A 57,671-nucleotide genomic window follows, 5' to 3' on the forward strand; every position below is an offset into this window, starting at 1 on the left:
GATTTAAACGTAAAAGCATACAAGACATTAGCAACAGGAACGCTTTGGGGTGGATTATCATACAGAAGAAGTCTTGACGGTGCTCAATATATAGAAGGAAGTTCTGTTGCGGATCAAAAGCTACAATACATCACGCCAATTGTTGGGTTTAACTTTAATAATTTTATGGTGTCTTATACTTATTCTCATTTGTTAGGGAATGTAAAATTTGATACAGGAGGATTTCATCAGATCACACTTGGAATAAACTTATTCTGCAAGCAAGAGAAATATGATTGTAATTGTCCTGCGGTGAATTAAGGAATTAACAGTATCCCAATAGCAATATTGGGATTCTTTTTTATAAAAATAAATTATGATAATAAAATCAGTAAATGGGAAATCACCTAAAATTCCCGAAGATTGTTATGTTGCGGAAAATGCAACTATTGTTGGCGATGTAGAATTTGGTTCGCAATGTAGTGTTTGGTTCAATGCCGTTATTCGTGGTGATGTGCATTATATTAAAATTGGTAATAAAGTTAATATTCAAGATGGTGCCGTTATTCATGCGACGTATTTAAAACATCCTACAAATATTGGTAATAATGTTTCAATCGGGCATAATGCTATTGTTCATGGATGTACGCTTCATGATAATGTTTTAATCGGAATGGGTGCGATTGTAATGGATAATTGTGTTGTAGAAAGTAATTCTATTGTGGCTGCTGGAGCGGTTTTGACTCAGAATACCGTGGTAGAATCGGGAACTATTTATGCTGGTGTTCCTGCTAAGAAAGTGAAAGATATTAATGCTTCTGATTTTGCAGGTGAAATTGAACGTATTTCTAACAACTATGTAATGTATTCGGGTTGGTTCAAAGACGAATAGTGTTTTTGAAAATCTGAACTTTACAAAAGACATATACTATCTAGCCCTGATTGCAGCAACTACCGTGTAGTGCGGAAAGCAGGAAAACGGTTTACAAGAATTACTACTGATTCGCTCCTAAATTTTAAGCAAGTTTCTTCCGTGAATTAGTACTTCAGGATCGATAAGAACGATGCAAAAAACGCCTGAAACTACTAGAAATTTCAAGATGTTGTGTAGTCGTAAATAATCGGGTTTTGAGCTTGATTTCCAGAGATAAAGAAGAAAAAATATCAGAATTATTAAGCTCACGTAGAAATAAATATCCATGTAACCGACGTCGTAAATTTCGACTAGGAAATAAACCGGTAGTATGGTAATTACGGTAAGTAATGTGATTGTTTTTTTGGCAAACACTTCGCCGAATTTCACTGGAATTGTTTGATAATCATTGGCAATATCGCCTTTTATGTTTTCTAAATCTTTTATGATTTCTCTAATTAATAGCAGCAGAAATAGAAATGTGGCGTGTGCGAAAATTTGTGGATATAGATTTTTGTAGTACAATAAAATGGCAAAAAATGGCAAAACGGCTAGGAGTGAAGCGGTTAGGTTTCCGATGATTGGGTATTTTTTTAGTTTGTGTGAGTAGAACCAAATTAAAAAAATATAAACAGAGAAGAATAATACAGCTCTAAAGGACACTAAAAAAGCCAATAGCGCAACTATAAAATTGACCGTGAAATAGACTTGAAGTTTAGTTTTCTGACTTACTAATCTGTCTAGTTTTGATTTGTTTGGTCGATTGATTAAGTCTTTTTTACTGTCGTAGAAATTGTTGATAATGTAACCTGAGGCTATTGTTAAACCAGATGCAATTACGATTATAAATAAGTTAAAATCTAGTAATACAGACAACGCTCTTTTTTCGGGCGCCATTATAAAAATTGCTGATAAATATTGGGCTAACGCAATAATTGGGATATTGTAACCGCGAACCACAGAAAACATACTGATGATTTTCAGTAACGTGATTTTGGTTTTTCTGCTCAGCATGGTTTAGAAATTATAAACCACTTCTAGCTTGTAGTCTTTTAATGATTCTTTTGCTTTTTCTAAATCTTCTGTGAAGCCAAGAATGTATCCGCCGCCGCCAGAACCACACAATTTTAAGTAGTAATCGTTAGTGTCAATTCCTTTTTGCCAAATTCCGTGGAATTGTTCAGGGATCATAGGTTTGAAATTATTTAAAACTACTTTAGAAAGTTTTTTGGTGTTAGAAAATAATGATTTCATATCGCCACCAAGAAAGTTTTCCACACACGCGTCGGTATATTTTACAAACTGATTTTTAAGCATAGTACGGAAACCTTGATCTTTCAGATTTTCCATAAAAATGTTAACCATTGGAGCGGTTTCTCCAACAATTCCTGAGTCTAAAAGAAATACTGCTCCTTTACCATTCGTGCTTTGTGTAGGAATTCCAGTTGCTTCAATATTGTCTTTAGAGTTTATTAAAATTGGAATACTTAAATAACTATTTAATGGATCAAGACCAGAACTTTTTCCGTGGAAAAACGATTCCATTTGAGAGAAAATAGCTTTTAACTGCAGTAGTTTTTCTCTAGTTAAGTTTTCTAGAACCGTAATTTTGTTGTCGGCATATTTGTCATAGATAGCAGCAACTAATGCACCACTACTTCCAACTCCATAACCTTGTGGAATGCTAGAATCAAAATACATTCCGCGTTCAACATCGGTTTTTAGAAGGTCTAAATTAAAAGTAACCAATTCGGGTTGCTCGCTTTGAAGATTTTCTAGGTAAGTAACAAATTTTCGTAAGCTTGAATTAGATTTTATAGCTTCAACAGATGGATTTTCATCTACTTTCAAAGCGCCATTATAAAAATTGTAAGGAATTGATAAACCCTTAGAATCTTTGATGATTCCGTATTCTCCAAAGAGAAGTATTTTTGAGTAAAATAATGGTCCTTTCATATTTTTATTTAATCAATTAAAGATTGACTTCCAAATCCAATTTCATCACAAATATACTGACCATTTTGACAATAGCCAACTAATTCGTCCTTAATAAATTGCAAAGTTTCAACTCTAACGTTTTCGGGATACAAAACGTGAACATTTGCGCCAGCATCGAGTGTAAAACAAATTGGAATTTTAGTTTCATTTCTAAATTTCCAGATTTTATTAATGATTTCCAGTGTATTAGGTTTCATCAAAATAAAATAAGGCATTGAAGTCATCATCATAGCATGTAAAGTCAAAGCTTCACTTTCTACAATTTTGATAAAATCTTCTAAATTTCCATTCTCTATAACGTTTTTTATAGCTGATAAATTGTGATGTGCTTGCGCAAATCGTTGTTCGGCAAATGGATGATTGTGCATTAAATCATGACCAACTGTGCTCGAAACTTGTTTTTCGCCTTTGTCAACCAGCAAAATAGTATCTTGATAATTTTTAAAATTCGAATGAACCTCTGACGAAAATGGTACTCCAAATAAATCAGTACTTCCAGAAATTTCAGCATGATTTCCCCAAACTACAATGTTTCCTTTTACGCTTCTGCAAGCGCTTCCTGAGCCAAGTCTTGCTAAAAAAGAAGCTTTTTGATAGAAATAATCATCGGGCATTTCGGGATTTAAAAGTTTTTCCAAACTCATTATATTCATTGCCAAAGCTGCCATTCCAGATGCCGAAGACGCGATTCCTGAACTGTGAGGAAACGTATTTTGGGTATCAATTGTGAAATGAAAGGATTTTAGATACGGACAATAAACTGCAATTCGTTCAAAAAATTTTTGAATTTTTGGTTTAAAATCTTCTTTTGGTTTTCCTTCAAATAATAAATCGAATGAAAAACCATTCTTGTTTTCTTTCTTTGAAAAATCAAGTTTTGTAATTGTTTTGCAAGCGTTTAATGTAAAACTTATAGATGGATTTGCCGGAATTTGATTCTCTTTTTTGCCCCAATATTTTACAAGTGCAATATTGCTTGGTGCGCTCCATTGAAAGCTTCCGTTATTAACAGATGCTAAAGTTTCATTAAAAATAAAATCCTTTTCGGAAATCATAAAGTATAAATTTATGCAAAGATACTTAATTTTAGAAAAGTAACTTCGAGTTTGTTTACTATATTTGTATAAAAAATAAACAATATGCAAAAGATACTTCGAATTGCTTTAGTCGTTACAACCTGTTTGGTTATTGGCTATTTATCTAGTTTAGTTACAAAAGAAAGTATAATTTCATGGTATCCAACAATTAATAAGCCGGTTTTTAATCCGCCAAATTGGATTTTTGCACCAGTTTGGACAATTCTATATGTTATGATGGGAGTTGCTGGCGGAATGATTTGGAACAAACTCGAAACCGATCAAGAAAATGTAAAAAAGGCATTTACTTTTTTTATAATTCAATTAGGATTGAATGCTTTATGGTCGTATTTGTTTTTTGGATTACACAATCCGTTTTTGGCTTTAATCGAAATTATTTTACTGTGGTTGATGATTTTCGAAACGTATAATCAGTTTAAAAAGATTGATAAAATTGCGGCTTATTTGTTACTGCCTTATTTGGCATGGGTAAGTTTTGCCACTATTTTAAACGCAAGTATTTGGTGGTTGAACCGCTAAAAAAATAAACTGTAAATAAAAAATCCCGACTTATAATCGGGATTTTTTTTATACTTACTAACGAGGTTATTATTTTATAACTAATTTCTTAACTTGTTTCAAATTGTTTTCTGTTATAACTTCAACCATATAAACTCCAGACGAAAGTTCGGAAACACTGATATTGGTTTGATTCGAATTTACAGCTTCTACTTTCTTGACAACTTTTCCTAAAACATCAAAAATTACAATACTTTCAATATCCCCAGAATTAATGCTTGAACTAATTTGAACTAAATCAGTAGCAGGATTTGGATAAAGTATGAAATTACCAGAATCAAAATATAAATTGTTTAAGGTAGTTACAAATTCGGTATTGAAAGTATTGGTTACAATGGCTGGATTAGTATCAAAGAAGATATTTGCTGTATTTGGAATGATGTCTCCAATTGCAAAGCCAGGTTTTAATTTTACTTTAAATGAGATGTAACCCTTTCCTGTTGTAGAATCACTATTCGGGATTGATGGTGGTAGTTGGATATTATCAAAAGACCAAGTTAAGTTATTTGCAATTCTATCCAAAGTATAATAATGACTAGCACTAACCATTAATATAGAGGTTTCATCGATTTTGGAATCTAAAACATCAGTTATTTTAACTCTTTGAGCTGAAGCTGTTCCAGTATTTTCAAATCTGATGGTATAATACAAATAGTCATTTACTGTAAATTGATTATGTTGAATTGTTAAACCATGAGCTTCGGTTTTATCGTTGGGGTCATATGCAGCTGCAACTATTTGAGTATTGGATGCAGAATTATTTGCCAAATAAATATCAGTTGTTGGAATTGTTATTGTGGCTGTGTTAGTAAGTAAATCACCAATATTTGTAGTAGGAATAGGAGGTACTTGTATGTTAACTTCAATACTTCTAGTTTGAAAGGGTAATAAATTTGTAAAATTATATACGAATCCATTAGCTATTGGTGTTGTTTCCGATTGAGAAATTGAATTAATAGTTGTTGATGGATTGCAGTTGAAAGTTAAATTACCATTTGGAATCGTTTGATTACCATTGTTTTTATAAGTTATTTTATTTTTATAGTTTCCTCCTGCAATTGGAGCATTAATTGGTGTGATTGAAACTTCAATTTCGTCATAATTTTGTTGAATACTAATTGGAAAGAAATATTCATTGTTACCGTCTGGTTGATAATTTATATTAGAATAGGAAGGAGTTGTAACACTGTACATTGAACTGTATAATGGATTAATTGAATAGTTAAAATTGTAAGTATTATCAGTATTATAATCAAAAATATAATAAAATCCGTTAGGCGTTATAATGTTATGATTGATTCCATTATTAACTGTATAGTTGAATTGACCTAATGGGAAGTTTTGCTCTGAATTGTCTTTAAGACCATTATTATTTGTATCCAAAAATGCTGTTAATTTAAGGCCTTCACAATTTAATGAAGATGTTGAGTTTTGTAAATTAAATGTTGTCGTTCCTGGTTGATTACTAAAATTTGTCATTAATAGAATATAAATTTCACCTGCTTGAGCATCGAAAATATTTACGTATTCAATAGAACTAGTAGAAAAACTACAATCCACTATATTATTTGGTATCGCTGTATTATCATTTGGGAAATCAAAAAGAGAAGAGCAATTTCCCTGCGAAATTGGACCCCAAAGAATAAAATCTACATCTAATGGAGCTCCGGTAGTACTAACTTGAGAAATTAAAAAATTGATAGTACCAGAGGTAGCAATCTGAAATGAAAACCAAGTAGGATTGGGTGTTGCACCTAGACAGCCAATGCCATTTCCAATTGAAGAAACTCCGACGGTATTGGTATATGATGCAAATCCTAAATCACAAAGTGGAGCACTATCAATGCAAGAAGTTGTTAAAACAAATGTATTAGAACTTTTCCAAGCGCTACTATCATTGATTGCACAAATTGATCTGACCCAGAATTTATATTGTACACCTGCTGTTAGACCTGTTTTAATATAATTTGGCGAATTAACTATTACGCCTGAAGTTCCTTCATTTGGTGCGCTTGAGCTTATTGGTAATACAATAACTTCCCATGAATTGGCTAAACCTTGCTCAGTCCAAGATAAAGAAGCTGATTGAGAATTTATTTGTAGGATAGTTAAATTTGTTGGTTTTAAACATGTAGGTTGAGGTGTACATGTTATGTTTGCTGTCCAACCAGAATTGCTATTAAAATTATCAGATGTAAAGACAAATGTAAGACACCCATTTGCAGATGAAGCTGCAATTTGTGGAGGTAAATTTAAACCAGAATAGGTACCTAAAAGTGGTGCAGAAGTACTATTGCCATCATATACTTTTAGTAAATCAACATCGTTTTCAGTTGCAAATGATGTAAATGTAACTTCAACTTGTTCTCCTGTAACCGTTGGACAAATTGTCCAAGTTGTATTTGTATTATTTAAATAATTATTCGAAGAACCACCTGCGTCTAAAAACGTTCCTCCGCATACAGGTGGAGCAATCAACGTATTAATAGTTTTTGGACCTGACCAATTACTTAAATCATTTTCTGAACATATGCTTCTTATATATATATCATAACATGTGTCAGGATTTAAACCATTTAACACAAATGGATTTGTTTGTGCTGTAATCCAACCATTTACTGTATTTGTTGGAAATGGTGAGCCACACGGCAAAGCTAATACTTGCCATGAGGTAGCCGTTCCTGTTTCATACCAATTTAAATTAACAGAACTCTGTGTAATCGCTGATGTAATAAATGATTCAGGTTTTGGACAAGTTAAAGGACCGCATGTTATATTCGATGTCCATCCAGATGTATTAATAGCCGAGCCGCTTCTGAATCTAAAAGTTAGACATCCATCTGTACTTGTTGATGTAAATGAACCTGGATTAGTTGTTCCCCAATAAGCTCCAGCTATTCCACCAGGAACTGATCCTGCAGGGTTTCCACTAGAAAAAAGAGGTGCAGAAGTGGAATTTCCGTTATGTATGTATAATCCATCGGCGCTTGTTTGGGTATTAAAACTTGTAAATGTTACTGTAACAACTTCACCTGGAACTTCTGGGCATATGGTTGTTATGCTGTTAGAATTATTAGAATAATTACTCGATACTCCGCCAGGATCTGAAAAAGTTCCACCACATACTGAAGGAGCAATTAATGTTGTGCCAGATATCGGTGAAGACCAATCACTAAAATTAGTTGAAGTGCATGCAGCTCTAACATATAATTTATAGCATGTATCAGGATTTAATCCAATTATTGTATAAGGATTTGAATTTGCTGTTATCCATCCAGTTGTTGATGAATTTGGTTCTTCACTATTACAAGGTAAAGCTAGTATTTGCCATTGAGAAGCAGAATTTGTATTTGTCCAACCTAAAGTAATAGAAGTTGTAGTAATGTTAGATTTTATTAACGAAATTGGTTTAGAACAACTAGGAGGAATGCCACAAGTTACATTTGCAGTCCAACCTGGAGCAGGTATTGAAGCACTGCTTCTAAATCTAAAAGTTAAGCAGCCATCGGGACTTGAGGATGTAAACGAACCTGGATTAGTTGTTCCCCAAAACGATCCAGCCAGTGATCCAGGAACATTACCTGATGGGTTTTCACTTGTAATCTGAGATGCATTTATAGAGTTTCCATTAAAAACGTAAAGGCCATCAAAAATAGCTTCTGTATTAAAATTTGTAAATGTTACAGTTACAGTTTCCCCAGTGTTTTCAGGGCAGATTATTGTTGTAACATCAGAATTATTTGAATAATTTGCATTTACACCTCCAGTATCAGAAAAAACATCTCCACATGATGGTGGTTCTATCTGAGTAGTAAAAGTTGAAGAACTAACCCAATCACTAGCAAGTCCATCTTCACACAATGATCTTACATAATATTTGTATGTAGTATTTGGAGTTAATCCAGTTGCTATGAATGGTAAAGTTCCATTATAAATAATTCCAGTTCCTGAAGGACTATCAGTTTCCGGGATTATTTCTATTTCCCAAGAAGAGCTTCCACTAGGATTGTCCCATGATAAATTAGCTTGATTAAATAAAATACCTGATGCTGTCAGAGCAGATGGATTTAAACATTTTGGAGAAATCCTAACATTATCTAATAACCATCTATCACCACCAAGTGTTGAAGTGGTTTGGGTAAATCTCCTAACAAAAGAAATATAAACTTGCGGTCCAAAATCGGTTGGAATGTCAACTACTTTTTCTGTATATATGTTAAAAGGATTTTGAACGCCATCAATAGTAGTCGTTAATTCATTTTCATTATATTCAACTAAAATAGTATATGCCGCTGGGTTAGTTGGAGATGCAGTTGCTGGTGCAATTTTTATTTGATATAATGTTTCCTGATTTCCATTTGTGAATGTGCGGGAAAAAAAACGAAGTTGACCATTTGGAGGAATAGTAACCAATGGAGTAGTTAAGTAATCTTCAGATGTGGTGTTAATTGTTAATAGTTCTCTGTTGACATATGCTGCATTAGAGCCTGCATAAACTAGTGGCGGTGTACTAACTGTGTTATTGATTTGCCATCTTTGAGCAAGACCTATCCCATTGTCAAAAACTGACCAATTTCCACTTTCTAATGTCCATGTTGTAGCTGGTGCTGTACTTGGACCAGTAGTGTTTTCAAATCCTTCAAAGAAAGTAGTTTGCGAATGTCCTGTAAAAATTAAGAAAAATAATGCATAAAAAGTTAGAAGTAATTCTTTTTTCATGGTAGGTTGGGTTTAATAGGATTTCAAAAATAACAATTTTTCTGACATAAAATCTGATGACAATAAAAAAACCCGATGCGTTATAATGAATCGAGTTTAATTTTTTTTGCAATATAATTACTTAATAACTAATTTTTTAACTTGTTTCAAATTGTTTTCAGTTATAACTTCAACCATATAAACTCCCGATGAAAGTAGAGAAACATTGATATTAGTTTGATTCGAATTTACAGCTTCAACTTTTTTCACAATTTTTCCTAAAACATCAAAAATGGTTACATTTTGAATAGTTTCAGAATTGTTTTTCAAACTAATTTGAATTAAACCATTTGCAGGATTTGGGTAAACGATGAAATTACCAGAATTAAAATCCAAATTATTTAAAGGAGCAACAAATTCAGTGTTGAATGTATTTGTGATAATTGGCGGATTGTAATCAAAAAATATACTTGCTGTATTTGGTATAATATCTCCGATTGCATATCCTGGATTAGGCTTAATTCTATAACTAACAAATCCGTGACTTAGCGTAGAATTTTGTGAAGTTGGAGGTAAATCAATATCATAGAAAAACCAAGTTAATTTATTGTTTTCTCGTTTCAAATCATAATTATGACTTGAGCCAATCATTTCTATTGTGCTCGGATTAAGTTTATTACTCAACAAGTTTTCAATTCTAATAAACTCTGCATTTGCAGTTCCAGTATTTTCAAATGTTATAGTGTAATTTAAATAATCATTTGAAGTAAAATTATTTATAGGAATTTCTGGCCCATGCGATTCATACACTTCATTTGGATCATACGAACCAATAACGGTTTGTGTTAAAGTATAGCTGTTGTTTTCGGGATAAATGTCATTAGAAATAGGAGTAATGCTTGAAGAAACTGTCAATAAGTCACCTAGATTCACCGTTGGAATTGTAGGGGTTTGTAAATTTATTGCAATCATTCTCATTTCTTGTGGAGCCAAATTGGTGTAATTATAAGTAAAACCATTTGCTGTAGAAACCGTTCCAGATTGACTGATGCTATTGATTGTTTCTAAATTATTTTTAGTAAACGTAATAGTTCCGGTAGGAATTGTTACTTGCGAATAATTAAAATAATTTATATATACATTTCTTGAAAAACCTGGTCGTGGACTTTCCGCTGAAATATATTCTGAAACATCAGTGTAAGATGCAATATTACTTACAGGAAAGTATAAATTTGTTGTTCCTGAAACAGTATCAACTGTAACATTGTTATAACTTGTTGTGCATGTATAATATGGTGAGAAAATATTTTGAATAGAAAAATTTACATTGTAAATATTACTTGAATTTAGAACAGGAATTGTAATAACTCCATCACTTGACGAAGAATATAAAGGAGTAGAGCCATTTACGGTATAATTAAAGTTGCCCAAATTAAAATTAGTTTCTGTTGCTTCTTTAATTCCGTTTCCGTTGCTATCTAGAAACGCTGTTGCAATAATAGAATAGGTGCAAGTAGCAAAATAAGAACAATCAAAAGTACAAATTGAACTCACTTCACTCCATGGAGAAAATTCATTTGTATCACAATAACTTCTAATATATATATCATAACATGTATTAGGTGATAGACCAGAAACTACAAAAGGTGTATAATTTGCGTTGATAAAACCAGTAGAGGATTCAGTTGGTTCGGGAGAATTATGTGGTAATGTCAGTATTTGATAGCCCGAATAAATGTATTCATCCCAACTAACATTTATAGAAGTTGGATTTACATTGGAAACTGTTACATTCGTTGGAGTTTCAATCGTGCATGGTGGTGGACCACAAGTTACATTTGCTATCCAACCAGAATTTGTTATTGTTGCGTTACTTCTAAATCGAAATGTTAAACAACCATCAGGAGTTGAAGATGTAAATGGTCCGGGAATAGTTGTTCCCCAATATCCACCAGCTAAACCTCCTGGAACATTTCCTCCTCCGTTTGTACTTGAAATTTGTAAGCCAGCTACTGTTGACCCATTAAAAACATACAAAGCATCGTTATTACTTTCAATATCAAAAGAAGTAAAAGTAACAGAGACCACATCGCCTGGAGTAGTTGGACAAATAGTTATATTTGAATTCTCGTTATTACTGTAATTTGCCGATGCTTGTCCAGAGTCTAAGTAGTTTCCTCCGCAACTTGGTGGTAAAAATGTAGTAGTTACATTAATTGATGAAGACCACAAACTAAAATCATCTAGCGTACATACAGATCTTATATAAAAAGTGTAACAAGTACCAGGACTTAATCCTGTCAAAGTAAAAGGATTTGTGGGTGCTAAAACCCATCCAGTTATAGTTGAAGTTGGTGCTGCCGATCCACATGGTAAAGCTAAAATATCCCAAGATGTAGCAGTTCCATTTTCATTCCATGATAGGTCAACTGAAGTAAATGTTACATTACTAATGTTTAAACTTGACGGAGTTGGACAAGTTATTTCTAAGCTTACATCATCAATTAGCCATCGATCACCAGATATAGCATCATCTGGTTGTGTCTGTTTTTTGACAAACGCTATGTATCCTTGTTGACCAATATAGAATGATGGAATTTCAATAACTTTCTCAGTGTAAATATTAAAGACAGTTGAAAGTTGTTCTTCTGTAAATTCTGCTATAGTTACATATGAGGTTGGATCAGTTGGTGAGCTAATAGCTGTTGAGATTTTAATTTGATAAATTGTTCCCTGATTTCCATTAGTAAAAGTTCGATTGTAAAAGCGTAAAATTTGATTTGGAGCGAAAGGGATTAATGGTGTTGCCAAATAATCTTCAGAGGTGTTTCCAGTACCTATTTCTTCTCGATTTATATATGCAGCATTTTCACCAGTCCTTACCAATGGCGGAGTTGCTATACCACTATTTATCTTCCATCGCTCTGTAAGTCCAACACTATTTTGAAAAACATGCCAATTTCCACTTCCCAATGTCCATGTTGTAGATGGTGCAGCACTTGGGCCAGTTGTGTTTTCAAATCCTTCAAAAAAAGTAGTTTGAGAATTTCCAATAAAACTTAAAAGAAATAAAGTAAAAAAAGAGAAAAGTAGTTGTTTTTTCATGAGCTAAAGTTTTCTATTTCAAATATAAACAATTAAAAATAAAAATGCAGACTCAAAATTTGAATCTGCATTTTATTTGTTTTATTTATTGATACAATTATTTTATTACTAATTTCTTAACTTGTTTAAGCTTATTTTCAGTGGCAACTTCAACCATATAAACTCCAGACGAAAGATCTGAAACATTGATGTTAGTTTGATTCGAATTTACAGCTTCTACTTTTTTGACAACTTTCCCTAAAACATCAAAAATCACTATACTTTCGATATTTCCTGAATTAGTATTCAAACTAATCTGAACTAAATCAGTTGCTGGATTCGGATAAAGTAAGAAATTACCAGAATTAAAATCCAAATTATTTAATGCAGCTACAAATTCAGTATTGAATGTATTGGTTACAATAGCCGGATTGGTATCAAAAAAGATATTTGCAGTATTTGGGATGATATCTCCAACTGTAAAACCTGGTTTTAATTTTACTTTAAAGAACACATATCCTTTACTCAATTCAGCATTTGCTAATGCTGGAGGCAAGTTTATAAAATTAAAATTCCAAGTAATTAAATTACCAACACGCGTCATGTAATAAGAATGACTTGCACTAACAATTCTAATACTGGTTTCGTCTAATTGTGCATCGAGTAAATCTTCAATTCTAACAGAAATAGCATTTGCAGTTCCTTCATTTTGGAAACGAATTGTGTAATATAAATAGTCATTTGCTGCAAATTGATTGAATTGTATTTTCTCGCCATGCGATTCCATTTTGTCGTTTGGATCATAAGACGCTACAACAATTTGGGTGTTATTTGATAAATTATTTGTCGAATTAATATCACTGGAAGGCGTTGAAATTGATGCACTGTTGGTTAATATATCATCAATATTCACCACTGGAATTGCAGGAACACTCATCGAAACATTTATAAATCGTGATTCATAAGGTTGTAAATTTGAAAAATCATAAGTAAATCCTGTTGCCGTAGAAATACTTCCTGGAACTGAAACAGTGTTAATCATTACATTAGGATCTTTAGTGAAACTTATTTGTCCGCTAGCAGGAGCGATTCCTAAGTTTTTATAAACAACTTTGTTTGTATAATTAAATCCTGGAACTGGTGGGGTTGTTGGAACCAAAGAAACAGTCACGTCATTATAAGGATTTGTCAAAGTTATTGGAAAATATAAGGTTTGCGTTCCGCTGCCAACAGCAATCGAAATATCATTGAAATTTGTAGTTCCCGACGAATAATATCCAGCATATTCTGTATCTAATGAATAACTAAAATCATAAGTATTTGCTGGATTCGAATCATAAATAGTATGTTCTCCAAAAGGTGAATAAATTGAACTTGAAGCACCAGCATTATTTTGTTGAGAAACAAATGAACCATAAGAGAAATTTACTTCTCCAGTTTCTTTAATGCCATTGTTATTTGAATCTACAAATGCAACAAGATTGATTTTATCATAACATTGTGGCGGTCCTGAGGTGAAACTACCAGCTTTAATAAATACAGCAGAATCATAAGCAGTGTCACTTCTATCTGCTACAACTAATTTAATATGATAAGGATGATTTGGTATAATTACAGATGAAGCGGTCATTTCTGTAGTTTGACCATTAAAGTTTGTTGCAGATGAATAAATATTTGCACCTTCATTTGAAGTGCCGAAAAAACCTTCGTTTACAGAATTACACGCATTATTTAAAATATTATCTCTTATTGTAACGACAGAAACAGGAGTAGAAGTTCCAGGAACGACGGCTAAATTAGTTGTAACTCCTGTTACTAAATCCGTCAGCAAGAAAGCAAAAGCATCTGAAAAAGTACATTGAAAAGTTCCGTATTCATCAGAAGCAAATAGAAAATTAAAACTCATAAATTCATTCAAACTGGTGAAATCAAATTCAAGCTTGGTTGCATTTTTAGAATTCATTGCTTGACCAGTTGCTGTAGTAATAATAGCTTCTAATTGAGAATCGCCTGGCCAAGTAGATATTCCATCACTTAAAATAGAAGTATTCGGTCCAGCGACATTGTTGACATTTCCTGTAGAAAGAACAACTCCTGAAGAAAGCGGAAAAGTCGGATTTGAATTAGTAAAATATCCAATTCCGTTAGTTGAACCAAAATTAGTTCCAGTACTTGAGGTTACATTTGAAATTGTAATACAGGAATTATTGATTAAAACATTTGAAACTAATTGTTCATTTGTGTACAAAGTTGAGTTTGTTGTTAACGGTGGCAAAGTATTGTATGCCGAAAAAGAATAACCCGAAGACCAAGTACTAGTTACAGTAGTAGTACAAATAGTGCGAATATAAAATTTATAAGTTGTTCCAATAGTTAAACCAGTCGCGGTATAAGAATTTTGATTTACAATTGTTCCAGTTGAGGTACTTGTTGGTGCAGGCGCAGTACTTGGCAATGTAATTACTTCCCATTGCGATGCATTCGATGTCCAATTAATTGTTGCTGTTGTGCTGGATACGCCATTTGTTGTAATAGCAGTTGGAATGCCACAATTTGGAACTATAAAAGAATTAGATGGATTAGACCAATTACTTGATGTGGTTGCGTCACAGATTGCTCTTACATAAGCTCTATAACTTGTTCCAGAGGTTAAACCCGTTGCAACATATGGATTTGATGAAGTTATTACACCAGTCGCAGTTGCCGCCGGAGCAGCGGCAGCTGAAGGTAAAAAAAGTACTTCCCATTGTGTAGCAGCTGAATTATCGGTCCAGCCAAAAGTGGGCCCACCATAAACTAAATTTGAAACAACTAAATTAGTTGGTTTAAAGCATCCTGTTACAGTACCACAAACAACATTGGCAGTCCAACCTGGGTTTTCAAGTGAATTATCTGAGACAAATCTAAAGGTCAAACATCCGTCAGGACTTGTAGAGCTAATTATTTCGGGAATTGAAGTTCCCCAAAAAGCACCAGGTAAATTACTTGGAGCTGACCCAGCAGGGTTTGTACTAGAAATTTGCGGCGATGCAGTAGAGTTTCCGTTGTAAATGTAAAGCCCATCATAGTTTGGTTCAGTATTGAATGATGTAAAAATTACATTAACCATTTCGCCTGGTACCGTTGGGCAAATTGTTACAGTGTAGTCAGTATTTGAGGCATAGTTAGCATTTGGTCCTGCAGGATCTGTAAATGCGCCTCCACAAGTTGGAGCTTGAGCATGTCCGATAAAGCCTAGGAAAAATAATGCAAAAAGACTTAAAAGTAGTTGTTTTTTCATATTTGGTTTGGTTATAGGATTCCAAATATAGTTTGATTTTAAACAACTTACAAATAAATGGTGAGATTATTTTGATGTAATTGCCTCAGCTATAATAAATCCGCCAGTCCAAGCATTTTGAAAATTAAATCCGCCTGTGATGGCATCAATGTTTACAATTTCACCAGCAAAAAATAAATTTTCGAGCAATTTACTTTCCATGGTTTTGAAGTTGATTTCTTTTAAATCGATTCCTCCAGCAGTTACAAACTCCTCTTTAAAGGTGCTTTTTCCGTTTACTTGAAATTGTCCATTAGTAAGTTGATTGGCTAAATTGTGTAATTGATTTTTAGACAAATCAGCCCACTTTATTTCTTCTGAAATTTCTGAAGCCAAAACCAAACTCTCCCATAATCGATTCGGAAAGTCAAAAGGTGATTTCTTTGAAACTGCTTTTTTAGAATGTTCTAATTTAAGTTCTTTGAGTTTTTCTAGAGTTTCCTCAAATGTTAAATCGTTTAACCAATTCACTTCCAAAATAAATTGATAATTTTTATCAGCCAAAATTCGTGCACCCCAAGCCGAAAGCCTTAAAATTCCTGGTCCAGACATTCCCCAATGCGTAATTAATAATGGTCCTGAGGATTCAAGTTTAGTGTTTTTAACTTTTACAGATGCAAAGGCCGACAAACCCATCAAATCTTTAATACGATTGTCTTTTATATTAAAAGTAAAAAGTGACGGAACGGCTTCAATAACAGAATGACCAATTTCGGTAAGCATTTCCCAAATTTTTGGATTACTTCCAGTCGTCATGACTAATTTCTGACAGGCAAAAGTCTCTGAATTGGTTTCAACTTTCCAATAATCTTCTGCTTTAAAAATCGATTGAACGCTTTGATTTGTTAAGACATCAATTCCAAGTTTTTTTGTGGCATTTGTAAAACAATCGATAATAGTTTGTGATGAATCGGATATTGGAAACATTCTTCCGTCGTCTTCAATTTTGAGTTCAACGCCATGTTTTTCAAACCATTCAATAGTATCTCCAGAACAAAATTGATGAAAAGGTCCGCGAAGTTCCTTCTCACCACGCGGATAAAATTTGACTAAATCATTCGGTACAAAACAGGCGTGTGTAACATTGCATCGTCCGCCACCAGAAATTCTAACTTTGGTTAAAACTTCTTTACCTCGTTCGAGAATGGCAACCTTTAATTTGGGATTTTTCTCAACTATATTAATTGCTGTAAAAAATCCTGCTGCACCTGCGCCAACTATGATTATATCGTATTTTGAATTCATTTATTTAGAAAGTCTTTGACAAAGTTTTAATTTCTGACAAAGATAAACTTTTAAAATACTAAATATTAATGCAATCGTTCAGGATAATTGCAAAAAATTCCGTCAACACCTAAACGAATCATTTTCTTAATTGTATCTGGATCATTGACTGTGTAAGTATAAATTTTAAAACCTTTTTTATGAATCAGCTCAATATTTTCTGATGTTAAAGTTTTATACCATGGATTAATGCTTTGAGCATTTAATTTTTCCGCAATATTTATTGCTTCAAGTGGGTTTTCTTCTGTCAAAATTCCAATGGAAATTGCAGTGTCAAGTTGTCTATAATTTTCTAATTCCTCCCATAGAAAACTTGAAATAGTAAAATTATTTTTTGTCCATCCTTTTTCATAAAAAGTAGTAAGAATATCAAAAACAGGTTTAGCAGTTTTACTTCCTTTTAATTCAATGTTTAAAGGAGTTTTTTTATTTATGGTGGAAATTACATCTTCCAAAAGAGGAATTTTATGATTTCCTTTTACAATTACTTTTTTAAGGTCTTCCCAATTATAATCTTCTATTTTTCCTTTAGCATTAGTTAAACTATCCAATAATTCGTCATGAAAAACTACGACTTCGCCAGATTTTATTACAAAAACGTCAATTTCAATCATGTCAACATCAAGTTCCAAAGCCTTTTTGATTGAGGAAATGGTGTTTTCAGTTTCGTGTCCCATTGCACCTCGATGTCCAATATTTAGTGGTTTTTTCATCACGTTACATTGTGTAAATAGAAATGAAATTAAAAATAAACAAGAGATTTTCGTCATGATCAATTAGTTTTATAATTACTATTTCAAAACTAATTTGTTGAAAATTATTGGTTTAGATTTTAATGTTATAATATTGTTATTAAATTTTCTCTAGCAAAATAATTCCAAATTCTGAATCAATAAGAACTTTTCCATTAATAACTTCTGATGTTTTTCCAGAATAGGCATCTTTAACTTTAGTTCCGTTTTCGAAAATTGTTCCAACAGAAATTTCTTTATTTCCAATGGGAAAATCCAATCCAACTAACACTTTATCAGTAAAATTGGCTTGAGAATATTCACGACTGAAAACATAAGGTGAAGTTGTTATTTGTTTATGAATTCCGGCACCAACTGCTGGATGATTTCTTCTAAATTGACCTAATTTTTGCCAATGCAAATTGATTTCTGCTGTTTTAGGATTGTTTTTTAAATCATCCCAATTCATAAACGAACGCAAAGTTGCGTCGCCTTGGGTGCCTTCAATGTCTAAAGAACGTGCCAATTCATCGCCATAATATACTTGTGAAATTCCTGGCGCAAGTAATAATTTGGTTCCAGATTCGAATGTTTTTTCACGTTTTTTATCAAATGGCCAGCCGTCATCATGAGACGAAACATAATTCATAACCGTATTTCCTTTTAAGTCATTTTGAAGGATAGTTGAGTATTTTGAAAACAAGGATTCGTAGTCCATTTTGGCTTCATTTCTAAAATCAAAATTGATTAGACCAGTAAAACCATTAGCGTAATAATCGACTTTTTTATCTCCAAAATCGTAAATTCTTTTATTTCCAATGTTGTAGCCATACACTTCTCCAACGGTAAAAAACGGATTGTTATCCAGAACTTTTTTTGGATTTTTAGCTTTAAATTCGGCGAAAGCTGCATCACAAACTTTCTTGAAATCGGCCCAAACATCTTCTGTAGTGTGTTTTGCAGTATCAACTCGATAGCCGTCAATTCCGTAATCCACAATATAATCGGAAAGCCATTTCATTATATAGTATTTTGGCGCACGAGGATAATTTGTTCTAGCAAAAAATGCGTTTAATTCGGCTATTTCTTCTTCGTAACGACCTTCTTTTTTCCATTTTTCGACTAAAAATGGAGGTAATTCTACTGCTTGGTTGCTTTCGGTTTTTACATCGGGAAGATTTTCAACCAAGGTGCAAGCAATCGTATTTTCATAATTGTTGTATTGACATTTTGGTGAAGTTCGAACCCAATCACTTGGGAAAACTGAATCTTCAGATGTAACTGGTCCAGTATGATTGATAACCGCATCTAGCATAATTCTAATTCCTTTAGCATGTGCTTTTTGAACTAACTCAGCTAAGTCCTTTTTGGTTCCGAAATTTGGATCTAATGAGCTCCAATCTCGTGTCCAATAACCGTGAAATGCATACGAAAAACCTGTTCCTTCATCAACACCATCGTGAATTTGCTCCACAATTGGTGTCATCCAAATTACATTTATCCCTAAATTTTCGAAATAACCTTCATCTAATTTTTGAATAATTCCACGGATATCGCCACCTTCAAATCCGCGTAATTTCCCAGTTGATTTGTTTCTGTTGTAGTTGACATCGTTGGTTTTGTCGCCATTATTAAATCTATCGGTTAGTAGAAAATAAACGTTGGCACTTTCCCAAACGAAAGGTGCTTTAGTTTCTTTTGATGCTGTTTCTTTTGTTGATTTACAACTTGAGAAAAGTGTTATAATTGCTATGAAGAACAATAGTTTTTTCATTATTTGTACTATTTTAATTCCAAAATTAAAACTGATTTTCCTTCAATTTGAATGTCATTTTTTAAATCAAATGATTTATCTGTTAGAATATCTTTTCCAGAGTTGTATTTTGAAATATTTTCTTGAAATCTATTTGTTTTGAATGTTTTCGATTCTGGACTGTTGTTAATCACTACCATTACGCTTTCTAAATCATTGTGTCTAAAATAAACATAAACATTATTTTCTGGAATATAATGAGTAGTTTTTCCTGTATGAATAACCGATTTTGTTTTTCTCCATGTAAATAATTTTGATGAAAAATCGAAGAATTTTGCTTGTTCTGCTGTTCTTCCTGATTTAGTGAAAGCGTTATTTGCATCACCATTCCATCCGCCAGGAAAATCTTTTCTGATATCGGCATCGCCCAATTTGTCTTTGTTTCCAGCCATTCCAATTTCTGAACCATAATAAATTTGAGGAATACCACGAACAGTTGCAATTAAGGTCATTGCCATTTGGTATTTCTTAAAATCGTTTTTGTAAATTTCGTTGAAACGTTGCGTGTCGTGATTTTCTGCGAAAACCAATAATTTATTCGGATTTGGATACAAGAAATCATTGGTGAAATTCTCGTATGCTTTTATCATTCCTTTATCCCATGAACCATTGTCTTCATTGAACATCGAACTTATAGCATCGTGCAAAGTAAAATCCATAACACTTGGCAAGTACGAATTGTAGTTTTGAATTGCTCCAATTTTACTATCTTTTTGCCAATAGGCCATTTGCGCTTGATCGTGCATCCAAACTTCTCCAACAATGTTGAAATTTGGGTATTCGTCTGTAATTGCTTTAGTCCATTTAGAGATTCCTTCTTTGTCGTTGTAAGAATACGTGTCGACTCTAAATCCGTCTAAATCGGCATACTCAATCCACCAAATTGCGTTTTGTGTTAGGTAATTTAAGACTAATGGATTAGATTGATTTAGATCGGGCATTGATGGAACAAACCAACCATCCATACAATTTTTTGTGTCAATTGCTGATGCATTGGTGTCGAATTGCGTGGTCATTCTGTAGTTAGATTGTGAATAACCCGGAAATTGATGAATCCAATTGTAAGTTGGTAAATCTTTGTACATCCAGTGTTTCCAACCCCAATGATTGGTAACATAATCCATGATGTTTTTCATACCGCGTTTGTGTAATTCGGCACTTAATTTCACATAATCTTCGTTAGTTCCATATCTTGGATCGATTTTATAAACGTCTGATTGACCGTAACCGTGATACGAATGTCTTTCGTCGTTATCTTCGTTTAATGGTGTTGGCCAAAGTGCAGTTGCGCCTAATTCTTTTAGATAATCTAGATTTTTTATAATTCCGTCAATGTCGCCACCATGTCTTCCACCAGGAAGTTCACGATTTCCTTTTTCTGTGACTGATTTATCGCTGTCGTTGTTTGGATTTCCGTTTGCGAATCTATCGGGCATTATTAGATAAATAACATCAGAAGCATCGTAACTTTTTCGCAAAGCTGAGTTTTCTCTACGTGTTTTTAAAGAATAATTTTGTGTGAAAGCTACTTTTTTGTTTTTTGAAAAAGAGAAAACAAAATCTTGAGCTGCTGTATTTTTAGTATTGATTGTTACGAAAACGTAGTTAGGGTTTTCGGTTTTTTGGATGCTTTCTATTACCATTGAATTGGATGTAGTTATATCATATTGCGCAATATTTTTTCCGTAGAACATAATTTGCACATTTGATAATTTCATATCTGACCACCAAAATGGAGGTTCAACACGTTCTACTTGAGCGAAAAGTGATGTTGTAAAAAGTAGTAGTAATAAGATTTTTTTCATTGTAGTTGTGGTTTCTTATTGGTTTGCTGAAACGAGTTTGACATGACAAATTATGCGGTTTTGTCAATCTGAACTTGTTTCAGATTCTATTTTATTCTTTAGTTTTTAATTTCCACAAGTCCTCCCAGTTAGGATTACTTTCTTCAATTAAATTTATTTTCCATTGACGATGCCAATTTTTTAGTTGTTTTTCTCTGCCAATTGCATCATCGATGTATTGAAATTCTTCAAAATAAACTAATTTGAATAATTTATATTTTGAAGTGAAAATACTTCCATTCCCACTTGAATGTCTTTCCATTCTATCATCAATTCCACCAGTTACACCAATATATAACGTACCATTTGGCTTATTTGTAACTATGTAAACCCAATAATTATGATAGACTCGATTTGGCATGTAAGAAATATAAATTTAATTTATCGTGATGCTGAAACAAGTTCAGCATGACAAGCGATGTGCTATTGTCAATCTGACCTTGTTTCAGATTCTGTTTATTTTAATTATATTTTATTGAGATGCTGAAACAAGTTCAGCATGACAAAAGAAATAAAACTTATTTATTTTCAACAATACTAATAGCATAACCGCCACCAGAAGCTGATAATTGGCTTAATTTAGTTTTACTAGTTACAGTAATTTTGCGAATAGTATAAGCTTGTGGATTGGTTTTGTAATGTGCATCTTTAGCATCGGCATATATTGTTGCTGTATATTTTTTACCTTTTTCTAAGAAATTTAAAGTGATGTTTGACGTTCTTGGTGTTTCTCCGTTTACGTTTCCTATAAACCAGTTATTTGTTCCTTTTGCTTTTCTTGCAACGGTAATATAATCTCCTGGTTCTGCTTCTAGATATTTGCTTTCTGACCAATCTACTGCAACGTCTTTTATGAATTGAAATGCATCTGGAAATTGGTTGTAGTTTTCAATTAAATCGGCTGCCATTTGCAACGGACTGTACATTGTTACGTACAATGCCAATTGGTTTGCCAATGTGCTATTCACTTTAGAAGTATTAGTTGGACTGAATTTTTGAATATTCATTTCGAAAATTCCTGGTGTGTAATCCATTGGTCCACCAATTAATCTTGTGAATGGTAAAATAGTTACGTGGTTTGGTTTTGAACCTCCAAATGCTTGAAATTCGGTTCCTCTTGCAGCTTCGTTTCCAATCATGTTTGGATAGGTTCTACAAATTCCTGTAGGACGAACAGCTTCGTGAGCGTTAACCATAATCTTATAATCAACAGCTTTTTCAATTACATATTGATAGTGATTGATTATTGATTGGCTGTAATGGTGTTCCCCAACAGGTAAAATTGGTCCAACATAACCTGTTTTCACCGCTTCGTAACCATTGTCGTTCATGAATTTAAAAGCTTTGTCTAAGTGACGCTCGTAGTTTCTTGTTGAACCCGAAGTTTCGTGGTGCATAATCATTTTTACACCTTTAGATTTAGCATATTCGTGAAGATCTTTTACATCAAAATCTGGATAAGGTGTAACAAAATCGAAAACATAATCTTTGGCGTGACCAAACCAATCTTCCCAACCTTGGTTCCAACCTTCAACAAGAACTCCGTCAAAACCATGTTTTGAAGCAAAATCGATGTATTCTTTTACGTGAGCTGTATTTGCACCGTGCGTTCCGTTTGGTTTTGCTTTAGAATAATCGGTGATGCCTAATTGAATTGCCGGGAAATCATTGGTGTAAGACCAAGTACTTTTGTTAGTAATCATTTCCCACCAAACGCCAACGTATTTTACTGGTTTTATCCATGAAGTATCTTCGATTTTGCATGGATCGTTTAGGTTTAATGTCATTTTAGAATCTAAAATTTCACGAGCATCATCGCTTACAATAACGGTTCTCCAAGGAGAAGTGCTTGGTGCTTGAATATATCCTTTATCACCTTTTGCATCTGGCGTTAAATGTGACTCGAAAATCATCTTTTTATCATCTAAATTCAAGTTCATGCACGAGTAATTTATCAAAGCTGCTTCGTGAAGATTGATGTAAATTCCATCATTAGATTTCATCATTAAAGAAGTTTGCACACCAGTATCTGAAAATCCTTCTTGAGAGGCATTTTCAGATCTTGCTTTACTTGATAAATTTCTAATTTCTGATAATTTAGATGTTGTGTAATCGTATTCTTGTGTATCATAATCGCCAGAAATCCAATGCGCTGTATGGTTTCCTGCCATTGCAAATTGCGTTCTTTCTTCTTTAATTACAAAGTACACCAAGTTTTTCTGACTTGGAAATTCGTATCTAAATCCTAAACCATCATCAAATAATCGGAAACGAATTACTATTTTTCTATCAGTACCTTTTTGATTTAAAGTGACAGCAAGTTCGTTATAATGATTTCTAATTTGAGCAACTTCACCCCAAACAGGTTTCCAAGTTTCGTCGAAAGTAGCCGTTTTAGAATCTACAATTGTGAAATCATTTAAAAGTGACTTTTTATCATTTTTAAGTTCGAGTCCAAGCTTACTTGTTTTTACAACTTCTTTGTTTTTGTACTTCAAACTGTAAGTTGGAGTTCCATCACTTGTAAGTGAAAAGTTCATTTCAAATTCTCCTTGTGGTGATTTTAGTTGTTGTGCAGTCGCAATTGAGCTAAATGCAAACAATATAAAGCTTGCTAAAAATAATTTCTTCATGTTTTTTTGTTGTGTTGATTGTAGGACATAAAGAAAACTTTCATTGACTTTAATATCCTACTATTTAAATATTTATACTGTAACTAAACTATTTGGCTCTACCAAAACTTCGTTTCCATTTACAACAACACTAATTTCTTTATCACCTTCTAAAGAAAATTGGGTGTCATTTTGATTTACAGAAACTTTTAAAATTTGGTTTCTAAAATTAATTTTAAATGAATAACCTTTCCATTCTTTTGGGATTTTTGGTTCAAAATGTAAGGTGTCATTTTTAACACGCATTCCACCAAATCCTTCAACAATACTCATCCAAGTTCCAGCCATAGAGGTAATGTGACAACCTTCTTCAACTTCTTTGTTGTAATCGTCTAAGTCTAAACGAGAAGTTCTAAGATAGAATGTGTAAGCCATATCCATTTTGTCTAATTTGGCAGCTTGAATCGAGTGAACGCAAGGAGACAATGAACTTTCATGAACCGTAAATGGCTCGTAAAAATTGAAATGTTTCTCTAATTGCTCTTTTGTAAAATGATCTTCAAAGAAGTAAAACCCTTGTAAAGTATCGGCTTGCTTGATGTATGGCGAACGCAAAACTCTATCCCAAGACCATTTTTGGTTTATTGGACGCTGGCTTTTATCTAAATCTTTTACTTGAACTAAATCTTTATCTAAGAATCCATCTTGTTGCAAATAAACATCATGTTCTTCAGAAAATGGGAAGTACATATTGCCTGAAACTTTCAACCATTCTTGTAATTCGGCATCTGATAATTTTACTTTTTCGATGATGCGTTTGTGATCTTGAGGATATTCTAATGATACTTTCTGAATTTGTTCATGCGTATAATCGATACACCATTTTGCAATATAATTAGTGTAAAAATTATTGTTTACGTTGTTTTCATATTCATTCGGACCAGTAACTCCAAGAATCATGTACTGATTTTTGTTAGTTGAAAACGAAGCTCTTTGATGCCAGAAACGTGCAATTCCGATTAAAACTTCCAATCCTTTTTCTGGAATGTAAGAGTAGTCACCAGTATATCTATGATAGTTAAAAATGGCAAATGCAATCGCTCCATTTCTGTGAATTTCTTCGTGGGTGATTTCCCATTCGTTATGACATTCTTCACCATTCATAGTGACCATTGGATACAACGCTGCACCATTGGTAAATCCTAAATTATCTTTAGCATTTTCTATTGCTTTGTCTAATTGATTGTATCGGTATGTCAATAAATTACGAGCAACTTGTTGGTCTTTAGTCGCCATATAAAACGGAATGCAATAGGCTTCTGTATCCCAATAAGTAGAACCACCATATTTTTCGCCAGTAAATCCTTTTGGACCAATATTTAGTCGAGAATCTTTACCTAAATACGTTTGATTTAATTGAAAAATATTGAAACGAATTCCTTGTTGTGCTTTTACATCGCCATCGATAGTGATGTCACTCATTTCCCAAATTTTTGCCCAAGCAGCAATTTGATCTTGTAAAAGTTGATTGTATCCTTTTGCTAAAGCTGCTTTTATAGCATTTTCAGCTCCAGTTTGCGTGTTCTCGTGATTTAATGATACTGTGTAACCTGCCAATTTTTGAATTGAAGATTTTTCACCTTTTGCAACAGCAACTTCATACGTGAATTGTACTTTCTCTTTATCCGATTCAACATTTGATGGAAAAAGATTTAAATTTTTATCGTTCAACAAAATGCTGTTTTGCATAAAAGTTGTCGCAATAAAATGAGTTTTGAACGTTCTTGCCGTTACAAACGCTTCATTATTATTGTGATTTACATCTAATGGTTCCCAAAATTTCTCTTCCCAATTGGCATCCTCATTGGTAACTCCAGCATCGATGTATGGTTTGTAGATGATTTTTGCGTCTTTATTTAACGGAGTAATTTCGTAGTTTATCACGCCAACCTCGTCCAAATCTAATGAAAGAAAACGATTTACATTTACTAAAATTTGAGTTCCATTTTGCAAAGTTGCTTCAAAAGAACGTCTGTAAACACCTTGCTTCATATTCAATTCACGACGGAAATTTTTAATTTCTGTACAGGAATTTAAATCGAATTGTTCTCCGTTGATTTCAATGTCAATTCCAATCCAATTGGGTGCGTTTAAAACTTTGGCAAAATATTTTGGATAGCCATTTTTCCACCAACCCACTTTAGTTTTGTCTGGATAATATATTCCTGCGATGTAACTTCCTTGAAAAGTTTCACCGGTATATTTTTCTTCAAAATTCGCTCGTTGTCCCATCGCACCATTTCCGATACTGAACAAACTTTCAGACGACTTTACTCTTTCTGCATCAAATCCTTCTTCAATGATGGACCAATTGTCTGGTTGTATATAATCTTGGTTCATTTTATTATAAGTTTAAAAAGTTTAGAAGTTTAAAAGTGTTTTTCTATAAACTCTTGTGATCTCTATACTCTATATTCTATTTTCTTTTCTCTAATTTATAAGTGCTTCAATGAAAGAAACATCAATAAATGTAAAATCTTTAAAATTGTATTTTGCTTCGTGTAATATTTTATCATCACCAATTCCGACGCTTGTCATGTTGGCAATATTTGCGGCTTGAACGCCAGCTACAGAATCTTCAAAAACGATAGCATCTTCATTTTTCGCGTTCAATAATTGTGCAGCTCGCAAGAAAACTTCTGGATCTGGTTTTGCATTAGAAACATCATTTCCGTCAACAATTGCATCAAAAAGAGGCAAAATTCCAGTTTTTTCAAGAATAGGTCTTGCATTTTTACTTGCCGAACCTAATGCTATTAATTGATTTTTATCTTTAAGATAATGTAAAACAGGAAGAACTCCTGGTAAGATTTCACTTTCATCGATATCTACCAAATAGGATAAATAATCTTCGTTTTTTTGGAAAAGCCATTTGTTTTTATCTTCTTGAGAAGCGGTAACATTTCCTAATTCTAAGATTATATCAAGTGATCTAACTCTTGATACTCCTTTTAATTCTTCGTTGTGTTCTGGTGTAAATTCGATTCCGAGTTCTTGAGCTAATTTTTGCCAAGCCAAAAAATGATATTTTGCTGTGTCAACAATTACTCCGTCAAGGTCGAATATGAATGCTTTTTTTGACATTATTTGGTGTCTACGTTATCTTTAACTTTTATTACTAAAATTGCAGCAATAAGGAAACTAAATCCGCTCATTACGATGGCATAAATGGCGTGATCGCCATAAACATATTTTACAAGTGGTCCGCCAATTAAGGCATTTACTATTTGTGGAATTACTATAAAGAAATTAAAAATTCCCATATAAACTCCCATTTTCTTTGGTTGAATTGAACCTGCTAAAATGGCATAAGGCATTGCTAAAATACTTGCCCATGCAAATCCTACAAGAACCATTGAAAATATTAATGCTTCTTTGTTTGGCATAAAATACATAGATATTAATCCGATTCCTCCCAAGACTAAAGAAAGTGCATGCGTTTTTCTTCTTCCAATTTGCTTTGCAATGTAAGGTAATGCAAATGCTACAATTGCCGAAACAAGATTGTAAACTCCGAAGATGATTCCAACCCAATCTCCAGCAGATTGAAATTCTGGACTTTTTGTGTCGTCAATATTTAATCCGTAAATGTGTTGTGCAATTGCAGGAGTTGAAAAAACCCACATTCCGAAAAGTCCAAACCAAGAGAAAAATTGTACCCAACTAAGTTGGCGCATAGTTTCGGGCATTTTGGCAAAATCAGTAAAAATATCAGTTAATTTTGATTCTTTTACTGGTTCACCCATCGCCGCTTGATGTTCTTTTTCATCACTAAATTTAGACAATTCTTCAGGCGAATATTCTTTAGTTGTAAATATGGTAACTAGAATAGAACCTACAAGAATTAATGCTCCAATAATAAATGAATAAATTAGATTGTCTGGAATTGCAGAAGTTTCAGTTGCTAAATTGCTAACTCCAAACCAATTGTTTAAAACGTATGGTAACCAAGATCCAACAACAGCACCGATTCCAATTAAAGCAGTTTGAACACTAAATCCAAGTGTATGTTGATCGGCACGAAGACTATCGCCAACCAAGGCTCTAAAAGGTTCCATTGCAATATTGAAAGAGGCATCCATAATCATCAACATTCCTGCACCAACCCAAAGAGCCGGCAAGAAAGCTATAAAAATTTCGGCTTGTGGCATTAAGATTAATCCGATTGATGCCAATAAAGCTCCAGCTAAAAAATAAGGTTTTCTTCTGCCAAATTTTCCCCAAGTATTGTCGCTATAATGACCAATTATCGGTTGAACAATTAAACCCATTAAAGGAGCAATTATCCAAAACCAAGATAATTCGTGTACATCGGCACCAAATATTTGAAGAATTCTACTAGCATTGGCATTTTGCAAGGCAAAACCCATTTGTATCCCCAGAAATCCGAAACTCATGTTCCAAATTTGCCAGAAACTTAACTTACGCTTTTCCATTATCGTAATTTATAGATTTATAAAACGATAAGCGATGTGCTTATCAAAACTTAATTTTATTTTCGAAGTAAAAGTATAAGCTTTGATTTATTTTGGTAAAGATAAAAAACAATTTCAATTGTAGAATAAAGTCTACTTCAAATTGAAATTGATTGTTTACGAAAACGTTATATGTTGATAAATAGTTGGTCTATATAGTTGATTCTCGTTCTACCAATTCGGTTTCAATAACTTCAGTTTTATATTGCTCTTCATAATCTTCTTCTTCAATTTCTAATTTTTCGATTAGCATTTTTGCTGCTTTTTCTCCCATTTTCACACCATTTTGACTAACTGTTGTTATTGATGGAGAAGAATATTTTGAGATAATTCCGTCGGTAAATCCTATAATAGAAATATCGTTAGGTACGTTTTTACCAAGTCTTGTTGCAACTTTAATTGCTGTAACTGCAAATATTTCGTTAACAGCGAAAATAGCATCCAAATCATTGTTGGAAATTAAAGTTTCAATTTGAGATTCGAAATTATCCGTATCTTCAATTTTTATAATTAGATTTTCATCAAATTTTATATCGTTTGTTTTTAAGGCTTTAGTATAGCCTTCGGTCCTTAGTTTTCCAACGCTAACGTAATCAACGGTTGATATAAGCCCGATTTTTTTAAATCCTTTATCGATAAGATATTGCGTTGCATTGAAAGCAGCTAAGTTATCGTCGATAATTACTTTGTCACACAAAATATCATTGGTAATTCGGTCAAACATTACAACAGGCATTCCTTGATTGATAACCTCTGCAATATGATGAAAGTCTCTTTTTTGTTGCGTTTCTTTTGACAGTGACATGATAAAACCATCAATACTTCCGTTTGCTAAAGTCTCTAAGTTAATGACTTCTTTATCAAATGATTCGTCGGATAAACATACAATTACATTATATCCATTTTCGTTTGCAATATGCTCAACGCCACTGATAACAGTTGCAAAAAAATGATGAATAATTTCGGGAATAATGATGCAAATAGTTTTAGATTTTCTATTCTTTAAACTTAAAGCAATATTGTTGGGTTTATAGTTGTATAATTTTGCAAATGCTTGCACTTTTTGACGCGTATCTTCACTTATTTCCGAACTGTCTCTCAGTGATTTAGATACTGTTGAAATGGACACATCCAACTCCTTCGCAATTTGCTTTAAAGTGACTTTTCTTCTCATTTTACGTTTTTAATAAATGTTTAATTTTCAATAAAGGTATATTTATTTTTTTATACTATCAATTATACTACTAAAAATGTATCATATTGAGAAAGTTTTCAACACGAAAACGTTTTCGAAACCATATAATAAGGTTGCCATTTTTTTATCTCATTTTTTTACATAAATTTAACATTCGAAGTTAAAGTATAAGCAAAAAACAAAGTTATTAACCTAAACAAAATGTATGAAAACAATTTACAAAAAGTTGTTATTTTTATTACTCTTACTTCCTGTAACTGTCTTAGCACAAAGCAGTTTGGAAGGAGTTGTACTAGATTCTAAATCGAAACAACCCATTCCGGGAGTGAATGTAGTAATTCAAGGTGCTTCTACCGGAGCATCAACCGATTTTGACGGTAAATTTAGACTGTCAAATGTCAAAAACGGAGACAAAGTGGTCTTCTCTTTCATTGGCTATACAAGTCAAACAATTAATTTTAGTGGACAGAAAAGCATTTCTGTTTCTTTAGTCGAGGAAGCTAATTTACTACAAGAAGTTGTAGTTCAAGTTGGTTATGGTACTGTTAAGAAAAAAGATGCAACTGGATCTGTTGATGTAGTAACATCTAAAGACTTCAATAAAGGAGCTATTTTATCAGCCGATCAATTATTGACAGGTAAATCTGCTGGTGTTAGAATTACCAATAGCGGTGGACAACCAGATTCTGCACCAAATATTAGAATAAGAGGTGGTGGTTCTCTTAATGCAAGTAATAACCCTTTAATAGTTATTGATGGAGTGCCAATTAGTAACGATAATCCTGCAGGTGTTAGCAATCCACTTTCGTTAATCAATCCAAATGATATTGAAAGCTTTTCTATCCTAAAAGATGCTTCTGCAACTGCTATTTATGGTTCAAGAGCATCTAACGGAGTTATTTTAATTACAACCAAAAAAGGAACGTCAGGAGATGTTAAGTTTAATTATTCTGGAAATATTACTGGTGGGAAAGTAGGTAAAAAAATAGACTTAATGGATAGTAAGACTTTTACTAAATTTATTCAAGAATTTCATCCAACTTTGACAAATCTTTTAGGTGTAGATGATCCTTCAACTTTGGTCACTGATGATTTGTCAACAGATGTAATCGAAGGTAGAATCCTTTCAAACACAGATTGGCAAAATGAAATTTTGAGAAATTCAATTTCTACTGACCATAATATAAGTGCTAGAGCAAATTTATTTGGATCAATTCCTTTCAGAGCTTCAATTGGTTACAACAATAGTGAAGGTGTTGTTAAAACAAATGATTATGAAAGATTTAGTTACTCTTTAAAATTGTCACCAAATTTTCTGAATGATCATTTAAAAGTTGACATGAATGCTAAAGGTGTATTAACTGATAAGAATTCAATTAATGATGGCGCTGCTTTAGGAGGTGCCGTTAATATGGATCCTACAAAACCTGTATATGATAATAGTCCAACAAACAGATTTGGGGGTTATTACCAAAGTACTACGTTAGATGGAAATAGATATATTTTAGATAACACTAGAAATCCATTAGCTGCTTTAGAGCAAAGAACACGCCCAGAGAGAGCATTACGTTTTTTAGGAAATATTGAATTAGATTATAAAATGCATTTCTTGCCAGAATTGAGAGCAGTAGTTAATTTAGGTTTAGATGCCTCAAGAGCAAGAATTAGAGAAAGCTTTTCTGAAAACTCAATCGATACATATAGATTTAACACTGGTACAGATCCAAACACAAATTTTGTATTTAATCCAGGAAAAAATTACTTAGAAAATCAAACAATTACCAATACAACTTGGGATTCCTATTTGGTATATACAAAAGACTTAAATGGATTTTTGAATAAGTTTGATATTCAAGGTGGTTACTCGTACCAAAATTTCAAAAATGATGGTAATAGAGAAGTGTACAGATATAACGTTGATACAGGCTTGAGAGAAGTTGAGCCAAATCCAAATAATCCAACAAATAGATATTTTAACGAACTTAATCTTCAATCTTTTTTTGGAAGAACTAATATAGATTTAGCAAAAAAATATTTAATTACACTATCTTTAAGAGCAGATGGGTCATCATTGTTTAGAGAAGATAAGAGATGGGGATATTTTCCAGCTGCCGCATTAGCTTGGAAATTGAAAGAAGAAAGTTTTGTTAAAAATGTAAACTTTGTAAATGATCTTAAAGTTAGAGTAGGTTGGGGTAAAACTGGTCAACAAGATATAACTGGTATATCAGGATTTTATCCATCAACACCTTTATTTACTTTAGGATCAAGCACTAGTCAATATCTTGGTGGATCAAATCTTTATTCAGCAGATGCCTACAATGAAGATTTAACTTGGGAGAAAACAACAACATACAATTTAGGAATAGATTTTGATTTCTTTAAAAATAATTTTGTTTCTGGTAGTTTTGATGTATATAAAAGAAACACTACGGATTTATTAGCTCAAACACCAGTTCCTCCTGGACAAGCACTAACAAATGCATTTATTAGAAACGTAGGTGAAACAGAAAGTAAAGGTCTTGAATTGAATTTAAATTTTAAACCTATCCAAACTGAAAATTATAATTTAGAGCTTAACGCAAATATAGCATACAATAGAACAGAGACTATTAGTTTAGATGATTTATCTACAATTGCAGCTGGTGGAAATCTTCCAGCCGGTACAGGTGTTAATATTGCCTATCATACAGTTGGATTCCAGCCATATTCTGCTTGGGTTTTTCAACAAGTTTATGATTTAGATGGGACGCCAATTGTAAATGCTTTTGTTGATAGAAATGGAGATAATGTAATTACAAATGATGATAGATACTATAAAGCTTTAAGACCAAACTGGACTTTTGGATTTGGTTTAAATTTTAATTACAAAAATTGGGATTTAAGCTCAAGTTTTAGAGGTCAATTTGGTGGGCAAGTTTACAATGCCAGAAAATTAACATCTGGATGGGTAGATAAAGCTGTTCCTGTTAATGATAGCAGTTTATCAAATGTATTAAACTTTTACTCTGATGCAGCTGATTCGAGTTTTATTAATGTTAATGGAAATATTCCTTTTTCTGATTATTTCCTAGAAGATGCAACTTTTTTAAGATGTGAAAACATTATTTTAGGATATAGATTTAATAAATTTTATAAATCGTCGTCATTAAGGGTATATGGTGCTGTTAATAATGCTTTTATTCTAACTAAATACTCTGGTCAAGACCCTGAAAATTTTGATTCTATTGATAACAATTTTTATCCTCGACCAAGAATGTACACATTTGGATTAAGTTTAGACTTTTAAAAAAAATTAAAATGAAAAATATGAAAAAATTAAAATTATTAGGGATGAGTGTTCTATTACTCGGTACATTTTCTTGTACTGATGATTTGAATACAGAGCCAAAAGTACAACTAACATTAGAACAACTCCTTCAGCAAGACCCTAATGCTATTTCAGGTATTGTTTCAAAGTTGTATGGTTCATTTGCTTTATCTGGCCCAAGTGGTCCAGGAAGTACTGATATTAAGGATGATGATGCTGGTGAATCTCCATTTTTGAGAGGAATCATTAATCTTCAAGACTTTACTGCAGATGGCATGAAAAATCGTTGGGGAGATGACGGATTAGATCAATTAACAACTACATCTAATTGGGATGAGAATAATAAGTTTTTTAGATATTTATACAATAGAGCTTACTATACAATTCCTCAATGTAATAATTTATTGGTGATCTTAGAGAATTTAGATATTCCCAATAAAAATCAAGTAACGGGAGAAATAAGATTTTTACGTTCGCTTGCTTATTATTATTTAATTGATTGTTTTGGTAAAGGAGTATTAGCAACTGATCAAAATTTTGGACAATCGGCGCCTCTTGAGGAAGCTTCAAGACAAGAATTATTTGATTATGTAGAATCAGAATTGTTAGCAATTGAAGCGGATTTGCCAGAGACAAATTCATATGGAAGAGCTAATAAATCAGTATCTAGGATGTTATTAGCAAAATTATATTTAAATGCAGAAGTTTATACAGGAACTCAGAGGTACACAGATGCTTTAACATTTATTACCAAAGTAATCAATGAGGGAAATTATACATTAGATCCAAATTTTGGGCATATGTTTAGTGGTGATAACAATACTTCACCAGAAATTATTTATCCATTAATTGCAGATCCTCTTGTTAGTCAAAGTTATGGAAATACAACTTATTTAGTTAATGGAAGTTTAAATACCGCAACAATGACAATATCAGATTATGGTGCAACTGCTGGTTGGGGTGGTCATAGAGCTACCAAAGCATGGTATGGTCTATTCGGAAATTTAGGAACTTCAACAGATAGTAGAGCTCAATTATTTTGGACATCTGGACACACTTTTGAAATGACAGATTACAAAGAATGGACAAATGGTTATCCATCAATTAAGTTTAGAAATTCTAATTTTGGAACAACATCTACACCTACTGATTTTTCTGGAACAGATTTTCCTTTATTTAGATTAGCAGATGCATATTTAATATATGCTGAGTGTGTTGTTAGAGGTGCAGCAGGTGGTTCAACATCTCAAGCATTAACTTATGTTAATGAAATTAGAGATAGAGCAAATGCTAATTTAATTTCAGCAGGTGATTTAACTTTAGATTTCATTATAGATGAAAGAGGTAGAGAATTAACTTTTGAAGGTCATAGAAGAACCGATTTAATTCGTTTTGGAAGATTTACTGGAGGAAGCTATTTATGGCCATGGAAAGGAAACACATTAAATGGAACTTCTATCCCATCTAATTATAAATTATTTCCAATTCCTCTTAAAGCTCTTCAGGCAAACCCAAATTTAACTCAAAATCCTGGTTATTAATAAAAAAATATTAAAAATGAAAAAAATATTAAAAATATCAAGTTTAGCATTATTCTTAATTGCAGCAATAGCCTGTGAAAATGATGATCAAAAAATAATTCAAGCAACTGGTGGTCCAGAACTTTTAACTCCAGTTGATGGAGCAGAATATGTTTTGTTGCCAGAAAATGAAGCTAATGAAGCTACAACACTAGTCTGGAATCATGCTGATTATACTTTAGATACAGAAGTAAATTATGAAGTTGAAGTTGCACTTTCAGGGACTGAATTTGCAAATATTGTGTCTGGAGGTTCAACAACTAATAGATTCATGACATGGTCTGTAGAAGAACTTAATACAGTTGCTTTAACTGCAGGTCTAGTTCCTTACGAAACTGCTGATGTAGATGTTCGTGTTAAAGCTTCTCTTGGTGATAATGCTGAATTGGTTTCTTATTCTAATGTAATAACTGTAACATTAACTCCTTACACTAATGATTTACCAAAATTATGGATTCCAGGAAGTTATCAGTCAGAATCTGGATATGGAGATGCTGATTGGACACATGCAACAGCTCCAACATTAGCATCAGAGGGTTTTGGGAACACTAACTTTGAAGGTTATCTTTATCTTGCAAATAATGTTGTTGCAGATAGCGAAAATGGATTGAAATTTTCTTCTCAAGGAGATTGGAATGGAACAAATTATGGAGACGATGGAACTTTTTCTAACGTTTTAAGCCCTACAGGTGGAAACATCGGTGGAAACGCAGGATATTACAGAGTTAAAGTTGATACAGAAGAGTTAACTTACAACTTACAACCAGTAAGTTGGGGTATTATCGGTGATGCAACTACTGGTGATGATAGCGGCTGGAATCAAGATGTAGATTTAACTTACAATCCAACTACTAAAAAACTAGAATTAGCGAGTATCAATTTAACTACTGGATTAAAATTCAAATTTAGAGGGAACAATGCTTGGTCTAATGGTTTTGATTTTGGTACAGTAAACGCAGATGGATTTTTAGTTGATGGTGGCGATTTAGTACATACTGGAGCTACTGGAAATTATAAAGTTATCTTAGATTTATCTAATCCAAGAAAATACACTTACACACTTGTTGCATTGTAATATAAATAATTTTTTAAAGGGCTTTCTTTATAGAAAGCCCTTTTTTATAAAATAAGCTATGAAAAAAATTACTTACTTATTCTTTTTGTTTTTTGTATTAAATTTATTTTCACAACAACAAACAATTACTTACACTGTTGCTCCAACTTCATTTGAAGAAAACCAATCTGTTACGCTTACATTTAATGGCTCAAGCATTAATGAAGCAACTTGGGGTGTAACTGGAAACGCACTTTATTTATGGGCATGGTCGTTTGATTCAAACGATTTAAATATCCAAGATTGCCCAACTAATGGAACATGGACAAGCTCTTTAGAAACAAATAGATTAACCTACGTTCCAGGAACCGATACTTACACAATCTCTTTCGTTCCACAAACATTCTATTCTAGAACAGGAATTGGGAGAATTGGGTTTTTAGTGAAAGCTAAAAATGCAACCGGAGATAAAAAATCTCAAGATATTTTAATAGAAGTTGGTCTTTTTCAGTCCAATTTGTTAACTCCAGCTGCAAATAGTGCTACAATTATTAGTTCTGGTGGCAACCTTAATATTACTGCCAACAATAGTAATGGTAATGCAAGTTATAACCTGAAAGCCAATGGCGTAAGCATTAACGCAAATGCAGCTACAGCAAATTATTCTTTCAATCACACAGGAATTACAGCGAATCAATCTTATGAATTAGATGTAACTCAATCTGGAATTACTCAAACTAAGAAATTTAATGTTATAGTAAATCCTGGTGTAATTTCTCAAGCACTTCCGGCAGGTGTTGAAGACGGAATCAACTATAATTCTTCAGATGCAACTAAAGCGACCTTAGTTTTAGACGCACCTGGAAAAGATTTTGTTTATGTTGCTGGTAGTTTCAATAACTGGCAACCAAGTTCTAGTTATGCTATGAAAAAAGATGCTACAACTGGTAAATTTTGGTTAGAATTAACAGGATTAACTTCTGGACAATCTTATTCGTATCAATACTGGGTAGTAGATACAACTCCTACAACAAATTCTCCAGCTTTAGTTAAAACTGCCGATCCTTATTCAACACTAGTGTTATCACCTTTTGATGATCCCTTTATTTCTGCTGCATCTTATCCAAATTTACCTCCTTTTCCAACTGGTATTGAGAGAGAAGTTACTGTTTTACAAACGGGTCAAGTTCCTTATACATGGAGTGCGGCAACTACAAATTTTGTAAAACCAAATAAAGATAATCTGGTAGTATACGAACTATTAGTTAGAGACTTTGATTCTGATAGAAATTATCAAGACTTAATTGATAAAATTGATTATTTCAAGAATTTGAAAATAAATGCAATTCAGTTAATGCCAGTAATGGAATATGAAGGAAATGAATCTTGGGGTTACAATACTTCATTTCATATGGCTTTAGATAAATATTATGGGACTGCCAATAAATTCAAAGAATTCATAGATTTATGTCACCAAAACGGAATTGCCGTAATCTTAGACGTAGCTTTAAACCACGCTTTCGGCAGAAATCCAATGGTGAGAATGTGGATGAAAGATCCAGATGGTGATGGTTGGGGCGATCCTGCTGCAGACAATCCATATTTTAACGAATTTGCAAAACACAGTTATAGTGTTGGATCTGATTTTAATCACCAACAAGCAAGAACCCAATATTATACAAAAAGGGTAGTAAAGCAGTGGATAGAAGAATTTAAAATCGATGGTTTCCGTTGGGATTTAACTAAAGGTTTCACTCAAAACTGTACTGGTGGAGATGATGCATGTACCAATGCTTATCAAGCCGATAGAGTAGCGGTATTAAAAGACTACGCAGATTATTCTTGGGCGTTAGACAACAATCATTATGTGATTTTTGAACATCTTGGCGGTGATAGCGAAGAACAACAATGGGCAAATTATAAACTTGGCGAAGGAAAAGGTATCATGATGTGGGGTGAAATGACCTCTAAATATGCCGAATTAGCTCAAGGAACATCTGGCGATAAAGACATCACTAGAATGGGACATGTTTCAAGAGGTTTCACAGGAAAAAGATTAATTGGTTATCCAGAAAGTCACGATAAAGAAAGAGTATTGTACTCTGCTTTTACTTTCGGAAATGGCGCAGGTGCTTTCCCAGTTCAAGGAAATCTTACAAATGTTATTAAAAGAATGTCTGCAATTGGTGCTGTAAGTATACTTATTCCTGGTCCAAAAATGATTTGGCATTTTGCCGAATTAGGACATACTGGTTCAATTTTTACTTGTGGTGACGGAACTGTAAATACTGATTATGACATTACTGGCGGAGATTGTAAATTAGACACAAAGCCACAGCCTCAATGGGCAAACAACTGGCTTACAGATGTGAACAGAAGTGTAGTTTATAATAATTGGGCTAAAATGATTGATCTTAAAAAAAACAATTCAGTATTTAATGCCAATTATACAATAAGTGGTCAAGGAGGAAATAACAGTGTAAGACAAAGAGTTTACTTGTTTGGAGGAACAGGATCATTAACAAATGTTGTAATTCTTGCGAACTTTTCTGTAGCTAATTTAGATATTATTGCCGATTTTCCTTTCGCTGGAACTTGGCACAATTTAATGGATAATTCAACTTTGAGTGTTTCCAATACAGCAATGCCTATAACTATTGAATCAGGTGGATTTAGAATTTTTGGAAATGCTCCTGCAGCTTTAAGTACTACAGATTTTAATCCATTAGTAGGAATTTCTTTAGTACCAAATCCTGCATCAACTTATTTTATGGTTAATAGCACAAGTTTTACAAAAGTTCATATTTATTCAATGACTGGACAATTGATAAAAACATTCGAAAATCAACCAGATAATTACCAATATCCGATATCCGATTTAAATCAAGGTGTTTACTTTGTGAAAGTATCAGACGATAACAATCATAATCAAACCCTTAAATTAATTAAACAATAAGAGAGTTAGTTAGTTAAAAATAGATTCCCTAAAAGACCTTTCATTAATTTGTTAGGTCTTTTTTTATTTCGGTAACTTATTATAGATTTGCATCTTATAAGAATGAAAAATAGTTATGAAAAGAATAGTAGTAAAATCATTTAAGATTTTCGGAATTACAACAGGATTAATTTTGTTGTTAATGTTTTTATTACCAATCCTTTTTCCAGGTAAAATTGAACTTGAAATTAAAAAATTTGCCAATCAAAAATTGAAAGGAGAAGTAGCTTTTAAGGAAGCAAATCTTTCCTTTTTTAATCATTTTCCTTCCTTAACATTGTCATTAGAAGAGTTTTCATTAAAAGGTTCTGAACCATTTAAAAAAGATACTTTAGTTGCTGCCAACGAAATTGCCTTTGGAATAAACTTGAAGCATTTATTATTTAATGGAGATGTTACCATTGATAAAGTTTTCCTATCAGATGCTTTTGTAAATATAAAAGTTAATGAAAAAGGAGAAGCCAATTATAACGTGTATGATTCCAATAATAAAGAAACTTTAAAAGATACAGCCTCAACAAAAATTCGATTAGATAAAATAACTATTGAAGATACACATCTTGTTTATGATGATAAAGCGACAAAAATTTTAATTGATGCAAAAGGATTTAATTATATAGGAAAAGGTGATTTAGACAAATCGATATTTGATTTAAAAACCGAGGCACATATCGATGATTTCAATTTCACATTTGATAACGAGCAATATCTGAAAAATAAAAAGGTAAACGCAGAATTAATCACAAAAGTAAATACCAATTCGCTTTCATTTATATTTGAACAAAATAATTTAAAAGTAAATAAACTCCCAATTGACTTTGTTGGCAAACTAGATTTTCTTAAAAATGGTTACGATTTAGATTTTAAAGTGCAATCAAAAAACAGTAAGCTAAATGATTTCTTCACCGCATTGCCACCAGCATACGTAACTTGGTTGGAGAAAACAAAAGTAAAAGGGACTACCGATTTAGTTTTTACCTTAAAAGGAAAATATATTGCATCAACTAATGAGAAACCCGATTTAGCATTCAACATGAAAATTCGTGACGGTGAAGTTAATTATAACAAAGCACCAATTTCAGCGACAAATATCTTCCTAAATTTTGACACAAAATTACCTTTGTTAGATACAGAGAAATTGAAAGTAAATATTGATTCAATTTTCTTTAATGTTGGTAAAGATTATGTAAAAGCAATTGTTAAAACCGAAGGTGTAACTACGCCAAATATAGATGCCAGAATTAAATCTGAAATAAATTTAACCCAACTAGATCAGGCGTTTGGATTAGAAAATATGGATTTAAAAGGATTGCTGAACGTAGATATAAATTCTAAAGGCGTTTTTGATAAAGTCAACAAAAAACTACCAATAACAAAAGGTTTAATTTCCTTCAAAAGTGGCTATATTAAGACTGATTTTTATCCAAATGCAATGAAGAATATTAATCTTTTAGCATCCGTTTCTGATGATTCTGGAACATTAAAAGATTTGAAAATCAATATAAATCCAGCGTCATTTAATTTTGAAGGAAAGCCAATTTACGTTAAAGCAAATCTTGAAAATTTTGAAAACATTAAATATGATATTGATGCCAAAGGCGAATTAGATTTGGCAAAAATCTATAAAGTGTTTTCTCAAAAAGGATTGGATTTAGAAGGTTACATAAAAGCTGATGTGTCGTTTAAAGGTACTCAACAAGATGCAATTGCTGGAAATTACAGTAAATTAAACAATAAAGGAACGCTAATTCTTAGGAATATCCGAACCAAATCAGAATACCTTCCTAAACCATTTATAATTAAAGAAGGGTTTTTTGTTTTCAATCAAGATAAAATGAATTTCAATAATTTCATTGCGGTATATGGAAAATCCGATTTTAAAATGAATGGCTATATGCAGAATGTAATCGATTTTGTGCTGTCGGATAAAGCTGTTTTAAAAGGCGATTTCAATGTTGATGCCAACTACATAAACATTGATGAATTTATGTCTAAATCTGATGTGAAAACAAGTGAAGCTACTTCAACGTCAAATGGTGTTGTGGTAATTCCACCAAATTTTGATTTGCAATTTAATTGTTCAGCACAAAAAGTAGATTTTGACGAATTAAAATTGCAAAACTTAAAAGGTAATGTAACCATCAATAATGGAAAATTGTATCTAAATAAATCAGCTTTTGATATTATAGGTTCTAATGTGGCAATGGATGTAATTTATGGAAGTGAATCTGCAAGTAAAGCATTCTTCGATTTTAAGGTTCTGGCTAAAGAGTTTGATATAAAACGAGCTTACAACGAAATTAAAATGTTTCGCGAAATGGCATCAGCTGCTGAAAATGCTGAAGGAATTATTTCATTAGATTACAAAGTTGGTGGAAAATTAAACAATGAAATGATGCCAATTTACCCGTCAATTAAAGGCGGCGGAACACTATCTGTGAAGAAAGTAAAAATGAAAGGTTTTAAGATGTTCGGCGCAGTTAGTAAAAAAACAGGTAAAGACGGAATTAAAAATCCAGATGTTTCTAATGTCGATATTAAGTCAACCATAAAAAATAACATTATAACCATAGAACGATTTAAGTTTAAAGTAGCAGGTTTTAGACCAAGAATTGAAGGCACAACAAGTTTTGATGGACGATTAAACATTAAAATGCGTTTGGGTTTACCGCCATTAGGAATTATAGGAATTCCATTATCAGTAACTGGAACAAAAGATAATCCAAAAGTAAAGTTAGGTCGAAAAACAGAAGATTTGGAAGAAACAGAGTATGAAGAGACTACTCCATAATCTTAAAAATTATAATTAATAAACGCATTGCTGAAAAGTTGATGCGTTTTTTTTGTTTAATTTCAAAAAACAAAAAACCCGAATATTGCTATTCGGGTTTCGTGGTACCTCCAGTACCATTAATATTTAATCTGCTTAATTTTATCTTTTCTCATTTCAATTATATAAGCATTAATAATAAAGGCATTAAATGTATTTAAGTTTAGTTGAATTAATTTCAATTAAAATAAATTTTAAATATAAAGCACCCTATCAAGCACCCTATTTATAATTTCATTATATTTGTCTGTAATATAAAAGATATGATTAAGACAGTTGAAAATTCTAATGGAATAGTAAGATTTGCATTCAAAGAACCTAAAAAGTTACTTGAAACGGATAAAAAGAAAGAGAGTTTAATTTTTCTTCATTTTTCTTATGGTGGAAATAGGTTTAAATATTCTACAGGTTATAAATCTTGTTTTATGGATTGGGATTTTGACAAACAACGAATAAAGCAAACTAAAGTAAATATTATTAACGCAAATGAAGTTAATGAGTTTTTAAGCAATATTGAAAACGTTGTTAAAAAAGAATATTCTCGTTTAATAGCTGAACATTTAATTGTTTCTAATAAAATTTTAAAGTCGTTTTTAGATGATTATTTGAATAAAAATGTAGTTGTCAATAATTCCAAGCCTAAAACATTTTTTGAATTTGCTGATGAGTTTTTAGAATTAAAATCAAAAGAGATAGTTGATGTAACAAAACGCTCTTATAAACAAACATTATTAAAAGTTAAAAATTTTGGAATTGAGAATGATGAAAAAATCTCTTTTAATTCTTTTGATAAAACGTTTGTAATTAATTTTATTGAATACCTACAAGAAAATGATTTTTCTCAAAACACTATTTCTAAACATTTAAAAAATCTTAAAACATTTCTAATAGAAGCAAGTCAAAAGAGGTTAATTGATAATTTAGATTTTAATATTAAAGACTTCAGTTTTTCTCCCGAAGAAACAACAGCAATTTATTTAACCGAAATAGAACTTAGTCAAATGTTGGAACTTGATTTGTCTGAAAAAAAACATTATGAACTTGCAAGAGATATTTTTCTTATTGGTTGTTATACAGGTCAGAGGATTTCAGATTATAATGGATTAACTAAATCATCAATCAAAACTATTAATGGAAAAGAATATTTTTCTATTAAGCAAAAGAAGACAAAAGCAAGAGTTAATTGTCCTATTACAAAAGAAATTCGTCAAATCATGAATTTGCGCCATAATGGAGAACCTCCAAGAAAGATTTTAGAAAAAGACTTAAATAAATACATTAAAAAAATCGGTGAAATTTTGAAGTTTGAAGAAAAAATCGAATGTATTTATAATAAAGGAGGAAAGCAAATAATTGAACAAATTCCAAAGTTTAAATTGATTCATTCTCATACTGCAAGAAGAAGCTTTTGTACAAATAAATATAAAATTAAAATGCCTGTTTATGATATTATGATGTTCAGCGGTCACAAGACAGAAAAAGAATTTTATAAATATATAAGAATTATAGGAGAGGAAAGGGCATCATATATTGTTGATAGTGGATTGTATTTTAATTTATAAACAACATCAAACAAACACAAAGCAATAATCACATCACATAACGGTTAAAAAGAAAAAACAACAAATCTATTGAGATAACTAATTCAAGAAAAAGCAACTATAAATAAGTTAAGATGATACTATAAAATTCAATGTTTGAGTATGGCATTATTTAAAATCTAAAATATCTTTTGGCTCAATTTCTAAAGCATTTGCAATTTTGATTATAGTTTTGATTGTTGCAAATACTTCGCCTCTTTCAACTCTTCCAATGGATGTTTTAGGCATATTACATATATCGGCAAGACCTTGTTGAGATATTTCTTTGCTTTCTCTCAATTGCCTAATATGAATACCTAATTTTGAAATATATTCTTCCTCAAAAATCATATTTCAAAGGTCAACAAGAAATAAATTTCAGTCAGTCACATTTAAGCGACCAATTTTATTATATTTGAAAAAGTTTATGTAATTACGGAAATCCGTAAAATAGCATTAATTAGAATTATAATATTTGCATTGATATAAAAAATATAGCGTAACATTGAGATTATTTAATAAGTTATAAATGTTAAATCCACGCTTTTGGTTGTTTAATTTTCACTTTGGGTTTGAGTGATTATATCTAAAATCTATGAAAACACTTATTTTTTTGTTACTTTTTTGCAGTTTTTCATTTGCGCAAACTTCAACTGAAAAGTGGAATGACTACAATAGACGATACGAATATTTCGATTCAAATGGCAATATGACAGGTTATAAAACCTACAATTCATATACGCAAGCTTGGGAATATTATAAAATTGAAAATACTCAACGTCAAGTTGTTCAATCTTATGACTTTAACACGGCGTACAAAGTTTTAGAGTATAAACAAAATAAGTTTGATAATAATTTTGCTAAAATTCAAAACTATATAAATCATATGTTTGACAATCTACGTCAATCAGACAATGAACCTGAAATAATCAATCGTGTTATAAGAAGATTTGAGGATGAAGCTGTTGATAAAATACCTAAAGATGCTGATTTATCACAAGATTACAATAGAGAACTAATAATGAAATTTCTATATCAACAAGCTAAACGAATAATGAAAAGTGAAGGACTTCTAAAAGAATAAAAATTAATTTCAAAAGACATATTGAAATAATCAATGACAAAATTGTATGTTTGATAGATTTTAATTAAAAAATGCTTTTTGCTATTTTAAAGCTATGTTCTTACAAGTATGATAGATAATAAATTATACACTTAAATTGTTAATAAATTCAAAATTATGAAAATAAAATTTTTATCATTAATCTTATTGACTTTTCTATTCTCCTGTAGGAGTAATAGAGATAATTGTATCCAAGACCTTGTTGATAATAAAGGATATTCTTATGATGATGCATGTGAGATATGCGATAATGAATCAGTAAGAGATTGAGCATAGTAATTAAAAAAAACACTTATTTCATTTATCCAATATTTTTAGTTACCCATTAACTAATAAATCAATTCTCATTACTAAAATAATGTTATTAGAACATAAAATGATGTTTTAATAATAAAATTAAGTTTTTATGAAAAATTCTATAATTAAACTATTGATATTTTTTATTTCTTTTCAATTTATTTCGTGTTCAAAAAATATTGAACCTGAAAGCCCCGAGAAGATTTTTGAAAAGTATAAAAGTAGTGTAGTACTAATAGCAAGTCAATATTATTACGAAGTAAATGATGGGCAATCAAAATATTACTACTCGCCAGATTCTCAAAAAAAAATATTTTTTACAGAGAAAGAAGCTATTGAAAATTTATCATTTTCTTCAGGAACAGGGTTTATAATATCAGAAAAAGGCGAAATCATTACTAACAATCATGTAGTAAACAATAAAGATGAAAATTATAAAGTTGAACTAGTTAAATTAAATGAAAAGCTAAAGGAGCATATTATTTATAATGTCAAAAAGTATAGTGATACATTAGACCTAATAAAAACAACTTATATAGAACATTTTGAACAAATGGATTATTATGAAAAACAAAACCTTCAAAATAGATTTGATTTTCTATCCAATGAAAAAGATTATTTAGCCGAATTATATCGTAAAATTGAGTTTTTAGATTTTAGCAATGCAACTTCTAAATTAATAATACATAAATTAGGAATAGCATTTAATGACACTCATGTTACTGAATTAGATGACTTACAAGAATGTGTAGTTGTGAAAACATCAGAGAGAGAAAATATTGACTTAGCTTTAATACAGACAAAAAATAAAAATTTTAATGTAAAACCCAATTATATTCTAAATTTTAAAGACAATAATCCAAACCTAATTGAAAATCCATCAAAAAATAAAGAACGAGATATAAAAAATCCAATAAAAATAAATGAAGATGTATTTATGATTGGTTTTAATAGAGGGTTTTCTTTAGCTAAAACTAAACAAGGAATTAAATCACAATTTACTAGTGGTAAAATAAGTCAGGAAAATGACGGAGAGCGCATTTTATATACAATTCCAACATTAGAGGGTTCTAGTGGTAGCCCTATAATTGATAAATGGGGGAATTTAGTTGGGGTAAATTTTGCAAAAATAACAAATAGTCAAAACTTTAGTTTTGGAGTTCCAGTTTTTGAGGTAAAATCTTTTTATGAAAATTAATTTACTAAAATTATAAACTATCTTTTATTGTATTAACTGTAAAAATATAAAAAAACCCACACTAAAAGGTGGGTTTGTTAATTATATTATAGTTTGCATTTTAGCCCCTAAGCAATATTTAATAATAAAAGATTTTCATCGCAATCATTCAAAAGTTCTTGAAATTTAGATTCAAGATTTTCAAGAATCTCTTTTTTGGTTTTATTCAAATTATGCTTTTCAACCAATAAATTAAAATCTCTCTTAACTCTATTAAATACTTTTAAAGACTCTTCTTTTTTCAGGTGTTTCCAATAGTTTGGGTTTGTAAATTTCACTAAATTAGCTTTGTCTTCTTTTGGTAGATTTAAGAGATAGAATTCATCAACTATGGTTAATTCATTAAACTCTTTTAAAAGCCTCTCATAAAGCCTATAAATTACCTCAATTTCGTTTAAATCTTCTAATTTGAATATTCCTAGATTCTGAATATATCTTTTTTTAATTATCTTTAATTCAATTCTCAATCTATGCTTTTTCAAATGATATTGTTTTGATTTATTATAAATCTTAATATAAAAATCTGTCGTTCTAAATTCTTTAAAATCACCTTTCCCACCAAATTTGTCATCCCTGTAATGATGTTTATTTCTGTACATCATAAGATTATAATCAATTATATCTTGTGGGTTTTTACTAACATCAATGTTAATTCCAAATTCAAGATTAGTCAAAGAAGTTGAATTTTCAATCTTTAATTTTTTAGTCAAATAAGAAATAACTTCTTTCACTTGGCAAAAACTGAAATCATTATAATTTTGGTCTTCATCAAATAAAATTAAGTTTCTAAACTTATGTAAACTACCGTTGATGTATGCATTTATTAAAGTAATTGAAACATCTAAATTTTTATATTTCCCTCTTTTTGGGTACGAACTTATTTCACCTGTAAAAAGATTAATAAAAGTCATCAAATCAATTATTTTACTTGAGACAATAAAATTTTCAAACTTGTCTTTCTCTACTATCTGAAATTTTACGCTATCTATCATTATGCTACTGAATTAAGTTTGTTCATAACGTCATTTTTCAAATAGTAAACTCTGTTGCCCATTTTTTTGGCTTCAAGAATTTTTTTATTGTTCCAATGGAATAAAGTTTCAACAGATACATTCAAGAGCTTTGCAGTCTCTTTTCTTGAATAAATCTTTTCTTCATCATTTTCGATCGGATTTAATTGAATAACTTTAATGAGTTTATTCAATAGCTCTGTTTGAGATTTTGCAATTAGTTCTTGCAATTCGTTTACATTTAATTGTACCAATAATTTTTCATTTTGCTTTGTCATATATTAATGAGTTTTAAAATTTATTTGACAAAATTATGTTATTGTAATTATGGTACTTTTTTATGTACGTACTTAAAAAACACTAATTTAGTTTGTCAAATATGTCTTTAAAATAATCACACATATTATTTCCATAAACATCAATTAATTCATTCATTTTTTTAAGGTTCTTTTTAACGAATATATTTTTAGATAACCCTCCATTAATTGAATCAGTCAATATTGGTCTTAAAGAATCTTCTTTTTTCTTATAGTTTCTCGCTATTTCTTTACCGATATCTGTTGGATTATCAAATTCAATATTGTTATAGATGTAGGTTGTTGAATAAACGTTAACTCTTTCAATATTAATTTTACCTAATATTATTTCAATAAAAACACAATGCCAATCAGCAAGTTTTGCTTCTTTTTTGGGTTTTTCATTTTTTTCTAGAACTAAAAAAGATTTGTCATAAAGAATAAAATATTTCTCTCTTAAAATTTCTATTACCCTATAATATGATTTTATAAATTTTTCTTTAACTAATTGCTTTATCCTGTTTTTAGATAAGTCTAATAAAATTAAAAAATTAATAGATTCTTGAATTTTTTTTAAAAATTGCATCAATGGTATTTCAAAGTTTGGCTTAGTAATATTGTTTTCTAATTCGCCAATAAAACGAGATTCTAAATTTGAAATGTATGTGTTCAAGTCATTCTCAAATAAGTCAAAATCCAATAATACATTTAATTTTTTATAGTCAATCCCACGATATGTATTTGGGTATTTGGAATTATATTTTTTATAATCAAAATACTCTCTTTCATAATCACCACTATCTCCATAACCAAAAAGACTATAGAAAATCATGCAACTCTTTATTGTTTCAATTGTATTCAGAAATTTATAATTAGGAAAGAAATCATCGTTTAATGTGTATAACTCAGGTTCGTAAATTGATTCAATATCTTTCTCATTTACAATTAAATATTCTGCCATATGTTTAATTTTGAAATTTGATTTATATATACTTCTAAGTCAGGTCAAACAATTTAGTACTTGACTAAAAATTGATTTTTTGCTTCTATACCCTAGACCTAATTTTATTTTTTTAACATCTTTAAGACAATCAAAAAAAAATTTTCTTTTCGGCTATGGTTGATTTATTATTTTGTGAATTTATAAAATAAAATTATTACTGAAACCTTGAAGTAAGAAAATGTATTATTAAAAATAAATTAGTTGATTTAGATTTAGGGATTTATGGCGAAAATTTAGATAAGAAATAATATTTTAAAACGAAATCAGTCATAGTCTATGATAGCCCTATTAAATAAAGCATCTCTAAATGATTAATTAAGAAATAATAATTGTTTTTTCTCCTAATGGCTAATTAATATCAAGAATTTAAATATTGAAAATAAATTTATGTATTGAACAGGCATTACCTCCAGGATATAAATAATAGCTTGATAGAAAATTCTTTTCTGCACCCTGTAGATTTAAATGAGTGTGAATTTTAGATTATTTATAAATCCAAAATTACAAAAAGTACAAATTATTTAGATTCGTTTTTATCGTTATTAACTCTTGTGATTAAAAGGGATTAATTTACGTTGAAATAAGAGTGATAATGTAGAAATGAAATTTAAAAGCACCCTCTCAAGCACTCTAAAAACAAAAAACCCTTAAAATCATAATGAAATTAAGGGTTGTATGTGGTACCTCCAGGGATCGAACCAGGGACACATGGATTTTCAGTCCATTGCTCTACCATCTGAGCTAAGGTACCGTTACAATTTTAAGTAGTACTACTTGTTCATTGCGGGTGCAAATATAGAACGATTTTTAATTTATCCAAAACAATTTTTAAAAAAAATCTATTTGTACCTTTGCAGCACAAAATTTAAAAATATGCTTCTAGCGATCGATGTTGGAAATACTCAAATCAAATTGGCTGTATTTGAACAGAATACAATAATTCATAAGGAAATAATCTACTATCAAGAGTGGCAAATTGCGGTTAAAAAAAATTTAAAAAAATTTAAAAAAATCGACAATATCGTGGTTGCGTCGGTGGGAAAACTCAATAAAGAGGACTTTTTTGACCTAAATGCTAATGTTGAAATTAATTTTATTACTTCAGAAAGCCAATTTCCATTCCATAACCTTTATGCTACACCAAATACTTTAGGAATTGATAGAATGGTTTTATCTTCTGGAGCTGTTTTACAATTTCCAAATAAAAAAAGATTAGTAATAGATGCTGGTACTTGTATTACTTATGATTTTATAGATGAAAATGATAACTACCTTGGTGGTGCTATTTCTCCTGGCATAAGGCTTAGATATGAATCATTACATAATTATACTGCAAAGTTGCCGTTATTAACTAAAGAAAATCCAACTAATATAATTGGAAACTCTACAAATCAATCTATTCATTCTGGTGTTGTTAATGGCGTTGCAATGGAAATAGATGGGTTTGTAAACTATAATTTTAATGAAAATGATAACTTTATCATAATTTTAACTGGTGGAGACGCAGAATTTTTGGCTGATAGATTAAAAAATACCATATTTGCCAATTCAAATTTCCTTTTAGAAAGTTTGAACCAAACATTTCAATACAATCACAAATGATTAATAAAATTATTGTAAGCCTTTGCTTATTCTTATCGTTAGTTTCTTTTGCTCAAGAAGGTACATCTTCGCCTTATTCTTTCTACGGACTTGGAGATGTCCGTTTTAGAGGAACAGTAGAAAATCGTTCTATGGGTGGATTATCAGTTTTATCTGATAGTATCCATATTAATTTGCAAAACCCTGCGCAATTGGCTAGTTTAAAACTTACGTCTTTTGCAGTTGCAGGAACTTTTACACCAACTAAAATGAAAACTTCTACTCAAGAAGAGAAGTCTCAAAGAACAACTCTAGATTATTTAGCAGTTGGATTACCATCCAAAAAATTCGGATTCGGATTTGGATTAATTCCGTTTTCTTCTGTTGGATATAAAATTTTAAACATAGCAACAGACGAAGACCCAACGACAAAACGTTATACAGGTTCTGGTGGAATTAATAAAGCATTCTTTGGAGTAGGATATCAAATCACAAAAAAGTTAAGTGTTGGAGCTGATGTGCAATATAATTTTGGAAGTATTGAAACTAAAAGCGTAAACTCTATAGTTGGTGTTCAGTTTGGGTCTCGAGAAATAAATAGATCTGATGTTTCTGGTGTGAATTTTAATTTAGGTCTTGCCTATCAATCTAAAATTACAAAGAAGTTAACTCTTTTTAGTGGTTTAACTTATACACCTCAAGCTAGTTTAAACTTAACAAATGAAAGAAAGATTGCTACAATACAATTTTTAACAACTGGAGGTGAGTTTGTAGTTGATGAAGATGAAATTGATGTAGATGATTCTAAATTAAAAATGCCATCTAAATTAACCTTTGGTACTGCGATTGGACAAGTTAGAAAATGGATGATTGGTAGTGAAATTACATTTCAAGGAACTAGTGATTTAGGAAACAGATTCAATGATATCAACAATGCTACTTACGAAAACTCTATTCGCTATAGTGTAGGAGGTTATTATATTCCAAAATATACTTCGTATACAAGTTATTTAAACAAAGTAACTTATAGAGGCGGATTTAGATATGAAAATACTGGTCTCATAGTTTTCGGACAACAGATAAACGATTATGCAATGACGCTAGGATTTGGTTTGCCACTAAACGGAACATTCTCTAATATAAATTTAGGTTTTGAGTTTGGAAAAAGAGGCACTACAAATGCTGGCTTAATTGAAGAAAATTACACAAATATCAGCCTAGGATTTACTTTTAATGATGAATGGTTCAGAAGACGTAAGATTAATTAATCTAAAAACTTAAATTATGAAGATACTATTTTCTTTAGTACTTTTTTTAATTTCTTGTGGAACAATTTTTTCTCAAGAAATTGATTGTGACAATAAACAAAAACAATTGTCTTCTGCTATTACTAATTCTGATTTTGCAAAAGCAAATCAAATTTTGTCTGAAACTAGGCTAAAATGTGCCACAAAATCAGAAGTTTTTTATCTTCAAGGAATTGAAGTGCTTAAATATAATATCGAACTTGCTGCAGATGACAAAAAGGAAGTTGCCGTTTTAGATTTGGTAAAATTCTATGATCAATACGATAAAAATTTCCCTGATAATAAAAATGGAAACCTTATCAATAAAGCAATGGTTCTTTACGAATCTAAAATTTCTAAAGAAAATGAAGCTTATCTAAGTTTTGATAAAGCTTTTGCAAAAGATAAATTCCAGTTTAAAAACCCTAACGCATTGTATGCATACTTTAAATTGTTTAAAGAGAATTATAATGACAAGAAAAACAATATCTCTTTCAATCAATTGTTAAGTAAATACGGCGAAGTTTTATCTGTAGTCGAGAAAAACAAAAATGAATTTCCAGAGCGAGAAGTAGAATTTAACAATGCATTTTTAGCAGTTAATTCGCTTGTAAAAGAGGATTTGAGTAAAGAAAATGTTGTGGCTTATGCCGAATCTAACTATGCTTCCAATAAAGAAAATGCAGGTTGGTTAGAATCAACAGCCAATTTATTATCGCAAAAAGCAGCAAATGCACCAATCTTTGGAACAGTTGCCAATCAATTACATTTATTAAATCCAAGTTCTAAATCCGCCTATCATCTAGGAAATTTTAATTTGAAAACTAGAAATCAAAGTAAAGCAATTGAATACTTTAGTCAATCTGCTTCATTATCCTCTGATAAATTAGAAAAAGCTAAAACCTACTATACTTTAGCCAACATACTTTCGATGATAGATAAATCAAAGGCCAAAGAAGCATTAAAACTTGCTTCAGAAAATAATCCATCTAACGGAGAATATTATGTTTTTCTTTCGAGTTTATATTCAAATGCTGTTAACGAATGTGGTACAACAACTATTGAGAAAAAAGCAATTTATCAATTAGCGAAAATCACAATAAATAAAGCAGCCCAAGTAGAACCTAAATTTAAAGCAACTGCAGATCAATTTTCTAACAAATTTGAAGTGCCAACGCAACAAGAATTAAGTCAGATTAAAAAGAATGGTAATAAAGTTGCAATTGGTTGTTGGATAAACGAAACAGTTCAGTTTTAATAATGGTAGCTAAGAAAATAGTTCTATTTACAATAGCAATTTTGTTTACATTAGTGCTGATGTCTTCTTGCGAAAGTAATTTCAGAGAAGTTCAAAAGTCGAATTTCGCCGAATTCACTCCTAGTGGAGAAGCTGATTCAATTGATTTAAAATATACCGATTCTGGTAAAATTAAATCCATTCTAGTAAGTCCGAAAATGCTAGATTATGCTACTGTAGAATTTCCTTTTACAGAATTTCCTAAAGGTTTGAAAGTGACAATGTATGATAATAATGGTAAAAAGACTTTTGTCACTTCCAAGTATGCTATCACTTTTAAAAACACCGATTTAATTGATTTACAAGGAAATGTAAAAATCACAAATGAAGCCGGACAATTATTTGAAACAGAACAATTGTATTTTGATCAAAAAAATGAGTGGTTTTATACCGAAAAAAGATTTAAATTTACAGATGCCAAAGGATTTACTTACGGAGAAGGAGTTGATTTTAGCAAAGATTTTAAAATAATAAACTCACAGAGAATTTCTGGAGAAGTGCAAAGCGAAAAATAATTATGAATTACTTAAATTTTACAAAATATATTTATTTATTGGTTGGTATCGTCATGACAGGCGATGCAATTTATAATTGGAATAATCCAGAAAAACCTTGGCTATCTGTATTAATAGCTGCAATGGGTTTCTTTACTTTTTTCTTCAGAAGTCGTTTTGCGAAAAAATTTGAAGCAAGAAAAAATCAAACTACTTCAGTAAATCAAGATTCGCCAGAAAACCAAAATAAATCATAGATGGAAATCATAGTAATAATTGTATGTTTATTACTTTCTGCCTTTTTTTCAGGAATGGAAATTGCCTACGTTTCTTCCAATAAAATATATCTTGAAATAGAAAAAAAACAAGATAATTTTCTTTCCAACATTTTAACTAAAATTACCGAGAAACCTTCAAAGTTCATAGCTACAATGCTTGTTGGGAATAATATTTCCATTGTTATTTACGGTTTTTTTATGGGTGATTTGATAATGAATTGGATTAATTTCTTAGGATATCAATTTTCTGAAATAACAAATGTCTTAATACAATCCATAATTTCAACTTTAGTTATTTTAATAACATCAGAATTTTTGCCAAAAGTTTTTTTTCAGATATATGCCAATAGTTTAATCAAATTTTTTGCTGTTCCTAGCTATTTTTTCTTCATTATTTTCAACTACATTTCAACCTTTATCATTTGGATTTCGGATATTATTCTGAAAAAATTCTTTAAGACAGAAGGTGATTATGTACCTTCTTTTTTTAGCAAAATTGAATTAGGAAATTATATTAATGAACAAATGAGTAGCGTTGATAACGACGAAGATGTAGATTCTGAAATTCAAATTTTTCAAAATGCTCTTGAGTTTTCTGGTGTGAAAGCAAGAGAAATAATGACGCCAAGAACCGAATTAGTAGCTGTAGAAATACACAGTTCTGTTTCGCAATTAAGAGAATTATTTATCCAAACTGGTTATTCTAAAATTTTAATTTACCAAAATTCATTAGACGATATTATTGGATATGTTCACTCCTTCGAATTGTTCAAAAAACCGCGAAGCATTAAAGCCATAATGATTCCAGTAGAATATGTTCCAGAAACTATTTTTATCAAAGATGTTTTAAATTTATTGACAAAAAAACGTAAAAGTGTAGCAGTAATTCTTGACGAATACGGTGGAACGTCCGGAATAGTTACGGTTGAAGATATTGTTGAAGAACTTTTTGGAGAGATTGAAGATGAACACGATAACGATGAAGAATTAATTGAAACTAAAATAGACGATAAAACATTTCTTTTTTCTGCTCGATTGGATGTTGCTTACATTAATGAAGAATACAAATTAGAAATTCCCGAAAGTGATTCTTATGGAACTCTTGGCGGATTTATTGTAGATTTTTCAAAAGAAATTCCTCAAAAAGGAGAACAAATTACCATAGAAAACTTACATTTTGTAATTGAAGAAGCCTCAAATAACAAAATAGATTTGGTAAAAATGACCATTACAGAGTAAAAATAAAAAAAAATCACTTTTTTATTGAAATTATAACTAGACTTTTATAATTATTTCATAGATAATTGTATTTTCGCAAACTGAATTAAAAATTAACATATATAAAAATGGCAGTTTTACAAAAAATTAGACAACGTTCTGGATTACTTTTATTAGTTATCGGGTTTGCATTATTAGCTTTCGTTGTTGGTGAAGCAATTCAAAGCGGTGGATTTAACTCTCCATCAAAAGATGTTGGTAGCATTAATGGAAAAGATGTTCCTTTTGAAGACTTTAGAATGAAAGTCGCAAATATGGAAAAAAGTGGTCAAGGAACTACACAAACTCAAGCTGCAAATCAACTATGGGAACAAGAAATTGCGATCGCACTTCTTTCTGCAGAATTTGATAAGTTAGGTCTTCGTGCTGGTGAAAATCATATCATCGAAAATTTTAAAAATGATCCAAATATTGGACAAAATCCTGCTTTCTTAAATGAATTAGGGAAATTTGACCTTAAAAAATTTAAAGAGTATTTCAAAACTAATCCTGAGCAAGCTCAAATGATGAAGGATAGAGAAAAAGATGCTGAATTGAATGCGAAATACCAAATGTATGCTGCTTTAATCAAAGGTGGAATGTACACAACAGAAGCTGAAGGTAAATTCAAATACGAGTTAGAATCAAACAAAACTTCTTTTGATTATGTAGCACTTTTATATTCTACAGTAAAAGATAGCGATATTAAAGTTACTGATGAAGATTATGTTGCTTACATGAAAAAGCATGAAAAAAGATTCAAATCTGATGGAACTCGTGAAATCGAATACGTTGTTATAGAAGATACTCCATCTAAGGAAGATCAAACGGAAGCAAAAGCTAAAATTGATGCATTATTAACTGGAGGAGTTGTTTTTAACAATGAAACTAAAACTAATGACACTATTCCAAGTTTTAAAAATGCTTCAAATGTAGCTGAATATATTGCTGCTAACTCAGATACTCCTTACGATTCAACTTATGTAAGCAAACAAGATTTGCCAGCAGAACACGCTGAGGCATTATTTAATTTGCCTGTAGGTGAAGTTTACGGACCATACATTACTGGTAAATATTATGCTGTTTCTAAATCAATGGGAAGAAAATCTGGAGCGAAAGCTAAAGCAAGCCATATTTTAATTTCTTGGGAAGGAACGCAAGTACCTAACAAAAAAGAAAAAAGAACTAAAGAAGAAGCTAAAGTTAAAGCTGAAAGTTTATTAGCTCAAGCTGTTGCTAATCCTGGAAGTTTTACAATGTTAGCATTAACAAATTCTGATGATTCATCTGCTCAAAGTGGTGGTGATTTAGGATATTTTGGTCCAAACCAAATGGTAAAACCTTTTAATGATTTTGTATTTGCAAATCCAATTGGTAAAATTGGTTTAGTTGAAACAGAATTTGGTTACCATATTATTAACGTTACCGATAAACAAGATGCTGTTCGTTTAGCAACAGTTTCTCAAAAAGTTGATCCTTCACAAAAAACTACTGATGATGCTTACACTAAAGCAACTAAATTTGAAATGGATGCTGCTTCTAAAGATTTTGCTGTTGTTGCAAAATCTGCTGGTGTAACTGTTAATCCTGCAATTAAAGCAAAACCAATGGACGAAATGTTTGGTTCTGTTGGGAATCAAAGACAAATTGTAAAATGGGCTTACAGCGAAGCTAAAGTTGGTGATGTAAAACGTTTCGAAATTGTAAACGTTGGCCACGTTATTGCTAAATTAACTAAAATAAACGAAAAAGGTTTAATGACAGTTGAAGAAGCAAAACCAATGATTGAAAGTATTATTAAAAACGAGAAAAAAGCTGAAAAATTAAAAGCAAAAGCTTCAGGTTCTTCATTAGAAGCTATCGCTAAAGCAAATGCTACAACGGTTCAACAAGCGGTAGATGTTACTATCGGTAACCCAGTTTTAAACGGTGTTGGTGCTGAACAAAAAGTTGTTGGAACTGCTTTCGGAACTGCAGCAGGAAAATTATCTGCTCCAATTGAAGGAAATAGTGGTATTTATGTAATTAAAGCTAAATCGGTTTTAAAAGCACCAAAAGCTGCTAACTATACTGATTATGTAAACAAAGTAAAAGCAATGTCTAGCCAAGGTGTAGGAAGAGTTATTCCAGCATTGAAAAGTGACGCTAAAATTGAAGATAACAGATTAGAATTCTATTAATATTCTAAATCTTACTTAATAAAAAAATCCTGAGCATGCTCAGGATTTTTTGTTTTTAAATATTCTCAAAATTATAAAATCATATCTTCGTAAGGAATCACAATTCCATATCCTTTATTTTTGAAATAGGAAGTTGGATTTTCCTTAGAAATTGTCAAAACAAAATCGCCACCCCAAGCGCCAAGACTTTTAATAACACCATCGAAATCGTGAAATAGAGCTTCTTTAACCGTTTGTTGTTCTAGAATCGAACTCATTTCTATTTCGTGTTTTTGTAACGCTATAGCGAACTCTTTTGGCTCAGTTGCATTGATAACTGTATCGGTGATAGCATCAATTTTTTTAATGGTTTTTGTAATGTCACCATGATTTTGCAAATAGCTAGCAATTGCCGACTTACTACTCTGCTTTTTATTGAGGTAAACAAAGTAAATTTTATCAGAAAAAGTGGGATTGAATGGTATGTTTTCAACAACAGGTTTATCGTTTACCAATTGATATAGAATAGGTGAGTTGTTTTGCGCGCAAGCCAAATCATAACCGCTTCCACCAAAACTTTTTCTTAGTAAATCGTAGGCATTAATGTTAAGCCAATCTGCAATATTGTTTATTAATGTGGAAGAAGTTCCCAATCCCCAAAATTTTGGAAAAGTTAATTCGGTTGTGATTTTATATCCTTTGGATTTGGTAATAAAATCTGGATTCAGATTATAAGCTTCGTGTAAAATCTCAATCAAGGTATTTTTGATGTTCTGATTTTCTTCGTGCTTGTGTTTTTTAATTATGGATTCAAATGTTATATTAGATTCAAACCAAATGCTTCCGTCAGCATCGTAACTTTTCCATTCGATTACTTCGCCAATTGCTTCTTCAATGATTAAATTTTGACCAAATTTCGTTGGCAATGCCAATGCTTTTGCGCCATCAAGAACTACATATTCTCCTGTAATTAGTAATTTTCCGTTGCTGTAAAAGGTTTGCTTCATTGATAATCTTGTTTTGAAATGATGATTTTGTTTCCAAAAGTTTGCAATCTAGCCCTGATTGGAGGGAAAAACTCCCGATTTTTATCGGGATTTTGGAAGGAAAGCAGGAAAATGGATTATTATAAATGCGCAAGCCATTCGCTTCTAATTATTTTCTTAAATTTTCAATAAATGACACAACCGAAGCATGAGAAATGGTTTTGTTTTCAAAATGCTTTTTAATGGTTTTGCGTTCTTCATCAGAAGTCTCAAATTGATTTAAAATATTATTGATGTGCATTTTCATATGACCTTCCTGAATTCCGGTTGTCGTTAACGAACGCAATGCTGCAAAGTT

Annotated in this window: 40 protein-coding genes and 1 tRNA gene (1 of these 41 running past the window's edge); 18 read left to right on the top strand and 23 right to left on the bottom strand. The window is 31.3% G+C overall.

Going from position 1 to position 57,671, the window contains the following annotated elements; all coding sequences use genetic code 11:
• Both LG45_RS05915 and LG45_RS05920 read left to right on the top strand, forming a co-directional pair.
• Positions 1–300 (top strand): type IX secretion system membrane protein PorP/SprF (locus LG45_RS05915; RefSeq protein WP_035125445.1); only part of this gene is annotated, 300 nt, incomplete at its 5' end.
• A gap of 55 nt (positions 301–355) precedes the next feature.
• Positions 356–871: a gamma carbonic anhydrase family protein gene (locus LG45_RS05920; protein WP_035125446.1), complete on the top strand. Its 516-nt coding sequence runs from the start codon at positions 356–358 to the stop codon at positions 869–871.
• 117 nt (positions 872–988) lie between these two features.
• Here LG45_RS05920 and LG45_RS05925 read toward each other — a convergent pair whose 3' ends face one another.
• The 3 genes from LG45_RS05925 to LG45_RS05935 are packed head-to-tail and all read right to left on the bottom strand — an operon-like array spanning position 989 to position 3,945.
• Positions 989–1,906, bottom strand: coding sequence for a geranylgeranylglycerol-phosphate geranylgeranyltransferase (locus tag LG45_RS05925; RefSeq protein WP_035125447.1), 918 nt, complete (start codon positions 1,904–1,906; stop codon positions 989–991).
• 3 nt (positions 1,907–1,909) lie between these two features.
• The gene (locus LG45_RS05930) at positions 1,910–2,848 is read right to left on the bottom strand and encodes a mevalonate kinase family protein (protein ID WP_035125449.1); all 939 of its coding nucleotides are present in this window, start codon (positions 2,846–2,848) and stop codon (positions 1,910–1,912) included.
• Positions 2,849–2,856: 8 nt separating this feature from the next.
• Positions 2,857–3,945 (bottom strand): diphosphomevalonate decarboxylase, encoded by a 1,089-nt coding sequence (locus LG45_RS05935; RefSeq protein WP_035125450.1) that lies wholly within the window; start codon positions 3,943–3,945, stop codon positions 2,857–2,859.
• Positions 3,946–4,029: 84 nt separating this feature from the next.
• Between LG45_RS05935 and LG45_RS05940 the strand changes: the two genes are divergently transcribed.
• The gene (locus tag LG45_RS05940; protein WP_035125451.1) at positions 4,030–4,506 is read left to right on the top strand and encodes a TspO/MBR family protein; all 477 of its coding nucleotides are present in this window, start codon (positions 4,030–4,032) and stop codon (positions 4,504–4,506) included.
• 69 nt (positions 4,507–4,575) lie between these two features.
• Here LG45_RS05940 and LG45_RS05945 read toward each other — a convergent pair whose 3' ends face one another.
• The 13 genes from LG45_RS05945 to LG45_RS06005 all read right to left on the bottom strand — a co-directional run bounded on the left by LG45_RS05945 (position 4,576) and on the right by LG45_RS06005 (position 29,639).
• A complete protein-coding gene (locus LG45_RS05945) occupies positions 4,576–9,264 on the bottom strand; it encodes a DUF7619 domain-containing protein (protein ID WP_035125452.1) in 4,689 nt (1,562 codons plus the stop codon).
• Between the two features lie 117 nt (positions 9,265–9,381).
• Positions 9,382–12,348 carry a DUF7619 domain-containing protein gene (locus LG45_RS05950; RefSeq protein WP_035125454.1) on the bottom strand — a complete coding sequence of 989 codons (2,967 nt, stop codon included), beginning with the start codon at positions 12,346–12,348 and terminating at the stop codon, positions 9,382–9,384.
• Positions 12,349–12,445: 97 nt separating this feature from the next.
• Positions 12,446–15,607 carry a DUF7619 domain-containing protein gene (locus tag LG45_RS05955; protein ID WP_035125455.1) on the bottom strand — a complete coding sequence of 1,054 codons (3,162 nt, stop codon included), beginning with the start codon at positions 15,605–15,607 and terminating at the stop codon, positions 12,446–12,448.
• Positions 15,608–15,673: 66 nt separating this feature from the next.
• Positions 15,674–16,891, bottom strand: a complete 1,218-nt coding sequence (locus LG45_RS05960; protein ID WP_035125456.1) for a BaiN/RdsA family NAD(P)/FAD-dependent oxidoreductase — start codon at positions 16,889–16,891, stop codon at positions 15,674–15,676.
• Positions 16,892–16,956: 65 nt separating this feature from the next.
• Entirely contained in the window at positions 16,957–17,643 is a 687-nt protein-coding gene (locus tag LG45_RS05965) for a glycerophosphodiester phosphodiesterase (protein WP_240471826.1), read from the bottom strand.
• A 139-nt stretch (positions 17,644–17,782) separates the two neighbouring features.
• Positions 17,783–19,435: an alpha-amylase family glycosyl hydrolase gene (locus tag LG45_RS05970; RefSeq protein ID WP_035125459.1), complete on the bottom strand. Its 1,653-nt coding sequence runs from the start codon at positions 19,433–19,435 to the stop codon at positions 17,783–17,785.
• Between the two features lie 8 nt (positions 19,436–19,443).
• A complete protein-coding gene (locus LG45_RS05975) occupies positions 19,444–21,279 on the bottom strand; it encodes a glycoside hydrolase family 13 protein (RefSeq protein ID WP_035125460.1) in 1,836 nt (611 codons plus the stop codon).
• Between the two features lie 91 nt (positions 21,280–21,370).
• On the bottom strand, positions 21,371–21,679 hold the full coding sequence (locus LG45_RS05980; RefSeq protein WP_035125461.1) for a GIY-YIG nuclease family protein: 309 nt from the start codon (positions 21,677–21,679) through the stop codon (positions 21,371–21,373).
• Positions 21,680–21,836: 157 nt separating this feature from the next.
• Positions 21,837–23,951 carry a glycoside hydrolase family 97 protein gene (locus LG45_RS05985; RefSeq protein WP_035125463.1) on the bottom strand — a complete coding sequence of 705 codons (2,115 nt, stop codon included), beginning with the start codon at positions 23,949–23,951 and terminating at the stop codon, positions 21,837–21,839.
• A gap of 72 nt (positions 23,952–24,023) precedes the next feature.
• The gene (locus LG45_RS05990) at positions 24,024–26,330 is read right to left on the bottom strand and encodes a glycoside hydrolase family 65 protein (RefSeq protein ID WP_035125464.1); all 2,307 of its coding nucleotides are present in this window, start codon (positions 26,328–26,330) and stop codon (positions 24,024–24,026) included.
• A gap of 90 nt (positions 26,331–26,420) precedes the next feature.
• Positions 26,421–27,074, bottom strand: coding sequence for a beta-phosphoglucomutase (pgmB, locus tag LG45_RS05995; protein WP_035125467.1), 654 nt, complete (start codon positions 27,072–27,074; stop codon positions 26,421–26,423).
• A complete protein-coding gene (locus tag LG45_RS06000) occupies positions 27,074–28,426 on the bottom strand; it encodes an MFS transporter (RefSeq protein ID WP_035125468.1) in 1,353 nt (450 codons plus the stop codon). The genes pgmB and LG45_RS06000 overlap by 1 nt, the downstream gene beginning before the upstream one ends.
• Positions 28,427–28,616: 190 nt before the next feature.
• Positions 28,617–29,639, bottom strand: coding sequence for a LacI family DNA-binding transcriptional regulator (locus LG45_RS06005; protein ID WP_035125470.1), 1,023 nt, complete (start codon positions 29,637–29,639; stop codon positions 28,617–28,619).
• A 226-nt stretch (positions 29,640–29,865) separates the two neighbouring features.
• Here LG45_RS06005 and LG45_RS06010 point away from each other — a divergent pair, with 226 nt between their 5' ends.
• From LG45_RS06010 to LG45_RS06035, 6 genes are all read left to right on the top strand, one after another.
• Entirely contained in the window at positions 29,866–32,949 is a 3,084-nt protein-coding gene (locus tag LG45_RS06010; protein WP_035125472.1) for a SusC/RagA family TonB-linked outer membrane protein, read from the top strand.
• Between the two features lie 20 nt (positions 32,950–32,969).
• Positions 32,970–34,511: a RagB/SusD family nutrient uptake outer membrane protein gene (locus LG45_RS06015; protein ID WP_035126658.1), complete on the top strand. Its 1,542-nt coding sequence runs from the start codon at positions 32,970–32,972 to the stop codon at positions 34,509–34,511.
• 16 nt (positions 34,512–34,527) lie between these two features.
• Positions 34,528–35,625: a SusE domain-containing protein gene (locus tag LG45_RS06020; RefSeq protein WP_035125473.1), complete on the top strand. Its 1,098-nt coding sequence runs from the start codon at positions 34,528–34,530 to the stop codon at positions 35,623–35,625.
• 58 nt (positions 35,626–35,683) lie between these two features.
• Positions 35,684–38,560, top strand: coding sequence for an alpha-amylase family glycosyl hydrolase (locus LG45_RS06025; RefSeq protein WP_035125474.1), 2,877 nt, complete (start codon positions 35,684–35,686; stop codon positions 38,558–38,560).
• A 115-nt stretch (positions 38,561–38,675) separates the two neighbouring features.
• A complete protein-coding gene (locus LG45_RS06030; protein ID WP_035125475.1) occupies positions 38,676–41,390 on the top strand; it encodes an AsmA family protein in 2,715 nt (904 codons plus the stop codon).
• A 302-nt stretch (positions 41,391–41,692) separates the two neighbouring features.
• On the top strand, positions 41,693–42,991 hold the full coding sequence (locus LG45_RS06035; protein WP_035125477.1) for a site-specific integrase: 1,299 nt from the start codon (positions 41,693–41,695) through the stop codon (positions 42,989–42,991).
• A 147-nt stretch (positions 42,992–43,138) separates the two neighbouring features.
• On the opposite strand, the gene LG45_RS06040 is transcribed toward LG45_RS06035, so the two are convergent.
• On the bottom strand, positions 43,139–43,360 hold the full coding sequence (locus LG45_RS06040; RefSeq protein ID WP_035125478.1) for a helix-turn-helix domain-containing protein: 222 nt from the start codon (positions 43,358–43,360) through the stop codon (positions 43,139–43,141).
• A gap of 244 nt (positions 43,361–43,604) precedes the next feature.
• Here LG45_RS06040 and LG45_RS06045 point away from each other — a divergent pair, with 244 nt between their 5' ends.
• Together LG45_RS06045 and LG45_RS06050 are read left to right on the top strand one after the other, a co-directional pair.
• Complete coding sequence (locus LG45_RS06045) at positions 43,605–44,093, top strand: hypothetical protein (RefSeq protein ID WP_035125480.1); 489 nt, start codon at positions 43,605–43,607, stop codon at positions 44,091–44,093.
• A 445-nt stretch (positions 44,094–44,538) separates the two neighbouring features.
• The gene (locus tag LG45_RS06050; RefSeq protein ID WP_035125481.1) at positions 44,539–45,627 is read left to right on the top strand and encodes a S1 family peptidase; all 1,089 of its coding nucleotides are present in this window, start codon (positions 44,539–44,541) and stop codon (positions 45,625–45,627) included.
• Positions 45,628–45,734: 107 nt separating this feature from the next.
• Here the strand turns inward: LG45_RS06050 and LG45_RS06055 are convergent, their stop codons facing one another.
• The 4 genes from LG45_RS06055 to LG45_RS06070 all read right to left on the bottom strand — a co-directional run bounded on the left by LG45_RS06055 (position 45,735) and on the right by LG45_RS06070 (position 48,726).
• The gene (locus LG45_RS06055) at positions 45,735–46,658 is read right to left on the bottom strand and encodes a hypothetical protein (RefSeq protein ID WP_035125483.1); all 924 of its coding nucleotides are present in this window, start codon (positions 46,656–46,658) and stop codon (positions 45,735–45,737) included.
• Positions 46,658–46,954 (bottom strand): MerR family transcriptional regulator, encoded by a 297-nt coding sequence (locus LG45_RS06060; RefSeq protein WP_035125484.1) that lies wholly within the window; start codon positions 46,952–46,954, stop codon positions 46,658–46,660. Before LG45_RS06060 ends, LG45_RS06055 begins: the two co-directional genes overlap by 1 nt.
• An 82-nt stretch (positions 46,955–47,036) precedes the next feature.
• The gene (locus LG45_RS06065; RefSeq protein WP_035125485.1) at positions 47,037–47,933 is read right to left on the bottom strand and encodes a hypothetical protein; all 897 of its coding nucleotides are present in this window, start codon (positions 47,931–47,933) and stop codon (positions 47,037–47,039) included.
• A gap of 720 nt (positions 47,934–48,653) precedes the next feature.
• Positions 48,654–48,726, bottom strand: a tRNA-Phe gene (locus LG45_RS06070).
• A gap of 122 nt (positions 48,727–48,848) precedes the next feature.
• Between LG45_RS06070 and LG45_RS06075 the strand changes: the two genes are divergently transcribed.
• The 7 genes from LG45_RS06075 to LG45_RS06105 all read left to right on the top strand — a co-directional run bounded on the left by LG45_RS06075 (position 48,849) and on the right by LG45_RS06105 (position 56,348).
• Complete coding sequence (locus LG45_RS06075) at positions 48,849–49,577, top strand: type III pantothenate kinase (protein WP_035125486.1); 729 nt, start codon at positions 48,849–48,851, stop codon at positions 49,575–49,577.
• On the top strand, positions 49,574–50,824 hold the full coding sequence (gene bamG, locus LG45_RS06080) for a BamG family beta-barrel-assembly machinery protein (protein WP_035125487.1): 1,251 nt from the start codon (positions 49,574–49,576) through the stop codon (positions 50,822–50,824). The genes LG45_RS06075 and bamG overlap by 4 nt, the downstream gene beginning before the upstream one ends.
• A 16-nt stretch (positions 50,825–50,840) precedes the next feature.
• Entirely contained in the window at positions 50,841–52,100 is a 1,260-nt protein-coding gene (locus LG45_RS06085) for a tetratricopeptide repeat protein (RefSeq protein WP_035125493.1), read from the top strand.
• A 2-nt stretch (positions 52,101–52,102) separates the two neighbouring features.
• Positions 52,103–52,654 carry an LPS export ABC transporter periplasmic protein LptC gene (lptC, locus tag LG45_RS06090; protein WP_035125496.1) on the top strand — a complete coding sequence of 184 codons (552 nt, stop codon included), beginning with the start codon at positions 52,103–52,105 and terminating at the stop codon, positions 52,652–52,654.
• 2 nt (positions 52,655–52,656) lie between these two features.
• A complete protein-coding gene (locus LG45_RS06095) occupies positions 52,657–52,890 on the top strand; it encodes a hypothetical protein (RefSeq protein WP_052087508.1) in 234 nt (77 codons plus the stop codon).
• Positions 52,891–54,150, top strand: a complete 1,260-nt coding sequence (locus tag LG45_RS06100; protein ID WP_035125498.1) for a hemolysin family protein — start codon at positions 52,891–52,893, stop codon at positions 54,148–54,150.
• Between the two features lie 107 nt (positions 54,151–54,257).
• A complete protein-coding gene (locus LG45_RS06105; RefSeq protein WP_035125500.1) occupies positions 54,258–56,348 on the top strand; it encodes a peptidylprolyl isomerase in 2,091 nt (696 codons plus the stop codon).
• A 71-nt stretch (positions 56,349–56,419) separates the two neighbouring features.
• Here the strand turns inward: LG45_RS06105 and LG45_RS06110 are convergent, their stop codons facing one another.
• Positions 56,420–57,334, bottom strand: coding sequence for a GYDIA family GHMP kinase (locus LG45_RS06110; protein WP_035125501.1), 915 nt, complete (start codon positions 57,332–57,334; stop codon positions 56,420–56,422).
• A 148-nt stretch (positions 57,335–57,482) separates the two neighbouring features.
• A protein-coding gene (locus LG45_RS06115; RefSeq protein ID WP_035125502.1) for a hydroxymethylglutaryl-CoA reductase, degradative crosses the window boundary here: on the bottom strand, positions 57,483–57,671 show its end. The gene runs 1,128 nt beyond the window's last position; 189 of the gene's 1,317 nt are visible here — the last part of the coding sequence; its start codon lies beyond the right edge, outside the window; its stop codon occupies positions 57,483–57,485.

The sequence above is a fragment of the Flavobacterium aquatile LMG 4008 = ATCC 11947 genome, assembly GCF_000757385.1.
GTDB classification, from domain to species: Bacteria; Bacteroidota; Bacteroidia; order Flavobacteriales; family Flavobacteriaceae; genus Flavobacterium; species Flavobacterium aquatile.

Bases quoted from the DNA above. Each gene is read 5' to 3' on its own strand.
- LG45_RS06045 (WP_035125480.1), top strand. From the start codon at position 43,605: ATGAAAACACTTATTTTTTTGTTACTTTTTTGCAGTTTTTCATTTGCG.
- LG45_RS05960 (WP_035125456.1), bottom strand. From the start codon at position 16,891: ATGAATTCAAAATACGATATAATCATAGTTGGCGCAGGTGCAGCAGGA.
- LG45_RS05990 (WP_035125464.1), bottom strand. From the start codon at position 26,330: ATGAACCAAGATTATATACAACCAGACAATTGGTCCATCATTGAAGAA.
- LG45_RS05975 (WP_035125460.1), bottom strand. From the start codon at position 21,279: ATGAAAAAAATCTTATTACTACTACTTTTTACAACATCACTTTTCGCT.
- LG45_RS05940 (WP_035125451.1), top strand. From the start codon at position 4,030: ATGCAAAAGATACTTCGAATTGCTTTAGTCGTTACAACCTGTTTGGTT.
- LG45_RS05950 (WP_035125454.1), bottom strand. From the start codon at position 12,348: ATGAAAAAACAACTACTTTTCTCTTTTTTTACTTTATTTCTTTTAAGT.
- LG45_RS06105 (WP_035125500.1), top strand. From the start codon at position 54,258: ATGGCAGTTTTACAAAAAATTAGACAACGTTCTGGATTACTTTTATTA.
- LG45_RS06050 (WP_035125481.1), top strand. From the start codon at position 44,539: ATGAAAAATTCTATAATTAAACTATTGATATTTTTTATTTCTTTTCAA.
- LG45_RS06060 (WP_035125484.1), bottom strand. From the start codon at position 46,954: ATGACAAAGCAAAATGAAAAATTATTGGTACAATTAAATGTAAACGAA.
- LG45_RS06000 (WP_035125468.1), bottom strand. From the start codon at position 28,426: ATGGAAAAGCGTAAGTTAAGTTTCTGGCAAATTTGGAACATGAGTTTC.
- LG45_RS06085 (WP_035125493.1), top strand. From the start codon at position 50,841: ATGAAGATACTATTTTCTTTAGTACTTTTTTTAATTTCTTGTGGAACA.
- pgmB (WP_035125467.1), bottom strand. From the start codon at position 27,074: ATGTCAAAAAAAGCATTCATATTCGACCTTGACGGAGTAATTGTTGAC.
- LG45_RS05930 (WP_035125449.1), bottom strand. From the start codon at position 2,848: ATGAAAGGACCATTATTTTACTCAAAAATACTTCTCTTTGGAGAATAC.
- LG45_RS06040 (WP_035125478.1), bottom strand. From the start codon at position 43,360: ATGATTTTTGAGGAAGAATATATTTCAAAATTAGGTATTCATATTAGG.
- LG45_RS05965 (WP_240471826.1), bottom strand. From the start codon at position 17,643: ATGAAAAAACCACTAAATATTGGACATCGAGGTGCAATGGGACACGAA.
- LG45_RS05920 (WP_035125446.1), top strand. From the start codon at position 356: ATGATAATAAAATCAGTAAATGGGAAATCACCTAAAATTCCCGAAGAT.
- LG45_RS05970 (WP_035125459.1), bottom strand. From the start codon at position 19,435: ATGAAAAAACTATTGTTCTTCATAGCAATTATAACACTTTTCTCAAGT.
- LG45_RS05945 (WP_035125452.1), bottom strand. From the start codon at position 9,264: ATGAAAAAAGAATTACTTCTAACTTTTTATGCATTATTTTTCTTAATT.
- LG45_RS06010 (WP_035125472.1), top strand. From the start codon at position 29,866: ATGAAAACAATTTACAAAAAGTTGTTATTTTTATTACTCTTACTTCCT.
- LG45_RS05980 (WP_035125461.1), bottom strand. From the start codon at position 21,679: ATGCCAAATCGAGTCTATCATAATTATTGGGTTTACATAGTTACAAAT.
- LG45_RS06025 (WP_035125474.1), top strand. From the start codon at position 35,684: ATGAAAAAAATTACTTACTTATTCTTTTTGTTTTTTGTATTAAATTTA.
- LG45_RS05985 (WP_035125463.1), bottom strand. From the start codon at position 23,951: ATGAAGAAATTATTTTTAGCAAGCTTTATATTGTTTGCATTTAGCTCA.
- lptC (WP_035125496.1), top strand. From the start codon at position 52,103: ATGGTAGCTAAGAAAATAGTTCTATTTACAATAGCAATTTTGTTTACA.
- LG45_RS06065 (WP_035125485.1), bottom strand. From the start codon at position 47,933: ATGGCAGAATATTTAATTGTAAATGAGAAAGATATTGAATCAATTTAC.
- LG45_RS06055 (WP_035125483.1), bottom strand. From the start codon at position 46,658: ATGATAGATAGCGTAAAATTTCAGATAGTAGAGAAAGACAAGTTTGAA.
- LG45_RS06015 (WP_035126658.1), top strand. From the start codon at position 32,970: ATGAAAAAATTAAAATTATTAGGGATGAGTGTTCTATTACTCGGTACA.
- LG45_RS06100 (WP_035125498.1), top strand. From the start codon at position 52,891: ATGGAAATCATAGTAATAATTGTATGTTTATTACTTTCTGCCTTTTTT.
- LG45_RS06005 (WP_035125470.1), bottom strand. From the start codon at position 29,639: ATGAGAAGAAAAGTCACTTTAAAGCAAATTGCGAAGGAGTTGGATGTG.
- LG45_RS05955 (WP_035125455.1), bottom strand. From the start codon at position 15,607: ATGAAAAAACAACTACTTTTAAGTCTTTTTGCATTATTTTTCCTAGGC.
- LG45_RS05925 (WP_035125447.1), bottom strand. From the start codon at position 1,906: ATGCTGAGCAGAAAAACCAAAATCACGTTACTGAAAATCATCAGTATG.
- LG45_RS06035 (WP_035125477.1), top strand. From the start codon at position 41,693: ATGATTAAGACAGTTGAAAATTCTAATGGAATAGTAAGATTTGCATTC.
- LG45_RS06095 (WP_052087508.1), top strand. From the start codon at position 52,657: ATGAATTACTTAAATTTTACAAAATATATTTATTTATTGGTTGGTATC.
- LG45_RS06110 (WP_035125501.1), bottom strand. From the start codon at position 57,334: ATGAAGCAAACCTTTTACAGCAACGGAAAATTACTAATTACAGGAGAA.
- LG45_RS05935 (WP_035125450.1), bottom strand. From the start codon at position 3,945: ATGATTTCCGAAAAGGATTTTATTTTTAATGAAACTTTAGCATCTGTT.
- bamG (WP_035125487.1), top strand. From the start codon at position 49,574: ATGATTAATAAAATTATTGTAAGCCTTTGCTTATTCTTATCGTTAGTT.
- LG45_RS06030 (WP_035125475.1), top strand. From the start codon at position 38,676: ATGAAAAGAATAGTAGTAAAATCATTTAAGATTTTCGGAATTACAACA.
- LG45_RS06020 (WP_035125473.1), top strand. From the start codon at position 34,528: ATGAAAAAAATATTAAAAATATCAAGTTTAGCATTATTCTTAATTGCA.
- LG45_RS06075 (WP_035125486.1), top strand. From the start codon at position 48,849: ATGCTTCTAGCGATCGATGTTGGAAATACTCAAATCAAATTGGCTGTA.